This is a genomic window from Kribbella antiqua (genome assembly GCF_004345665.1).
GTDB lineage: Bacteria > Actinomycetota > Actinomycetes > Propionibacteriales > Kribbellaceae > Kribbella > Kribbella antiqua.
This window is the reverse complement of the sequence record NZ_SLWR01000020.1, coordinates 56,635-97,593: the sequence shown is the minus strand read 5'-3', so window position 1 is coordinate 97,593 and position 40,959 is coordinate 56,635. Positions and strand designations below refer to the sequence as shown.

At 68.2% G+C, this 40,959-nt stretch carries 41 protein-coding genes (1 of these 41 only partly in view); 27 read left to right on the top strand and 14 right to left on the bottom strand.

Annotated elements, in window-relative coordinates; genetic code table 11:
* Nucleotides 1-127: 127 nt before the first annotated feature.
* A complete protein-coding gene (locus tag EV646_RS37850; protein ID WP_132157503.1) occupies nucleotides 128-796 on the bottom strand; it encodes a GntR family transcriptional regulator in 669 nt (222 codons plus the stop codon).
* A 183-nt stretch (nucleotides 797-979) separates the two neighbouring features.
* On the opposite strand from EV646_RS37850, the gene EV646_RS37845 reads away from it, so the two are divergent.
* Nucleotides 980-2,581: a phage tail tip lysozyme gene (locus EV646_RS37845; protein ID WP_241996596.1), complete on the top strand. Its 1,602-nt coding sequence runs from the start codon at nucleotides 980-982 to the stop codon at nucleotides 2,579-2,581.
* Nucleotides 2,574-3,176 (top strand): PEGA domain-containing protein, encoded by a 603-nt coding sequence (locus tag EV646_RS37840; RefSeq protein WP_132157501.1) that lies wholly within the window; start codon nucleotides 2,574-2,576, stop codon nucleotides 3,174-3,176. Before EV646_RS37845 ends, EV646_RS37840 begins: the two co-directional genes overlap by 8 nt.
* 6 nt (nucleotides 3,177-3,182) lie before the next feature.
* Here EV646_RS37840 and EV646_RS37835 read toward each other — a convergent pair whose 3' ends face one another.
* Entirely contained in the window at nucleotides 3,183-4,055 is an 873-nt protein-coding gene (locus EV646_RS37835; protein WP_132157499.1) for a dimethylarginine dimethylaminohydrolase family protein, read from the bottom strand.
* Nucleotides 4,056-4,253: 198 nt separating this feature from the next.
* On the opposite strand from EV646_RS37835, the gene hisC reads away from it, so the two are divergent.
* On the top strand, nucleotides 4,254-5,333 hold the full coding sequence (hisC, locus tag EV646_RS37830; RefSeq protein ID WP_132157497.1) for a histidinol-phosphate transaminase: 1,080 nt from the start codon (nucleotides 4,254-4,256) through the stop codon (nucleotides 5,331-5,333).
* The gene (locus tag EV646_RS37825; RefSeq protein ID WP_158291126.1) at nucleotides 5,330-6,040 is read left to right on the top strand and encodes an SDR family NAD(P)-dependent oxidoreductase; all 711 of its coding nucleotides are present in this window, start codon (nucleotides 5,330-5,332) and stop codon (nucleotides 6,038-6,040) included. The genes hisC and EV646_RS37825 overlap by 4 nt, the downstream gene beginning before the upstream one ends.
* A 151-nt stretch (nucleotides 6,041-6,191) precedes the next feature.
* On the opposite strand, the gene EV646_RS37820 is transcribed toward EV646_RS37825, so the two are convergent.
* Both EV646_RS37820 and EV646_RS37815 read right to left on the bottom strand, forming a co-directional pair.
* Nucleotides 6,192-6,791, bottom strand: coding sequence for a hypothetical protein (locus EV646_RS37820; RefSeq protein WP_132157493.1), 600 nt, complete (start codon nucleotides 6,789-6,791; stop codon nucleotides 6,192-6,194).
* A gap of 473 nt (nucleotides 6,792-7,264) precedes the next feature.
* A complete protein-coding gene (locus EV646_RS37815) occupies nucleotides 7,265-8,236 on the bottom strand; it encodes an EamA family transporter (RefSeq protein ID WP_241996595.1) in 972 nt (323 codons plus the stop codon).
* 138 nt (nucleotides 8,237-8,374) lie between these two features.
* Between EV646_RS37815 and EV646_RS41105 the strand changes: the two genes are divergently transcribed.
* The 7 genes from EV646_RS41105 to EV646_RS37790 all read left to right on the top strand — a co-directional run bounded on the left by EV646_RS41105 (nucleotide 8,375) and on the right by EV646_RS37790 (nucleotide 14,249).
* Complete coding sequence (locus tag EV646_RS41105) at nucleotides 8,375-8,560, top strand: phytase (RefSeq protein WP_199237487.1); 186 nt, start codon at nucleotides 8,375-8,377, stop codon at nucleotides 8,558-8,560.
* Nucleotides 8,557-8,847: a hypothetical protein gene (locus tag EV646_RS39675; RefSeq protein WP_199237478.1), complete on the top strand. Its 291-nt coding sequence runs from the start codon at nucleotides 8,557-8,559 to the stop codon at nucleotides 8,845-8,847. The genes EV646_RS41105 and EV646_RS39675 overlap by 4 nt, the downstream gene beginning before the upstream one ends.
* Nucleotides 8,844-9,416 (top strand): phytase, encoded by a 573-nt coding sequence (locus tag EV646_RS39670; protein WP_199237476.1) that lies wholly within the window; start codon nucleotides 8,844-8,846, stop codon nucleotides 9,414-9,416. Before EV646_RS39675 ends, EV646_RS39670 begins: the two co-directional genes overlap by 4 nt.
* A gap of 332 nt (nucleotides 9,417-9,748) precedes the next feature.
* Nucleotides 9,749-10,912: a pyruvate dehydrogenase (acetyl-transferring) E1 component subunit alpha gene (pdhA, locus tag EV646_RS37805; protein WP_241996594.1), complete on the top strand. Its 1,164-nt coding sequence runs from the start codon at nucleotides 9,749-9,751 to the stop codon at nucleotides 10,910-10,912.
* A 3-nt stretch (nucleotides 10,913-10,915) separates the two neighbouring features.
* On the top strand, nucleotides 10,916-11,893 hold the full coding sequence (locus tag EV646_RS37800; RefSeq protein WP_132157491.1) for an alpha-ketoacid dehydrogenase subunit beta: 978 nt from the start codon (nucleotides 10,916-10,918) through the stop codon (nucleotides 11,891-11,893).
* The gene (locus tag EV646_RS37795; protein ID WP_199237475.1) at nucleotides 11,893-13,308 is read left to right on the top strand and encodes a dihydrolipoamide acetyltransferase family protein; all 1,416 of its coding nucleotides are present in this window, start codon (nucleotides 11,893-11,895) and stop codon (nucleotides 13,306-13,308) included. Before EV646_RS37800 ends, EV646_RS37795 begins: the two co-directional genes overlap by 1 nt.
* Nucleotides 13,309-13,397: 89 nt before the next feature.
* Nucleotides 13,398-14,249 carry a DMT family transporter gene (locus EV646_RS37790; protein ID WP_132157489.1) on the top strand — a complete coding sequence of 284 codons (852 nt, stop codon included), beginning with the start codon at nucleotides 13,398-13,400 and terminating at the stop codon, nucleotides 14,247-14,249.
* A 203-nt stretch (nucleotides 14,250-14,452) separates the two neighbouring features.
* On the opposite strand, the gene EV646_RS40490 is transcribed toward EV646_RS37790, so the two are convergent.
* Nucleotides 14,453-15,325, bottom strand: coding sequence for a S8 family peptidase (locus tag EV646_RS40490; protein ID WP_241996593.1), 873 nt, complete (start codon nucleotides 15,323-15,325; stop codon nucleotides 14,453-14,455).
* Between the two features lie 22 nt (nucleotides 15,326-15,347).
* On the opposite strand from EV646_RS40490, the gene EV646_RS40485 reads away from it, so the two are divergent.
* The 5 genes from EV646_RS40485 (at nucleotide 15,348) to EV646_RS37765 (ending at nucleotide 20,069) form a co-directional block, all read left to right on the top strand.
* Nucleotides 15,348-15,800 (top strand): hypothetical protein, encoded by a 453-nt coding sequence (locus EV646_RS40485; RefSeq protein WP_241996592.1) that lies wholly within the window; start codon nucleotides 15,348-15,350, stop codon nucleotides 15,798-15,800.
* 317 nt (nucleotides 15,801-16,117) lie between these two features.
* The gene (locus EV646_RS37780; RefSeq protein WP_241996591.1) at nucleotides 16,118-16,855 is read left to right on the top strand and encodes a GntR family transcriptional regulator; all 738 of its coding nucleotides are present in this window, start codon (nucleotides 16,118-16,120) and stop codon (nucleotides 16,853-16,855) included.
* Complete coding sequence (locus tag EV646_RS37775) at nucleotides 16,852-18,168, top strand: MFS transporter (protein WP_132157488.1); 1,317 nt, start codon at nucleotides 16,852-16,854, stop codon at nucleotides 18,166-18,168. The genes EV646_RS37780 and EV646_RS37775 overlap by 4 nt, the downstream gene beginning before the upstream one ends.
* Nucleotides 18,169-18,267: 99 nt before the next feature.
* The gene (locus EV646_RS37770; RefSeq protein ID WP_132157486.1) at nucleotides 18,268-19,257 is read left to right on the top strand and encodes an ATP-binding cassette domain-containing protein; all 990 of its coding nucleotides are present in this window, start codon (nucleotides 18,268-18,270) and stop codon (nucleotides 19,255-19,257) included.
* Entirely contained in the window at nucleotides 19,254-20,069 is an 816-nt protein-coding gene (locus EV646_RS37765; protein ID WP_132157484.1) for an ABC transporter permease, read from the top strand. The genes EV646_RS37770 and EV646_RS37765 overlap by 4 nt, the downstream gene beginning before the upstream one ends.
* Before the next feature lie 32 nt (nucleotides 20,070-20,101).
* Here EV646_RS37765 and EV646_RS37760 read toward each other — a convergent pair whose 3' ends face one another.
* The gene (locus EV646_RS37760; protein ID WP_132157482.1) at nucleotides 20,102-20,425 is read right to left on the bottom strand and encodes an ArsR/SmtB family transcription factor; all 324 of its coding nucleotides are present in this window, start codon (nucleotides 20,423-20,425) and stop codon (nucleotides 20,102-20,104) included.
* 75 nt (nucleotides 20,426-20,500) lie between these two features.
* Between EV646_RS37760 and EV646_RS37755 the strand changes: the two genes are divergently transcribed.
* Together EV646_RS37755 and EV646_RS37750 are read left to right on the top strand one after the other, a co-directional pair.
* Nucleotides 20,501-21,712, top strand: a complete 1,212-nt coding sequence (locus EV646_RS37755) for an MFS transporter (RefSeq protein WP_132157480.1) — start codon at nucleotides 20,501-20,503, stop codon at nucleotides 21,710-21,712.
* Nucleotides 21,713-21,811: 99 nt separating this feature from the next.
* A complete protein-coding gene (locus EV646_RS37750) occupies nucleotides 21,812-22,441 on the top strand; it encodes an NYN domain-containing protein (RefSeq protein ID WP_132157478.1) in 630 nt (209 codons plus the stop codon).
* 100 nt (nucleotides 22,442-22,541) lie between these two features.
* Here the strand turns inward: EV646_RS37750 and EV646_RS37745 are convergent, their stop codons facing one another.
* Complete coding sequence (locus EV646_RS37745) at nucleotides 22,542-23,891, bottom strand: serine hydrolase domain-containing protein (protein WP_132157476.1); 1,350 nt, start codon at nucleotides 23,889-23,891, stop codon at nucleotides 22,542-22,544.
* Between the two features lie 72 nt (nucleotides 23,892-23,963).
* Between EV646_RS37745 and EV646_RS37740 the strand changes: the two genes are divergently transcribed.
* Nucleotides 23,964-27,206 carry an AfsR/SARP family transcriptional regulator gene (locus EV646_RS37740; RefSeq protein ID WP_158291125.1) on the top strand — a complete coding sequence of 1,081 codons (3,243 nt, stop codon included), beginning with the start codon at nucleotides 23,964-23,966 and terminating at the stop codon, nucleotides 27,204-27,206.
* Here the strand turns inward: EV646_RS37740 and EV646_RS37735 are convergent.
* The 4 genes from EV646_RS37735 to EV646_RS37720 all read right to left on the bottom strand — a co-directional run bounded on the left by EV646_RS37735 (nucleotide 27,193) and on the right by EV646_RS37720 (nucleotide 29,325).
* Entirely contained in the window at nucleotides 27,193-27,819 is a 627-nt protein-coding gene (locus EV646_RS37735; protein ID WP_132157472.1) for a TetR/AcrR family transcriptional regulator, read from the bottom strand. The two genes, EV646_RS37740 and EV646_RS37735, sit on opposite strands and share 14 nt — an antisense overlap.
* Before the next feature lie 71 nt (nucleotides 27,820-27,890).
* Complete coding sequence (locus EV646_RS37730; RefSeq protein WP_132157470.1) at nucleotides 27,891-28,325, bottom strand: MarR family winged helix-turn-helix transcriptional regulator; 435 nt, start codon at nucleotides 28,323-28,325, stop codon at nucleotides 27,891-27,893.
* The gene (locus tag EV646_RS37725) at nucleotides 28,322-28,732 is read right to left on the bottom strand and encodes an SRPBCC family protein (protein WP_132157468.1); all 411 of its coding nucleotides are present in this window, start codon (nucleotides 28,730-28,732) and stop codon (nucleotides 28,322-28,324) included. The genes EV646_RS37730 and EV646_RS37725 overlap by 4 nt, the downstream gene beginning before the upstream one ends.
* Before the next feature lie 74 nt (nucleotides 28,733-28,806).
* Complete coding sequence (locus EV646_RS37720; RefSeq protein ID WP_132157466.1) at nucleotides 28,807-29,325, bottom strand: DinB family protein; 519 nt, start codon at nucleotides 29,323-29,325, stop codon at nucleotides 28,807-28,809.
* 292 nt (nucleotides 29,326-29,617) lie between these two features.
* Here EV646_RS37720 and EV646_RS37715 point away from each other — a divergent pair, with 292 nt between their 5' ends.
* Nucleotides 29,618-30,127, top strand: coding sequence for a hypothetical protein (locus EV646_RS37715; RefSeq protein ID WP_132157464.1), 510 nt, complete (start codon nucleotides 29,618-29,620; stop codon nucleotides 30,125-30,127).
* A 4-nt stretch (nucleotides 30,128-30,131) separates the two neighbouring features.
* Here EV646_RS37715 and paaK read toward each other — a convergent pair whose 3' ends face one another.
* The 3 genes from paaK to paaI are packed head-to-tail and all read right to left on the bottom strand — an operon-like array spanning nucleotide 30,132 to nucleotide 33,075.
* Nucleotides 30,132-31,433 (bottom strand): phenylacetate--CoA ligase PaaK, encoded by a 1,302-nt coding sequence (paaK, locus tag EV646_RS37710; RefSeq protein WP_132157462.1) that lies wholly within the window; start codon nucleotides 31,431-31,433, stop codon nucleotides 30,132-30,134.
* Nucleotides 31,434-31,447: 14 nt separating this feature from the next.
* A complete protein-coding gene (gene pcaF / locus EV646_RS37705; protein ID WP_132157460.1) occupies nucleotides 31,448-32,656 on the bottom strand; it encodes a 3-oxoadipyl-CoA thiolase in 1,209 nt (402 codons plus the stop codon).
* Nucleotides 32,653-33,075, bottom strand: a complete 423-nt coding sequence (paaI, locus tag EV646_RS37700; protein WP_241996590.1) for a hydroxyphenylacetyl-CoA thioesterase PaaI — start codon at nucleotides 33,073-33,075, stop codon at nucleotides 32,653-32,655. Before paaI ends, pcaF begins: the two co-directional genes overlap by 4 nt.
* A 106-nt stretch (nucleotides 33,076-33,181) precedes the next feature.
* On the opposite strand from paaI, the gene paaN reads away from it, so the two are divergent.
* The 7 genes from paaN to EV646_RS37665 form a co-directional block, all read left to right on the top strand.
* Complete coding sequence (paaN, locus tag EV646_RS37695) at nucleotides 33,182-34,849, top strand: phenylacetic acid degradation protein PaaN (protein WP_132157456.1); 1,668 nt, start codon at nucleotides 33,182-33,184, stop codon at nucleotides 34,847-34,849.
* Nucleotides 34,842-36,218, top strand: a complete 1,377-nt coding sequence (locus tag EV646_RS37690; protein ID WP_132157454.1) for a serine hydrolase — start codon at nucleotides 34,842-34,844, stop codon at nucleotides 36,216-36,218. The genes paaN and EV646_RS37690 overlap by 8 nt, the downstream gene beginning before the upstream one ends.
* A 39-nt stretch (nucleotides 36,219-36,257) precedes the next feature.
* Nucleotides 36,258-37,748 (top strand): serine hydrolase, encoded by a 1,491-nt coding sequence (locus tag EV646_RS37685; RefSeq protein ID WP_132157452.1) that lies wholly within the window; start codon nucleotides 36,258-36,260, stop codon nucleotides 37,746-37,748.
* 13 nt (nucleotides 37,749-37,761) lie between these two features.
* On the top strand, nucleotides 37,762-38,280 hold the full coding sequence (locus EV646_RS37680; protein ID WP_132157450.1) for a flavin reductase family protein: 519 nt from the start codon (nucleotides 37,762-37,764) through the stop codon (nucleotides 38,278-38,280).
* A gap of 21 nt (nucleotides 38,281-38,301) precedes the next feature.
* Nucleotides 38,302-39,333, top strand: a complete 1,032-nt coding sequence (locus EV646_RS37675; RefSeq protein WP_132157448.1) for a zinc-dependent alcohol dehydrogenase family protein — start codon at nucleotides 38,302-38,304, stop codon at nucleotides 39,331-39,333.
* Between the two features lie 196 nt (nucleotides 39,334-39,529).
* Nucleotides 39,530-40,810: an ABC transporter substrate-binding protein gene (locus EV646_RS37670; RefSeq protein WP_132157446.1), complete on the top strand. Its 1,281-nt coding sequence runs from the start codon at nucleotides 39,530-39,532 to the stop codon at nucleotides 40,808-40,810.
* A 43-nt stretch (nucleotides 40,811-40,853) separates the two neighbouring features.
* On the top strand, nucleotides 40,854-40,959 hold the 5' portion of the coding sequence (locus EV646_RS37665; RefSeq protein ID WP_132157444.1) for a carbohydrate ABC transporter permease. 794 nt of this gene lie beyond the right edge of the window; 106 of the gene's 900 nt are visible here — the first part of the coding sequence; the start codon lies at nucleotides 40,854-40,856; its stop codon lies beyond the right edge, outside the window.

Below are 40,959 nucleotides of genomic sequence, written 5' to 3'. Positions count from 1 at the left end.
CCAACTCCACCGGCAACCGAGGACGACCACCACGAGCACCCATCACAACACCCCTTCAACCGAAAGGTGTTGCAATCACTCCTTGAGCCCGCCCCCTTATTTGGTGGGTCAACCCACCAAATAAGGATCAGCGGTGGGGCATGGCGATTGCTTCGAGGAGGGACTCCTGGGCGCCGGCCAGGTGGTGGCGGAGTTCTTCGACGCACTCGTCGAGCTCGCCGCGCTCGAGCAGGCGGATCAGCTTGCGGTGCGACGCGACCTGCTGCTTGGCGTCCTGCCGCAGGGCGTCCACCCGGGCCAGCGCCAGCCTGGCCTCGCCAGTGACCGAGTCGGCCATCGCGATGAGGCGTTCGCTACCGGTCAGCGCGACCAGGCTCCGGTGGATGGCCAGGTGCGCCTCCGTCATCGCCTCCGGGTCCGCGCCGTCCTTGGCGATCGCGGCGAACGTGCGCATCGCCTCGCGGACCCGCTCCCGTGCCGCCTCGTCCGCGTCGTACCAGGCCCGGATCCCGGCCGACTCGAGCACGAACCGGGCACGGCAGATGTCCGCCACCGAGTCCGGGTGCAGGATCGCGACGCTGACGCCCTTGTTCGGCTCCCGGACCGCGAGACCCTCGGTGACGAGCATCGTCATTGCCTCGCGAACGGTGCTGCGGGCAACCCCCAGCGCCTCGGCCAGTGGTTGCTCGCGCAACGGCGTACCCGGTTCGAGGTCGCCAGCGAACAGGGCAGCGCGCAGCGCGTCGACCACCCGGTCCACCGTGGTCGATCGATCCACCCGCAGCCGTTCGTACATGGGGCGATTCTCGTCCAGTCAAGCTCCGTTGTCGCGCGCGGCACCCTGACCGGGTAGCTTCCGCTGCCCGTCCTGTGGATAACTCCCGACATCATGACCTGGTTTTCAGGCAACATTTCCCCAGTGGCCGCCACTCTCCCCGGGTCGCCGGGCTGAGCCACCGAGCGAGTGAGGAGCTGACCGTTGGCTGACAGCAACATGCCGAAGTACGCCGGCGGCGCCTTCATCGTCCTTGTCCTGCCGATCTTCATCGTGCTCGCGATGATGATGGGCGCCCTGTCGGGGATGTCCTCGGCCGCGTCCTGTACGCCCGACGACACGTCCACCGCGGCGTTCGGCTGGCCGACCGACCGGCACGAGATCGACCTGGACTTCTACGAGCCCGACACCGAGGGCAACAGCCACTCCGGGGTCGACTTCAAGGTCGACGAGGGCAGCAAGGTCTACGCCGCGGCGGACGGCAAGGTGTCCAAGGCCTCCGGCGACGAGATCCGGATCGAGCACGAGAAGAACCAGGTCGAGACCCGGTACAAGTACCTCAAGGACATCGAGGTCAAGGTCGGCCAGGAGGTCAAGCGCGGCGAGCAGATCGGCACCTCCGGCTCCGGCAGCGAGGCCGGCACGCTCGGCCTCAGCGGTGCGCACCTGCACTTCGAGCTGTGGGTCAACAAGGGCGACGGCCTGGAGAACACCAAGCCCGAGGACAACGCCTTCGGTGACGAGGACACCGGCGGCGACAGCGGCTGCGGCTGCGGCACGGGTGGCGGCGACCTGGTCGGCTCGGACAACCAGCAGAAGGCCTACAACTTCATGGTCTCGGCGGGCTACTCCAAGGAGCAGGCCGCCGGTGTGATCGGCAACATGATCCACGAGTCGAGCGTCGAGCCGGCCCGGCTGAACGGGACCGCTCCGGGGGTGAAGACGCACCCGTCGGCGGCGGTCGGGCTGGACAAGGCGTGGGGGATCGTCCAGTGGTATCCGGCCAAGAAGATCATCCAGAATTCGCGGGACGCCGGCGTCGACGACGCCACCATCGAGTCGCTGGCCTACCAGCTCGACTTCCTCCGCAAGCAGCTCGAAGGCAAGGGTCCGGTGCCGACAAAGGACGCGGGCGACCGGCTCCGCGCCGCGAAGACGGTCGACGACGCCGCCTTCCAGTTCGCCCGGTACTTCGAGATCTTCAGCACCAACCCGAACGATCCGGAATTCGCCGAACGGCAGAAGACCGCGAACGAGGTCTTCAAGCGGTACAGCGGCGAGGCGCCGGCGCCGGGCAGCGGCGGCGCGGGCGGCTGCGTCACCGGTGGGAACGGCGACATCGTCAAGACCGCGCTCGGGCTCGCCTGGGACACCCCCGGTCACGGGTTCACGCCGAAGGACGGGTATGCCGACGCGGTGAAGAAGTACAACGGAGCGACCACGGATGATCCGCTGACCGACTGTGGGGTGTTCGTCGCCACCGTGATGGTGATGAGCGGAGTGGACAAGGACTATGCCCGGCGTAACACGGACGCTCAGATGGACTACCTGCGCAACTCGGGGAAGTACGAGATCTACGACAATCTGACCAACGAGGGTCAGCTCCAAAAGGGCGACATCTTCATCATCGACGGGCACACCTACATCTACACCGGGAACTACAAGGGCGGCGACGGAAAGACCTACAACGCGGCGTCGGCGTCCTTGCACGGGCACACACCGGAGGCCTCGCACGTGTATTTCGACGACTACCGTGGCCACTACACCGTGGCCCGGTTCAAGGGCGGAGCGAGTAAGAATGACTGAGGACCGCCGGCTGTTCGTGCTGAGCGGCACCGTGGTCGTGATCGCGGTGATCCTGCTCGGTGGGTACCTGGTGTTCCGCGGCGGCTCCGAACACACCGTCACTGTGGTCTCGATCCCGAACGATCTGACCCTGACCGTCGACGGCAAGCAGGTCGCGGCCAACGGTGCGCTCAAGCTCAAGGAGGGCGAGCACACCTTCACCGGTGAGCGGCGCGGCTTCGAGACCTACAGCCAGACGGTGAAGATCGAGCAGGACTCCAGCTACAAGATGTACCTGTTCTCGAACAACGCCGAAGGCCGCGAGTGGGAGAAGAACCATCCGGGCGAGACGCTCCAGGCCGAGGCCGAGTCGGGGCGCCGGTTCGACGAGCTCAACCGCCGGCTCGAGGCGAAGTACCCGATCCTGCAGGAACTGCCACATCTCGGCGCCGGCTTCACCATCGACCAGGGCAGCTCGCAGGCGCACAAGGGTGATCCCGAGGTGCTTGCCTTCTACATCAAGGTGTACGGCAGGGACGGTCGCAAGAACGCGCTCGAATGGCTCAAGGGCCACGGGTACGATCCCGCCGCCCTTGAGCTCATCTGGACCAAGTAGTCGCCGTCAGGCGGGCAGCGTGAGCTGGCCGCCGGGGGTCGTGATGGCGGCCATCGGGAAGTCCAGCGGGTTGGTCAGGCAGCGGGCGGAGCCGCCGGCCTTGTGGAACTCGCCCAGGTCGAGGACGACGACGCGGAGGCCGAGGCCGGTGAGAATGTCGTGCAGGCGCGGGGAGCAGGCCGGCATGATGATCGTCTCGTTCACCACGATCGAGTTGCCGCAGAACGCGAACGCCTCCTCGTCGGTGAGCACGATCGGGTCCGGCACGATGCCGGACAGCTCCGCCTGGCTCGCCTCGTCGAAGGCCGGCGGATAGACCATCGCGTGCGTACTGTCGACCGGGCAGAACGGCAGGTCGAGGTGGTACATCCCCTCGTGCGCGATGCGTAGCCCGCGGACCCGGATGTTCCACTCGGTCGCCAGGTGCTTGAGCGCCTCCGCCTCCGTGCGCGGCCCGTACCCGACCACCAGGCTGTCGCCGAACACGAACGCGTCGCCGGACTCGAAGTGCGGTCCGACATCATCAGAACCGGTCCGGCCGAGCGTGAACCCGTGCCCGATGAACCAGTCGGCCGCGGTCAGCGACTCCTTCCGCCGCGGCTCGAACCGCATGTGCGAGAGCATCGCCCGGCCGTCCGCCGTCGCGAGCCCGAGGTTCATCGCGTAGACCATGTCGGGAGAGTCCGGCCGCTGCGCGAGTACGTCGACCTCGCCGCCCGCGTCGACGATCGCCTGACGCAGCGAGTCCCATTGCTTGAGCGCGAGTTCGGGGTCGGGCTGGTCCTGGGTCGACATGTACGGGTTGATCACGTAGTCGATCCGGAAGTGGTCCGGGCGGACCATCAGATAACGGCGACCCCACTCCAGCGACTGACCCATGTGAACCCCTTACCTGACTGTTGAAACCTGATCTCGCCTCCGCCGAGCGCAGCGAGGCGCCCTGTCAGATCTCCTGATTGTCCGACAATCAGTCAGTTTGCAGCCCGCTCTGGCCGGAGTCAAACGGTTCTGGCGAGGGTGGCCCAGGACACTTGGTGGAGGGTGGTTCGGGGGTGCGGTAAGGACTAACCTGCGGGCATGACCCCTGACAACGAGGTTCGGTTTCGCGCCTGCCTGGACGATGTCGCGGCGTACAAGCCCGGTCGTCCGCCCGCGCGTACCGACGGCCGGCCGACGTACAAGTTGTCCAGCAACGAGAACCCGTACCCGCCGCTGCCGGGTGTCCTGGCCGCCGCCACCGAGGCCGCCGCGCAGATGAACCGCTACCCGGACATGGGTGCGGTCGACCTGCTCGAGGCGCTGTCGGCGCGGTTCGGCGTGCCGACCAGCGACCTCGCCGTCGCGACCGGCTCCGTCGCGCTGCTCTACCACCTGCTGCAGGCGACGGTCGCCGAGGGCGACGAGGTGGTCTACGCGTGGCGCTCCTTCGAGGCGTACCCGATCGCCGTCCAGCTGACCGGCGCGACGTCGGTCCGGGTGCCGCTGACCGACGACGCCCGGCACGACTTCAAGGCGATGGAAGCTGCGCTCACCGACCGGACCAAGGTCGTCATCGTCTGTACGCCGAACAACCCGACCGGGCCGGTGGTAAGGCGTGACGAGCTGCTCGCGTTCCTGGACGTCGTACCGCCGAATGTGCTGGTCGTGCTGGACGAGGCGTACCGCGAGTTCGTCCGGGAGCCTGACGTCGTCGACGGTGTGGACGTGTACCGGGACCGGCCGAACGTCGCCGTACTCCGGACCTTCTCCAAGGCGTACGGCCTGGCCGGCTTCCGGGTCGGGTACGCGATCGCGCACCCGACGGTGGTGGCCGCGATTCGCAAGTGTGCGTTGCCGTTCGGGGTCAGCCACATCGCTCAGGCGGCCGCGATCGCGTCGCTGGGCGTCGAGGACGAGCTGCTGAAACGGGTCGACGCGCTGGTCGAGGAGCGCACCCGCGTGGTCGACGAGCTGCGCGCCGCCGGGTGGGAGGTGCCGGAGACGCAGACGAACTTCGTCTGGCTGAGCCTCGGCGACGACACTGTCGCGTTCGCCGAGGCGGTCCAGGCCGAGGGCGTCTCGATCCGCCCGTTCCCCGGTGAGGGCGCGCGGATCACCATCGGCGAACGCGAGGCGAACGACCTCTTCCTGTCCGTCGCCCGCGCCTGGCGCACGTGAGCTCGCTGGTCTGGATCTCCGGGGCATCGGCCGGGATCGGCGCGGCGCTCGCGGCGGCCGTGCCATACCCGGACGCGCGCGTGATCGATCTGTCCCGGCGCGGCGGTACGGCGGAACACTTCCAAGCCGACCTGTCCGAGCCGGCCGACTGGGTGCGGGTCGAGCAGCACTTCGCGCAGGAGCTGAGCGGGTACGACGGTGAGCGGGTCGTCTTCATCCACAACGCCGGCACGATCACGCCGATCGGGCCCGCGCATGATGTCGACGCCGCGGACTACACGCGGGCGGTGCTGCTGAACTCGGCCGCGCCGCAGGTCCTCGGCCGGGCCTTCCTCCGGGCCACGGCTGGGCTCAGCTGCGAGCGGCACCTGGTGATGCTGTCGTCAGGCGCTGCCAAGACGGCGTACGCCGGATGGTCGTCGTACAACGCGGGGAAAGCCGCGGTCGAGCAGTGGGTTCGGACGGTGGGGCAGGAGCAGGACGGATGCCGGGTGATCGCCGTCGCACCGGGAGTGGTCGATACCGCGATGCAGACCGAGGTCCGGGCGACGGCCGAGGAAGCCTTCCCTGCTGTCGGTCGCTTTCATGAACTCAAGCGCACCGGAGCTCTCAGTACGCCGGCTGCTGCGGCTGCCGGCATCTGGTCGCTGCTGGAGCGAGACCTGCCGAACGGTTCGTGCGTGGACCTGCGGGATCTGCGGGCATGAAAACGCCCGGCCCGCAGTGGGACGAGGGCCGGGCGTGAAACGGCGCCGGGAGGAGTGAGGCTTTCTCCCGGCGCCGCTTGTGGTGCTACCGAATCAGTCACCCCACCGAGGTGGCTCTTTCGGGTCCTGCGTCACTGACCAGGGAGGGAGGTCAGTTGTTCTGGCTGGAGCCCTGCTCGCAGGTCTTCAGCGAGTCGACGGAGTTGCCGTCGTTGCCCAGGCCCAGGATGCCGGTCAGGTCGCTGATCGGGACCTGCCCGCCAACGCCGTTCACCGGAACCTCGTTGTGGCAGACCTGGAACGGGCCCACGTTGTTGCGGGAGACGGAGACCAGGCCGTCGTCGCCCATCCGGTACCACTTGCCGTTGTTCTGCTTCGAGTCCTGCTCGCAGGTCTTGACGGCGGTGGCGCTGTTGCCGTCGTTCCACAGGCCGACGACGCCGACGATGTCGGTGACCGGCACCTGGCCGCCCACGCCGTTGACCGGAACGAAGTTGTGGCAGGCCTGGAACGGACCGACGTTGTTCTGGTCAACGGACACGAGCGACCCGTTGCCCTTGACCCAGTACCACTGCTTGCCACCGTGGCCGCCGTAGCCCTTGCTGGCCAGCGACGCCGCGTCGGCCAGGCCGGTGTCCGCAGCCTTCTTCTGGGTGTCGTCGAGAACGTTCGCGCTCACGACGGTGGCCAGGCCCAGCGTGGCGACGGTCGCCACGGCCGCGGCGGCGGCGATCTTGCGAGTTACCTGCATTATGCCAGGTTTCCTTTCGGGTTTGACGGGTTCGTCTTAGTGGTAACGACACCTGATGGGGCCGGTTACTAATTTTTTTGTCAGCAATTGCGCCCAGGCGGAAACCCATAGCCGCCACGTGATGACTTTCCTGACGGCGCAGCAAACCCGCCCTGACCAGGCAACTTGCCGGTAACTCGCCCCGTTGGAACGATCCTCAGCTTTTCGCGGACCGGGCGTAACCGATGCTGTCGTGCGTCGTTGAGTGAGCGCGGGTGACGGATGAACCCGGTGATTCGGAAGATTGTTTTCGGTGGGCTCGGTGGCCGCCGAATTGGCGATACCACGAAGAATCGGAATGTCGTTGGAACCATTGCCGGAGTTTCGCGCCGTGTTTTTTCGGGGCAGGGCGCCGGCCGGCACCATGGCCCGCTGCCGCGCGCATCGGCAGCGGTGGGAGACCCGGGTCCCCTAGGGGCCCGGGTCCTTCCTTGTCACCGCCCGGCAGTCGCCCGTGGTCGCCTCTCGGCCGACACCACGAGCGCGACACCGACGATGATGACGGCGCCGCCGATCAGGATCTTCGCCGTGATGTGCTCGGAGAGGATCAGCCAGCCCAGCAGTACGGCGACCGCCGGGTTCACGTACGCGTAGGTGCTGATCAGCGAGATGGGCGCGTTCGCGAGCAGGTAACTGTAGGCGCTGTACGCGAGCAGCGAGCCGAAGACGATCAGATAGCCGAGCGCGATCCAGCCGGAGCCGTCGATCGCGCCGAGGTCGAGTCGCCCGGGTTCGCCTCGGATCACGCCGAGCAGGATCATCGCCGTACCGCCGAACGCCATCTCGTACAGTGCCGCGACCAGCGGGTCGCGCGGCAGTCCGAGCCTGGGGGAGAAGCGGGAGCCGGTCGCCCAGCTGATCGTGCCGACCACCAGGATCCCCACCGACAGTGGCTTCGCGCTGGTGTCGCCACCGGACACCGCGAGCACTGCCACGCCGGCGAATCCGATCAGGACGCCGAGCCAGGTCAGCCACCGTGGTCGCTCGCCGCCACCGACGCGCAGCAGCATCACCCAGAGCGGGATCGCGGCGACCAGCAGCGCGGCCAGTCCGGAGGGCACCGTCTGCTCCGCGATCGCGACCCCACCGTTGCCAAAGGCAAGTAGCAGTACGCCGACGACGGCCGCTCCGAGCGCCTCGCGGCGGGTGATGCGGAGCCGACGCCAGCCCGACTTCAGGCTCAGGATCGCGGCCAGCACCACGGCCGCCGTCAGGAACCGGGACGCCATCCCGAGCATCGGCGGGATCTGCGCATCGACGACCACCCGGATGCCGAGGTACGTCGAACCCCAGACCACGTACACCACCGCGAGAGCCGACCAGATCATCGCCGCCGACGCCTGACGGGCACCGGTCTCGGGCAGTACGGCGGGCGAAGCGGCGGCCATCAGCGTCCTCACTGTCATGGGTGTAATGCAAGAACAGTAATTACGCTAAGCCCACGGCGGGACCGGCGCAAGGCGGTTTCCGGTCAGCAATCCGCTGTTTCCCGCCACGCCATGCGGACCGGGAAGGGTGCCCGGTACTGAGCCGACGACCCGGCCATCTGGGTCGACCAGCAGCACCCCGAGCGCAGCGTCGTACTCGGAACGCTCAAGAACGGCGGGCTGACCGTCTTCGACCTCACCGGCAAGGAAGTACAGCGGTTCGCCACGCGGCCGGCGCCCGCGCCGGACCAGGAGCCGGGCCGGTTCAACAATGTCGACCTGGTCGGAACCTCGCAGTCGTGACGGACCGCGGCCGTGACCAGCTCCGCACGTACGCCGTCAAGGCGGGCAGGCTGACCGATGTCACCAGTGCCGACGCTCCGCTCGTGTTCAGCAAGGACACCGAGGAGGTCCAGGAGCAGCGGACGGCTTACGGTCTGGCCGCGACCACGGTTCAGGGGCAGCCGATCGTCGCGGTGACCCGGCGCAGCGAGACTCGGGTCGGCTCTTCCGGCTGGTTCCGGACGGCAAGGGCAAGGTCACCTACCGCCGCCTCGGCAGGGTCGACCTCCCGAGCAGCTTCAAGTTGACCGATGGCAGCACCTGGAGCCCGTGCGAGGAGCCCGGCGACCGGCCGCAGCTCGAGGGCATGGTCTTCGACACCACCACCAATGACCTGTACGCCGCTCAGGAGGACGTCGGCATCTGGCGCATCCCTCGGAACGGGAAGCCCGAGCTGGTCGAGAAGGTCCGTGAGTTCGGCCAGCCGGCGACGTACAACGAGGAGACCGAGGAGTGCGAGCCGACCGGTCCGGTCAGCGCTGACGCCGGGAAGCACCTCAGCGCCGCCGCCGAGGGCCTCACGATCGCCTACCGGAATGGTGTACGGACGCTGTACGCGTCGAGCCAGGGCGACTCGACCTTCGCGGTCTACCGGATCGACGGGCGCAAGCTGACCTACCGGGCCGGGTTCCGGGTGGTCGACGGTCCGGCGGCGGACGGCGTACAGCACAGTGATGGCGCGGCGGTAACGACTCAGGCGCTCGGGCCGCTGTTCCCGCACGGCTTGTTCGCGGTGCATGACGGGGAGAACACGCCTGGTGACGGCGACCGCGAAGGCACCAACTTCAAGCTGATCCGGCTCGAGAAACTGCCGTAATCGGTACGCATCTGTGACACATCTCGCACCGGGTGCGCAGCGCCTGTCACAAGCGCGACAATAGGACCAATTGATGGACTGGTGTCTCAGCCCTGGACCCGTTTCGGTACCGCCGTACCCGCAAGCGTCCAGACAGTTAGCGGATCAGCGACCTGACGGTTACGGTGTCCGGCAAGATGGGCAGTGAGACCAGTGAGGAGGTCCACTGCAAGACAGTGCTCAACCCCCTGGATCCACGCGGTCCTGCCTGCGAAGCCTCACCCGGCTGAAGGGGCCGGCCCCGTGCAACGTTGCGGTCGCGGCGATCCCGCGCTCGAACCCGAGGAGTGCTTGTGAGTGAGTCGATGCCGGGGAGTGCCCCGGAAGTGTTCGCGCCCCACGAGGCGCCGGTCAGTCCACCCCAGGCCTCCGAGGAGGTCGAGTTCGTCCAGCTGCTGACGCCCGAAGGCGAGCGCGTCGAGCACCCGGACTACTCGTTCGACCTCGACGACGAGGCGATCAAGGGCTTCTACCGGGACATGACCCTGGTCCGCCGGATCGACACCGAGGCGACCGCGCTGCAGCGGCAGGGTGAGCTCGGGCTGTGGGCGTCGCTGCTCGGCCAGGAGGCCGCCCAGGTCGGCTCCGCCCGGTCCCTCAACAGCAAGGACATGGTCTTCCCGACGTACCGCGAGCATGGCGTCGCCTGGTGCCAGGGCGTCGACCCGCTGCGGCTGCTCGGTCTGTTCCGCGGCGTCGACCAGGGCGGCTGGGACCCGAAGGACAACAACTTCCACCTGTACACGATCGTGATCGGCGCCCAGACGCTGCACGCGACCGGGTACGCGATGGGCCAGCAGCGCGACCACGCCATCGGCGACGCCGAGAACGGCGAGTGCACGATCGCGTACTTCGGTGACGGCGCCAGCAGCCAGGGCGACGTGAACGAGGCGTTCATCTGGGCCTCGGTCTTCAACGCGCCGGTCGTGTTCTTCTGCCAGAACAACCAGTGGGCCATCTCCGAGCCGATCGACCGGCAGACCCGGATCCCGCTGTACCAGCGCGCGGCCGGCTTCGGCTTCCCCGGTATCCGCGTCGACGGCAACGACGTACTCGCGACGTACGCCGTCACCCAGCAGGCGACGAAGCGGGCCCGCGAGGGCAGCGGCCCGACGCTGGTCGAGGCATACACGTACCGGATGGGCGCGCACACCACCTCCGACGACCCGACCAAGTACCGGCTGAGCGAGGACCTCGAGCACTGGAAGCTCAAGGACCCGATCCAGCGCGTCCGGGCGTACCTGACCCGCTCCGCCGGGGTCGACCAGGACTTCTTCGGCGAGGTCGACGCCGAGGCGGACAAGATCGCCGCCGAACTGCGGGCCGGCTGCCTGTCGCTGCCGAACCCGGAGCTGACCGACTTCTTCCAGCACGTGTACGTCGAGGAGACGCCGCAGCTGGCGGAGCAGCGGGAGCAGTTCGCCGCGTACGCCGCTTCGTTCGAAGGCGAGGGCTGAGCGATGACGAAGATCACTCTCGGCAAGGGCATCAACGCCGGCCTGCGGGCCGCGATGGAGGCCGACCCCAAGGTCGTCGTGATGGGCGAGGACATCGGCAAGCTCGGCGGGGTTTTCCGGGTCACCGAAGGTCTGCAGAAGGACTTCGGCGAGGACCGGGTGATCGACACCCCGCTGGCCGAGTCCGGCATCATCGGCACCGCGGTCGGCCTGGCGCTGCGCGGGTACCGGCCAGTCTGCGAGATCCAGTTCGACGGGTTCGTCTTCCCGGCGTACGACCAGATCATCAGCCAGGTCGCGAAGATGCACTACCGGTCGATGGGCCGGATCAAGATGCCGGTCGTCATCCGGATCCCGTACGGCGGCGGCATCGGCGCGGTCGAGCACCACTCGGAGTCGCCGGAGACGCTGTTCGCGCACGTGCCCGGCCTGAAGGTGGTGTCCTGCGGCGACCCGGTGGACGCGTACTGGATGATCCAGCAGGCGATCGCCTCCGACGACCCGGTCATCTTCTTCGAGCCGAAGCGGCGCTACCACGAGAAGGCGGAGCTGGACGAGTCGGTGCCGCCGGCGCTGCCGCTGCACCAGGCGAAGGTGGTCCGTTCAGGCACCGATGCGACGTTGTTCTGCTACGGGCCGATGGTGAAGACGTGCGTACAGGCGGCCGAGGCCGCGGCCGAGGACGGACGGCAGCTCGAGGTCGTCGACCTGCGGACAATTTCGCCGCTGGACCTCGCGACGATCTTCGCGTCGGTTCGTAAGACCCGCCGAGCCGTCGTGGTGCACGAGGCGCCGTACACGCTCGGGCCGGGGTCGGAGATCGCGGCCCGGGTCACCGAGGAGTGCTTCTACCACCTGGAGGCGCCGGTGCTGCGCGTCACCGGGTACGACACCCCGTATCCGCCGTCGCGGATGGAGGAGGAGTACCTGCCCGACCTGGACCGGGTACTCGACGGGGTCGACCGGGTGATGGAGTACTGATGGGCATCCAGCAGTTCCGCCTCCCCGACGTGGGTGAGGGCCTGGTCGAGGCCGAGATCGTCAGCTGGAAGGTCAAGCCGGGCGACACGGTCAAGCTCAACGACACCGTTGTGGAGATCGAGACAGCGAAGTCGCTGGTCGAACTCCCGGTCCCGTTCGCCGGCACGATCACCGAACTCCTCGTCCCCGAGGGCGAAACAGTCCCGGTCGGCACGCCGATCATCGCCGTACAGACCGAGTCGGCCGACGACGACGCACTCACCGAGGACCTTGTTCCGGCCATCCCCGAGCCCGAAGCGGGTAAGAGTGACGCGCCGGGCGGCGGCCGTACGGCGGTCCTCGTCGGCTACGGCCCTCGAACCACAGAAGCCAAACGCCGCCCCCGCAAGGGTGCTGCCCCAGCTGAGCCGGCTCCGGTCGGAGCACAGCCGAGTACGGCGCCGGGTGCGATGGCCACCAGTGGAGTAGGCGCCGCACAGATTCCCGAGCCTGAGCCAGTTGTTGCCAAGAGCAATGAACCGGGTTCCGTGCATGTGCTGGCGAAGCCGCCGGTGCGGAAGCTGGCCAAGGATCTTGGGGTGGATCTGACCGCGGTGACGCCGTCCGGGGCGGGTGGGATCATCACCCGGCAGGACGTCGAGGCGTACGCGGCGGCGCCGGCTGAGGCGCCGGCCGTGGCTCCTGCCGTGGTGGAAGGTCAGCCGGTGGTGAGTGGGCGGGAGGACACTCGGGTGCCGGTGAAGGGGGTGCAGAAGGTGATGGCGCAGGCGATGGTGGCCAGCGCGTTCACCGCACCGCATGTGACCGAGTGGATCACCGTCGATGTCAGCGAGACCATGGAACTGGTCGAGCGGCTGAAGACGGACAAGGCGTTCCGCGACCTCAAGGTCTCGCCGTTGCTGATCGTCGCCAAGGCCGTCACCCTGGCAGCTCGCCGTACGCCGATCGTGAACGCGGCCTGGGACGAGCCGGCCCAGGAGATCGTCTACCGCGGTGCGATGAACCTCGGCATCGCCGCGGCCACCCCGCGCGGCCTGATCGTGCCGAACATCAAGAACGCCGACTCGCTCACCCTGCCCGACCTGTGCCGGGCGCTGAACGACCTGGTCGCCGTCGCCCGCGAGGGCAAGACCCAACCGGCCGACCAGGCCGGCGGCTCGTTCACGATCACCAACGTCGGCGTCTTCGGCGTCGACGCCGGTACGCCGATCATCAACCCCGGCGAGGCCGCAATCCTCGCCTTCGGCGCGGTCCGCAAGCAGCCGTGGGTGGTCGACGACCAGATCGTCCCCCGCTGGATCACCACGCTCGCGCTCTCCTTCGACCACCGCCTGATCGACGGCGAAAAGGGCTCCACCTTCCTCGCCGACGTCGCCGGCATCCTCGAGGACCCAGCTCGTGCGTTGATGTTCTAGTACGACGCACTCCACGAAGGCCCGGGTGGATCCGTCCACCCGGGCCTTCGTCTGCCCTGCGTAAACCTGCCTGCCCCGGATCTTCCGCGATGAGAGGGTGGGGGGGCGTGCTGGTGCTGATGGCGGTGCTTGGGGCGGCGGTGTTGCATGCGACGTGGAATGCGATGGCGCATGGGGTGCCGGATCGGCTGGCCGGCTTTGCGTTGCTTGGGCTGGCGTCGGGGGTCGCCGGGCTGATCGCGATCATCGTGACCGGGCCGCCGCCGTCCGGAACCTGGCCGTACATCATCGCCTCGATCGTGCTGCATCTCGTGTACTACGGCGGTCTGCTCGCGTCGTACCAGCTTGGTCAGTTCAGCCAGATGTACCCGCTGGCCCGCGGTACGTCGCCCTGGGTGGTTGCCGTGGTCTCGATCGTCGTACTGCACCAGAGTCTTGCGCCGGCCGAGCTCGCCGGGGTGCTGCTCATTTCGGCGGGGCTGATCGGGCTGGTGTTCATCGGACGGAGCGCTGGTCGGGCGCAGACCGCGGCGCTGCTTGCCGCCTTCGGGACCGGTCTGTCGATCGCCGCCTACACGGTGGTCGACGGTCTCGCTGTGCACAAGATGCCGGTAGCGACGTACATGGGCTGGGTCTTCATGATCCAGGGGTTCATCGTGCCGATTGTGGCGCTGTGCTGGCGTGGGCCCGCTGTTTTCAAGCAGCCGCAGTCGGCTGTGCTGTCCGGGCTCGGCGGTGGAGTCGTGTCGATGGCGGCGTACGGGCTGGTGTTGTGGGCGCAGACGCGCGGGACGCTGGCGGCGATCGCGGCGCTGCGGGAGACCAGCATCATCTTCGGCGCGATCATCGGCGCCATCTTCTTCGGCGAGCGCTTCGGCCCGCGCCGCGCGATCGCCGCCGCCGTGGTGGTCGGCGGCATCGTTCTGATCAGTGTGAGCTAGTGCCTCGTCGAGAAACGTTCGGCACCTCTATCGGCGCCCCAGACGCCCGCTGGCGGCGTTGTCGTCGTCGCGCAATGCTCCGCATTGCTCTCCTCCTCCGCCTTGCCAGCGAACGCCTGGACCACCGCTAGAGGCACCAACGTTCCTCGACGAGGCACTGAGGAGAGGGGATCCCGGGCGGTGGACCCCCTCTCGGTCTGGGGTTACCAGCCTCGCTGGACGGCGTCCAGGGAGTCGGCGATGCCTTCGCCGAAGAAGGCGTTGTTGGCGGTCGTCCCGGTGCAGCGGGCGTCCGGGGTGGTCGGGCAGGCGGTGTCGTCGGCCTGCCGGCGCAGCGCCGCTTCGAGCTCGCGCGGGCCCCACCACGGGTGGGCCGACTTCATCAGCGCGGCGACACCGGTCACGTGTGGCGACGCCATCGACGTACCGCTCATGGTGCCGTAGCGGCCGCCTGGCAGCGTCGACAGGATCGCGCTGCCCGGCGCCGCGACGTCGATCGTGTTCAGCCCGAAGTTGGAGAACCCGCTCTTCGCCCGCGCCGACGTCGTACTCGCGACGGTGATCACGCCCGGCAGCTCGGTCGGCATGTCGAGGCAGTTGTTGTCGATGGTCCGCGTGACTGCGGTCGAGTCGTTCGGGCTGCTGCTGTCGGTGGTCTTGTTGGACAGGTCGTAGTTCGAGTTGCCGGCCGCCGCGACGGACAGGACGCCGTGGTTGGTCGCGTAGTCGACGGCTCGTCGGACCGCTTCCTGGACCGCACCCTGGTCGCCGTTGTCCTTGCACCAGAACTGGTACGGGTCGATGAAGTAGCTGTGGTTCGTCACGTCCATGTGGTGCTCGGCCGCCCACACGAACCCGCAGATCGAGTACTCCGGGTAGATGTAGCCATCGTCGTTGACGACCTTCACCGACGCGATCCGCACACCGGGCGCGACGCCGACGATGCCGACGCCGTTGCGCGCGGCCGCGACCGTGCCGGCGACGTGCGTGCCGTGCGAGCTGGTGGTCGGCCGCCACGCGCCCTCGGTCGTGTCCGGTACGCCGTTGTCGACGCAGCTCACCGAATCGGCGCGCATCGAAGTTCGGCGCGAGGTCGGGGTGGCTGTCGTCGACACCGCTGTCGTTGATGCCGACCAGGACCCGGCGGGAGCCGTCGGTGATCTGGTGTGCCTGGTCCGCTTTGATCTGGACCATGTCCCACTGCTCACCCTCGCGCGGATCCGCCGCCGGGGTTGCCTCGGTGTCGTCGATCGACGTCGTACCGGCTGGGCCTTCGCTGACGGCAGCGGTGCGGGTGGCGCCGACGGATTCGACCTCGCGGCCGTAGTGGCTGGAGCGGATGTCGGCGCGGAAGTCGGCGTTGGTCGACTGCGCGATCACGACGCCGAGCTGGGCGTACGACTGCACGACCGTGCCACCGGCCGCCTTCACCGCCTGCTCGACCTTGCGCACATGCCCAGGCGACGCCTTCGTGTTCACCACGTAGTTCATCAGCGGCCCAGGCACAGCGTCTTCAGCCGGTACGGCGTGAGCCGTCGCGGAGCCGAGTGACGTCGCGGCGAGCGCGGCGACGGCGAGGCCGGCGGTCAACCGGCGGGAACGGGAGCGGATCACGCGGGTCTCCTCGGGGCGGTACGGGACAGTAACCCGAGACTTTAGAGCGACTTCTGGCGCTGCGGACTTCTTCATCCACAACGCAGGGGAAACCCTGCATCTGTCACTACCGAATGCTCATCAGTTCACGCTCAGTTACCCACACTTGTGGATACGCCTGTGGATAACTCGTGGACAAGGTGGGGACGAGATCGCTCGAGCGGTGGATTGCCTGTGCATTTAGCATAGATACAACAGAGATACGAGATGCATGGGTGAAGGGGTTCGCGGTGAGTGGCGGGGCGGAAGTGTCCGACTTCCAGTTGGGGGACGAGACCGCGGAGATCGCGCGGGTGGTCGCCGAGGCGGGGCCGGGGGTGGAGAAGATCCCCGCGGCCGAGCGGGTTTACGCCTACGTGAAGGCCGCCATCCTGGACCGGGCGTACCCGGGCGGCGAGTTGGTCACCGAGGGCGAGCTGGCCACGGCGGTCGGGGTGTCCCGGACTCCGGTGCGTGAGGCGCTCCTGCGGCTGGAGGAGTCCGGCCTGGTGAAGCTGTACCCGAAGCGCGGCGCCCTCGTCCTCCCGGTGCTGCCGCAGGAGATCGACGACGTCCTCGAAGCCCGGGAGCTGATCGAGACGCACGCGGCCGCCAAGGTCTGGCCGCGCCGCAAGCAGCTGATCGAGACCCTCACTCAGCACGTCGACGAGATGCGCGCGCACCGCAAGGCCGGTGACGCGAAGAGCTTCCTGGAGGCGGACCGCGCCTTCCACGAGGCGATTGTCGGTGCCGCTGGCAACGAAATCCTGGCCAAGCTCTACAACAGCCTGCGCGACCGGCAGGTCCGGATGGGCGTGCCCGGCATCGAGGTGCAGCCGGCCCGGATGGACAAGTCCATCGCCGCGCACCAGGAGATGATCGACGCGCTCGGCGGCAACAGCGTGAAGCGCTTCCGCGAACTGGTCGTCACCCACATCAACGAGGCCGCGACGGACCTGCGGAGCTCGCGTTGACCGAACTCCTCTTCCCCCTGGGCGGACGTCGCGCCTGGGCGGTGTGGGCCGCAGCCGTCTTCACCTACCTCGTGACGGTCCTACACCGCGGCTCTATGAGTGTGGCCGGTCTGCAGGCCGCTGAGCGCTTCCACATCTCCGCCTCCGCGCTGGCCAGCTTCACCGTCGTACAGCTGACTGTGTACGCCGCCATGCAGGTGCCTGTCGGCGTACTGCTGGATCGGTACGGCTCCAAGCGGCTGCTGATCGCTGCGTCCGGCCTGCTGTTCGTAGCGCAATCTGCCTTCAGCCTGGTCGACTCGTACCCGGCTGCGCTTGCTGCACGCGCCGTACTGGGTGTGGGTGACGCACTGGTCTTCATCAGCGTGCTGCGCGTCGTGATGTCGTGGTTCCCCGCGCTGCGGCAGCCGGTGATGTCTCAGGCCACCGGAATGCTCGGTGGTGTCGGTGCGATCGTCTCGACCGTGCCGATGGCTGCCGCCTTCCACTCCTTCGGCTGGACCAGCACGTTCGCCGGTGCCAGTGTGCTCAGTCTGGTGACTGGTATCGCCGTACTGTTCCTGATCAAGGACACGCCGTACGACGAGCCGCTGCACCGGACCAAGCAGTCACTCACCGAGGTGCGGAACAACCTGCGGCGGGCGTGGAAGGAGCCGGGCACTCGGCTCGGGCTGTGGACGCACTTCACCACCAACTTCTCCGGCAGTACGTTCGGCCTGCTGTGGGGTTACCCGTTCCTCGTCCGCGGTGAAGGGCTGGCGCCGACGACCGCTGCCGCGTTGCTGATCCTGCCGGTGCTGGCAGGCCTCTGCTACGGGCCTGTGGTGGGCCGGTACGCCGCACGCTTCCCGTTCTACCGGTCCTGGATCGTGCTGGCCGTGATCGCGGGCTCAGTGGTGATGTGGACCGTCGTACTGCTCTGGCCTGGTCAGGCGCCGATGCCGGTGCTCCTGCTGCTGATCGTCGTACAGGCGGCTGGTGGGCCTGGGTCGATGCTTGGGCTGGACTACGCGCGTACGTTCAACCCGGCGACGCGGTTCGGTGCTGCCAACGGGATGGTCAACACCGGTGGGTTCATCGCCACGCTGATCTGCATCGGCATGGTCGGCGTCCTGCTGGACGCGTCGTCCGGTGGAGCGCCTCAGACCATCACCGACTTCAAGTGGGCGCTGGCGTTCCAGTACGTCCTGTGGGCGATCGGCACCCGGCAGATCCTCAAGTACCGCCGCAAGGCCCGCGGCCACCTGGCCCGCTACAACCCCGAGGCGTACGAAGCCCTCCTGGCCAACCAGATCGTCCCGCTGAAAGGCTGATCTCAGCGGGCTGGCACGGGCTGTCAGCCGAACGCCAGGGCCGTGCCAGGGCGGTCCGCGACGGTAGTCCCAGTGAAGTGAGTCCACTGGGAGGAACCGATGACCACAACGAACCAGGTCGCCATCGAGGCAACCGGCTTGGTCAAGAGATATGGCAACACGACCGCCCTGGCCGGCGTCGACCTGAGCGTGCCGACCGGCACCGTGCTCGGGGTCCTCGGCCCGAACGGCGCCGGCAAGACCACGGCGGTCCGCATCCTCGGCACGCTGCTCCGCCCGGACGCCGGACAGGCGACGGTCGGCGGGTACGACGTCGTCCGCGACGCCGGCAAGGTGCGCGAGATCATCGGCCTGACCGGGCAGTACGCCTCGGTCGACGAGGACATGTCCGGCCGCCGGAACCTGATCATGATCGGCCGGCTGCTCGGGTACTCGCGGGCCCAGGCCCGGGCCAAGGCGGACGACCTGCTGGAGCGATTCGAGCTCACCGACGCCGGTGAGCGGATCGCCAAGACGTACTCCGGCGGTATGCGCCGGCGCCTCGACCTGGCCGCCAGCCTGGTCGGCGACCCAAGCGTCCTCTACCTCGACGAGCCCACCACCGGCCTCGACCCGCACGCCCGCAACGGCGTCTGGGAGACGGTCCGGAACCTGGTGCTCGACGGGACCACGGTGCTGCTCACCACGCAGTACCTGGAGGAGGCCGACGCACTGGCCGACTCGATCATGGTGTTCGACCACGGCAAGGTGGTCGCCTCCGGGCGGCCGGCCGAGCTCAAGGCGCAGGCCGGCAAGCAGTCGCTGGACGTCCGCCCGGCCGAGCCCGCGCATCTCGAACGCGTCGCCGCGATCGTCGCCGAATCGGTCGGCGTACGGCCGCACGTCGACGTGGTGAACACCCTCGTCAGTGCTCCCGTCAGCGACGGTACGCCGATGCCGGTCGTCGTACGGCGCCTCGACGAGGAAGGCATCGCCGTCACCGAACTGGCCCTGCGGCTGCCGAGTCTGGACGAGGTCTTCCTCGCGCTGACCGGGCACACCGCCGAATCGCGTCCGCAAGACGCAGTCCTGGAAGGAGCGGGCCGATGAGCGCGGCCACGATTGAAGCACCGGCCCACGCGGCCCGCCGGAGCCGGCCGTTCGCCTGGGTCGAGCAGAGCCTGACGCTTGCCTGGCGCAACATTGTCCGGATCCGGCAGAACCCGGAAGCGCTGGCGGACGTGACGTTCCAGCCGATCATCTTCCTGGTGCTGTTCCTGTTCGTGTTCGGCGGCGCGATCGCGCAGGGTGGCAGCTGGCACGACTACCTGCCGTTCCTGCTGCCGGGCCTGCTCGTGCAGACCGTGGTCTTCTCCACGATGGGCACCGGCGTCGGGCTGAACGACGACTTCGCCAAAGGCGTCTTCGATCGCTTCCGCAGTCTGCCGATCGCCCGGGTGGCGCCGCTGGTCGGCGCGGTCCTCGGCGACGCGGTCCGCTACACGCTGTCGATCGTGATCCTGATGGGCACCGGGTTCGCGCTCGGGTTCCGATTCCAGAACGGCGTCGGCAACGGCGTACTCGCGCTAGTGATCGTGCTGCTGTTCGCGCTGTCGATGTGCTGGATCTGGGTCTGGCTCGGGCTGAAGCTGCGCACCGCCCAGGGGGTCCAGGGCGTCGCCTTCCTGGTGATGTTTCCGCTCACCTTCGGCAGCAACGTCTTCGTCCAGACCAACACTCTGCCGGGCTTCCTGCGCGCCTTCGTCAACGTTAACCCGGTTAAATATTTGGTCGACACAATGCGCGGCCTGATGCTCGGCGGCGACATCCAGAAGCCGCTACTGATCACCCTCGCCTGGATGGTCGGCCTGATCGCGGTCTTCGCACCTCTCGCGATCCGCGCGTACCGCCGCCGTACCTGAAACCCCCGGCAAACGGCGGTGAGGCTCTGGCCTCACCGCCGTTTGTCCGTGGTGACCAGGTCGAGGAGGCCGGGGAAGCGGGCGTTGAGGTCGTCGGTGCGGACGTGGCTGCGCCGCTCGAGGCCGTACTGGCGCTGACGGGTCACGCCCGCCTCGCGCAGCACCTTGAAGTGATGGGTGAGCGTCGACTTCGGCCGGTCGAACCCGAACCATCCGCACGAGTGGTCGAACGCCTCCGACTCCAGCAACAGCTTTCGCACGATCTCCAGGCGCAGCGGATCGCTCAGGGCGGCGAAGACGTGCTCCAGCCGGATCTCGTCCACGGCCGGCTCGGGCAGCGGTTCAGGTAGGTCCATCGATTCTCCCTATGTACGACTTTTATCGTACTACGTGTTAGGTTCGAAAAAAGTCGTACTACGAGGAGGAGAGTCATGGTTGAGGTCGCGGCGCCTGCCGCCGAGCGAGTCGACGGGACCGGCTGGGTCTGGCTGGCCGCGTGGCCGGTGACGGCCGTCTTCATCCTGTCCAACGCGGCCACTCCGCTGTATGTGCTGTGGCAGCACGAGCTCGGCTTCTCGAAGGGCACGCTGACGGTCATCTTCGCGTTCTACATCGTCGGTCTGCTCGGATCACTGCTCGTCTCCGGCGTCGTCTCCGATCGCGTGGGACGGAAACCCGTTCTGCTGCCGGCACTCGGTCTCGCGCTGGCAGCCTGCGTCATCTTCGCGACCGCCGGCAGTGTCGCCACGCTCATCGTTGCCCGGCTCTTCACCGGGATCGCCGTCGGGGCAGTCGTCTCCGCCGGCATGGCGGCGGTCACCGACGTCGGCGGGCCGGATGGCAAGCGTCTCGCCGCGCTGCTCGCCTCGTGCGCGATGGTGCTCGGTGCGGGCCTCGGCCCTTTGCTGGCGGGCGTTTTGTCCGAGACACTCCCCGGTCCCACTGTGACGGTCTTCGTTGTCGAAGCTGTGCTCCTGCTCACCGCGATGTTCGTCGTACTGCGGATGCCGGTACGACGTCCGCCGTACACGCGCGGGGCGTGGGTCCGGGTGCCCGGTGTGCCACGTGAGCACAGGCTGCAGCTTGTGCTCGGCGTCGTGGTGTTCGCGCCCGGGATCACCGCGACGTCGTTCGTGCTGTCGCTTGGGCCGTCGCTGCTGTCCGGTCTGCTCGGCACCACCAGCCGGATCGTCGCCGGCGGGATGGCGTTCGTCATGTTCTTCGCTGCCACCGGCGTCCAGTTCGCCGTCCAGCGGTTGCCCCGGCACGCGATCCTCACCGCCGGCGCGATCAGCACGATCCTCAGCATGCTCGCGCTGGTCACAGCCGTACGCCTGGCGTCCGTCCCGGCGCTCATCACCTCCGCCGTACTAGCCGGAGCAGGCCAAGGCCTAGGCCAGCTAGGAGGACTCTCCCTCCTCAACTCCTCCGTCCCGCCCAGCCGCCTAGCCGAAGCCAACGCCGCCCTCAACATCGGCGGCTACCTTCCCGCCGCCCTCCTCCCCGTAACCACCGGCTACCTGGCCAACGCCCTGACCCTCCCCACCGCCACCACCCTCTTCGCCACCACCCTCCTAACCACAACCACCGCCGCCGTCCTCACCATCTATTTCACCCGCAGGCGTCTGACCGAACTCACTTGACGACGGCGTGCCCCGGCCATCCCGGGGCAGATCAAAAGCCTTATCCACAAGCCGTTTGTGAGCACCAGAAACCGCGGATCTCGTCGCTAGCCTTGTGCGGTGCGGATCAACGTGTACATCGACGGTTTCAACCTGTACTACGGCTGCCTCAAGGGCCAGCCGCACAAATGGCTGAACCTCGAGACGATGTGTGAGCTCCTGCTGCGCCGGTTCGAGGTCCAGCGCATCCGGTACTTCACAGCACGCGTCAAGGAACGCGCCGGGAATCTGCAGGCGCCCGTTCGGCAACAGGCGTACCTCCGCGCGCTCGGCACACTGCCCAAGGTCGACGTCCACTACGGCAGTTTTCTCACCAAGCCGACTCGAATGCTGCTGGCAAACCCTCCCACCACCGGGCCACGGACCGTGGAGGTCATCAAGACCGAGGAGAAGGGTTCCGATGTCAACCTGGCGACGTACCTGCTGGTGGACGCTTTCCGGGACGATGCCGAGGCGTTCGCCGTCGTGAGCAACGACTCGGACCTGACCGAGCCGATCCGGATCGTCTGCCATGAGCTCGGGAAGGTGGTGGGCCTGCTCAACCCTCAGCCGGTGGCGAGTCAGCGGTTGCTGCGCTGTCGGCCGACGTTTGCGAAGCAGATCCGGCCGGGGGTGCTTGGTGCCAGTCAGTTTCCGCCGCGGGTCGTGGACAGCGCGGGCTCGACCATCCACAAGCCGCCGGGCTGGTGAAAAGCAGAAGCCCCACCGAAGTGGGACCTCGCACCCAGTCACCGAAGCAACTGGGGGGATGCTCAAAGGCTAACCGACGATCCGGTCCTGGGCAAATGACTCATTGGAGGTGTTCGCCGAAGGCCAAGGGGTGGCGGGTGCAGAGGTAGGTTGCCCAGTGCAACTTTTCGGGGGTGCCGTCGGGGGTGCGGGTGATGCGGAGGAGTTCGCCGGCTTCGCGGCCGGAGATGGTGCGGTAGAGGTCGTCGGAGATGCGTTCGAAGACGGCCGGGGCCAAGTGTTCAGCGGCTTGTGGGGATTTGGCCTGGAGGGTGCCTGCCTTGACGGAGAAGACGAACGGGACACCTTCGGAGAACCAGGTGCCGAGGACGCCCGACAGCTCCGGCGGGATCGTCGTACCGGGGACCCAGGGCTGCTCCGGCAGCGGGTCGTCTTCGAGAACCTTGATCAGCAGGTCGGTGGCCAGGAGGCCGGGCGACGGGGCGGAGGTCGAGTTCTGCAGGGCGATGCCGGCCGTGCCCGAAGCGCGGTGCACGAAGGTGGAGGTGATGTGACCCGGCATCCCGCCGTCGTGGCCGACGAAGACGCGGTCACCGCGGCGCAGCAGCATGAAGCCGAGGCCGAACGCGAGCTGCCAGCGGTCCATGTCCGCCATGATCTGCACCTGGCACATCTCGTCCACGGTGTCCTTCGACAGCACCTCGTCGATCGGGTTCGCGACGAACATCGCCCACTTGGCGAGGTCGTCCGCCGTACTCGCCAGACCGCCACACGCGTCCATCGCGCCGATGTCGAGCAGCTGCTCCCGCACCGGTACGTCGGAGAACGGCGGCACGTAGTACCCGGTGGCGGCGGGTCCGCCGTCCATGCCGACCGTCGTACGGCGCATCTCCAGCGGGTCCAGGATCCGCGCCTTGATCGCGTCGTACCAGGGCCGGCCGTCGACCCTGGCGACGATCTCGCCGAGGATCGAGAAAGCCAGGTTCGAGTAGTGGAACCGGTGGTGCGGCTTGCCGATCCGCTCGGCGTCGTTCCAGCCGGAGACCAGCTCGGTCCGGTCCGGGAAGCGCATCACGTCCCAGACGTCGCCGACCGGCTCGCGCTGCATCCCGCTGGCGTGGCTGAGCAGCTGGCGCACGGTGATGCCTTCGTGCTTGCTCTCCGGGATCAGCTGCTCGACCGTGTCGTCGAGCTTGAGCTTGCCCTCGTCGCGCAGCGCCATGACGGCGACCGCGGTGAGCGTCTTGCTCTGCGACGCGATCAGGAACTGCGAGTCGGCCGACGGCGGCACGCCCGGCTGGTCCAGGTCGGCCGAGCCGGCGCCGTGCGACCAGGCCAGCGACCCGGCGCGGGCGACGGCGCCAACCACTCCGGGCACTCGGCCTTTGGCCTGACGTTCGGCGACGATGCGGGTGAGAGCGGTCTGCGTCTGCGCGGCGATATCGGTCACGACTGCCGAGCCTAGACGTACGAGATGACAAAAGGCAGGGGATTTGGTCGGGGTATGTGCGAGGCTGGACCGGTGCGCATAGCGGTGCTTGGGCCTCTCGCGATGTGGGCGGCCGACGGGACTCCGCTGGACGTCCGCGGAGTCCGGCTGCGCGGATTGCTCGCCAGACTGGCCCTGAGCGCGGGTCGCCCAGTCGGTGTCGAGACCCTCGTGGACGGCCTGTGGGGCAGCGAAGCCCCGAGCGCGAACGCACTGCAGTCCCTCGTCTCCCGCCTGCGCGCCAGCCTCCCGGCGACCGAGTCGAGCATCTCGGTCCAGTCCGGCCCGGCCGGCTACACGCTGACCATCGGCCCCGACTGCGTCGATGCCCTCCAGTTCGAGGACCTGGTACGACGAGGTCGCGGGTTGCTCGGCTCCGACCCGGCGAAGGCGCAGACGCTGCTGACTCAAGCGGAGAAGCTTTGGCGCGGTGACGCCCTGACGGACCTCCGCGACCTGCCGTTCGCCGCGGTCGAAGCGGACCGCCTGGCTGAGCTCAGGCTCGCCACCACCGAGGACCTCGCCGAAGCCGCAGTCCGCTGCGGCCACGCCCGTGAGCTCATCTCCGAGCTCGAGCGCCTCACCGCCGCGCACCCACTCCGCGAGCGACTCCACGAGCTCCTGATCAGAGCCCTGTACGCCGACGGCCGCCAAGCCGAGGCACTGGCGGCGTACGAGCGGGTGCGGACCACTCTGGCGGATGAGCTCGGTGTAGACCCCGGAACCCGCCTGCGCGAGCTACACGTCGCCGTACTGCGCGGTGACTCCCTCGATCCGACGGCGACCGCCGTACCGGCGCCAACTGCGCCACAGCGGCGAAGCAACCTCCGGGCACCCCTGAACAGCTTCGTCGGCCGGCGGGAGGACGTGTCCGAGCTGGCGCGCCTACTGAGCGACGGCACGCGCCTGGTAACCATGGTGGGTCCGGGCGGTGCAGGCAAGACCAGACTGGCGACCGAGACCGGGCGGTCGCTGGTAGAGCAGAGTGGCGACGGCATCTGGTTCGTGGAACTCGCACCACTCGGCAACGCGGCTGACGTGGCGCCAGCGGTGCTCTCGGCGCTCGGAGCGAGTGAGTACGTCGACCTGCCGCCGACGACGATCTCCAAGCACTTCCCGACCAGCCGCGCCGCGACCGCGCGATTGGTCGAAGTGATCGCGGACCGCCGGGTCCTCTTGGTCCTCGACAACTGTGAGCATTTGGTGCAGGAGGTGGCCGGTCTGGTCGACTCGTTGCTCGCGGCCTGTCCGCGGCTCCGAGTGCTGACGACCAGCCGCGAGCCGTTGAGCATCTCCGGTGAGCACTTGCATCCGGTCGGCCCGCTCGCCTTGCCGCCGGACGACAGCGTGGACGGCGATTACCCGGCGATGCAGCTCTTCGTCGACCGCGCCCGCGCTGTCCGGCCGGACTTCGCCCTGATCGACGCCAACCGGGCGGCGGTCGCCGAGATCTGCCGGCGCCTGGACGGCATGCCGCTGGCGATCGAGCTGGCCGCGGCCCGCCTGCGCGCACTCACGCCGACGCAGATAGTCGACCGGCTGACCGACAGGTTCCGGCTGCTGACCAGTGGCTCACGGACCGCCCTGCCGCGACACCAGACGCTGCGTGCGGTGGTGGAGTGGAGCTGGGACCTACTCGATCCCGACGAGCAGGCGGTCGCCCGTCGGCTCTCGCTGTTCTCCGGCGGCGCCACGCTGGAGGCCGCCGAGCAGGTGTGCAGCGACGACAACCTTCCGTCCGAGTCCGTGCTCGGCGTACTGGCGTCTCTTGTCGACAAATCGCTGGTCGAAGCCGCCGCGGACGACCGGTCGGTGCGCTACCGGATGCTCGAAACAGTACGCGCGTACGGCGCCGAACAACTCGACGCCCACGGCGAGTACGAGCGCTTCCGGCAGGCGCACACGACGTACTTCAGCAGGCTGCTGCGACAGGCACGGCCGAACCTGCGGTCGCGGGAGCAGATCCAGTGGATCGCCCGGCTGAACGCCGACAACGAGAACCTGCTCGACGCGCTGCGGTTCGCGATCGACACCGGTTCGGCCCACGTCGCGGTCGAGTTCGTCTCGGCGCTCGGTGAGTACTGGAACATGAGCGGCAGGCCGGCCGAGGCGGTCACCTGGATGGAGGCCGCCCTCGCCGTCCGCGGGCCGAGCGACCCGATCGACCGGGCGACGGCCTTGATGCTGCACTCACTCGGGACGTTGTCGAGTGGTGAGGATCCGATCGCCAGCGTCGACCGGGTGCTCCGCGGGCTGGCCCAGGTTCGCTGGCTGAGCCGGCGCCACCCGGACGTCGCCGATTCCGCCACCGGCCGCTTCACCAACACCGTGTGGGCGATGCTCCGCCGCGACAAGGCGGCCGCGTTCCGCGAGCTCGACGAGGCCCGCCAGCACCCCGATCCGTGGACCCGGAACATGGGCGTGATGATGTCCGCGATGTTCAAGGAGAACGAAGGCCGGACCGACGAGATGGCCGCGGATCTGGCGATCGCCCTCGACGGCTTCCGGACGCTCGGCGACCGGTGGGGGACGTCGATGGCCCTGCGCGGGCTGTCCAGCTATCAGGGTGCCCGAGGCGATCACGCCGGCGCACTGGCGTCGCTGGCCGAGGCGCTGGATCTGCTCGCCGAGCTCGGCACCACCGATGGGCTGACGCAGCTGCTCGGCTCGGCGGCGGCGTACAAGATCGAGCTCGGCGATCTCGACGGTGCGCGGGCCGATCTGCAGCGCACGCTCCAGCAGGGCGAGGAGAGTGGTTCGCGCCCCGCTCAGGGGATGGCGTTCATGGGCATGTCGCGGATCGCCCGCCGTACCGGCAAGCTCGACGAGGCGAAGGAGCTGGCCGAGCGGGCGTACTCGATGCTCGACCTGAAGGCCGAGCGGATGGCACCGCACGGTCTGGCCATGATGCTGTCCAACCTCAGCCGGGTTGCCACGGCCCGAGGCGAGCTTGACGAGGCCCGCGACCACGGCCGGCAGTCGGTGGAACTTGCCCTGAGCACCGAAGACATGCCGCTCGCGTCCGTCATCGTCGAGGCCGCGGCGGATGTGGAGCTGCTGGCCGGGGAGTCCGAGCTGGCCGCGCGAACGCTCGGCCTCGCGGCAGCGATGCGCGGAATGCGGACTGTCGCCGACGGGGACGTCCAGGGCAGCTTCGACCGACTCCGCGAGATCCTCGGCGCCGAGGCGTTCGAGACGGTGTACAACGACGGCGCCTCGCTGACCCGGGACGACGCCGTCGCCGAGCTGCGGAAGCGGTACGTCAGCTCGTCATGAGCTGCACGGCCAGCTCGCGCAACGCCTTCTGTACCTTCTGCTCTGGCGGACGCGGGTCGGTCAGCATCCAGTCGTAGACGACCGTGTTCACCGCGCCGAAGAAGGCCAGGCCGAGGAACCGGAAGTCTTTGCGCTTGATCTCGCCGCGCGCGACCGCGGTGTCGCCGAGATCCTTCACGCTGGCGATCAGCAGCTCCCGGAACGCGATCCGCTGCTCCTCGACCGCCGGGCTGGTGCCGACCACTTCGACGAACGAGATCCGGGCCCGGCGCAGGTCCGTCATGATCGTCCGCAGATAGCCGTCGACGGCCGCCACGATCCGCTCCCGCACCGGTTTGTCCGCCGTACGACGTAATGCGTCGCCGGTGGTGCGGACGGTCAGCTCGATCACCTGCGCGTGCACCGCGAGCAGCACGGCTTCCTTGTTCTGGAATTCGTGGTAGAAGTGCCGGGTGGACACTTTCGCCTTGCTGCACAGGCGTTCCACCGAAGTCGCGGGATAGCCCTCGGTCCCGAACAACTCCAGTGCGGCGGCGAGCAATCGCTCCCGGCGCGCGGCCTTCCACTCCTCGACTGATCGCCCGGAGTAACGGCGTACGGAGGGTTCCCTCATCACACCTCTTGTCGCTACCCCGTGCCAGATCCCGGACATCTTATCCACCCCTTGGCAGCGCTGTCTGCGGGTTAGTCGATCAAGCGGGTGAGGGTCCTGGTCAGAGTTGTGCTGTTGACGGGCGTGAAGAACTCCGCGTCGACGGATTCGACCTCGGCGACGGCGCGGCGCGCGAGTGCGCGGCCGGCGTGGGTCGGGTGGACGGTCTTGGCGCGGGTGTCGGTGGTGGACGGGCGACGTTCCAGCAGGCCCTTGTTTTCCAGGGTTTTCAGGACCTGCGACGTCATCTTGATATCGGTACCGGCCTGGCCGGCGAGCTCGACCTGGGTCGGTGTCTTGCCCTCTTCGGCCAGCCACCACGCGCAGGCGAGTAGCACGAACTGGACGTGGGTGAGGTCGAGCGGGGCCAGCGCGGCGGTGACGGCTCGCTGCCAGCGCAGCGTCACATGCCAGAGCAGGAAGCCGGGGCTCTCGGCCGGACCGCCCGCGAAACGGGTGCCGGTCATGCGTTGTCGGCGTACGCGATCAGAGCTTCCATCGCTTCGGGGAAGTCCGCCGTGATCATCGGGCCGAGCTCCGCGCCCGTTTCGTCGTCGCTGATCTCGAGCCGGTGCACGATCCGGGTCAGACCACCAGGCAGCGAGCTGAGGGTGTGGCTGAACCGCAGCACGGTGCCTCCGAACACCGTCTCGTCGGCGTACGTCGTCCCCTCGTCGATCGCCACGATCGTCGACCGGATCGGGTCCTGCCCGATCGGCGTCATCGACACCGTGCTGCCGACCGCGAACGGACCGTCCAGCTTGATCTCGGCCATCGACGTGTCCCACGCCGTCCAGCTGTCGATGTCCGCCAGCGCCGCCCAGATCTTCTGCCGCGGTACGGCGGTCTCCGCGGCGTGCTCGTGAACCCACATGATGTGCCTCCCCGGGATCGGATAGTCTTCGCAGAGATTATCTCCGCGAAGACTATCCGGTCAATGAGGGCGGATCAGTCCAGCTGCTCGTACCCGGTCGCGCCGTCGAGCAGTTCCCGGATGATGTCGAGATGCCCGAGGTGCCGCGCGGTCTCCTCGATCATGTGACAGAGGATGTACCGCAGCGACGCCGAATCTCCGCTGTCGCGGATGCTTTTGGCGCGCTCCACGTCGTCGAGCGCGAACCCGGCGACGATCTCGTTGGAGCGGGCGCACTCGGCGTCGTACTCGTCCAGCAGCTTGGCGAGCGGCACGCCGTCCACGAACATCTCGGCGTCCGGATGGCCGCCCTCGGTCCAGGGCGTCTCGCCGTGATCCGGTGTGCCGAGCAGATTCTGGCTGAACCACGAGTACTCGACCCAGCGCAGATGGGCGACCAGCCCGGCCACCGTCATCAGTGGCGAGGTCGGCAGAACCTTGCGGTGGGCATCGGTCTCGCCGAGCCCGTCGCACTTGATCCGCACCAGCGAACGCAGGTGGTCAAGCCACCCGACCAGCTGGGTGCGCTCGTCTCCGGTGAGCGGCGGTCTCATACGCCACCGCCCAGGTTTCGATGAGTCATTCAAAAGCTCCTTGGTGATGGAGCCACCTCTAGCCGCGAGGGTCGCGGACGGGTGGCACGACAGTCTGACTCGACAACGCGCTCACCTCCTCTCCGCAGCCGGGGTGTCGATCCCTCCAGCAGTCGCACCGTACACCGCGACCTTGCGCACCCACCAATCACTTTTCCCGCTACGAAATGGTCGGTGGGTGCACAAGGTGAGACCCGGGGCATGGCATGCTCGGACGGCACGACAGCGCCCGCACCGCGCGAAGAGGTGAGACGTGGATCCTCGGTTCGACCTGCCGGTGTACACGCGCGCCGAGGTGGCACTCCATCTCGGACTGCCCGCGACCACGCTGGGCGACTGGCTGCGTTCGAGGGCGCTCGAGGCGCGCCAGGGTGGGCGTGGTGAGCCGACGATCACGTTCGCCGGGCTGGTCGACACCCACATGCTCCGGCAACTCCGGCGGACCGGTCTCTCGCTGCAGGCGATCGGCGAGGCGGCGGTCGCGCTGCGATCCCGGGCCGGCCGGCGGTATCCGCTCGCCTGGTCCGGCCTCGCGCACGACGGCCGCGACCTGCTGATCGAGATCGCCGCCGAAGGTCGCGAGCAGGGGTGGGAGCGCATCCGCGACAGCCAAGGCGGCTTCCCCGGCGTCCTCCGCCGCGGCTCACAAGACCCCGGCGGACCAGCAACGAGCACCACCCACCGCGCTCCGAACCACCCAGATGTCCAAGGTCCCGAGAAGGTGTTCGCACCCTCAACCCCGCTGCAGCTACCGATGCCGTAGGCAACTACAGGTTGCGGTTGTCCTTGATGCGTTTGGCTTTGCCTAGGGAGCGTTCTAGGGCGTGGGGGGCTAGTACTTCGACGGTGGCGGTGACGCCGATGCGGTCTTTGATGCGGCGGGTGAGGGCTGCGGCGGCGGTGGGGTGGTCGGTGAGGTCGGGGGTGGCTTCGACCTGGACGGTGAGTTCGTCCAGGCGGCCGGGGCGGGTGAGGACGCAGAGGTAGTGCGGGGTGAGGCCGTCGACCAGGAGGATCTGTTCCTCGATCTGGCTGGGGAAGACGTTGACGCCGCGGACGATCATCATGTCGTCGGTGCGGCCGGTGATCTTCTCCATCCGGCGCATCCCGGGTCGCGCGGTGCCGGGGAGCAGCCGGGTCAGGTCGCGGGTGCGATACCGCAGGACCGGGAACGCCTCTTTGGTCAGAGTGGTGAAGACCAGTTCGCCCACTGAACCGTCCGGCAGCACCTCACCGGTGACCGGGTCGATGATCTCCGGGTAGAAGTGGTCCTCCCAGATGTGCAACCCGTCCTTGGTCTCGACGCACTCCTGCGCGACCCCGGGACCCATCACCTCCGAGAGCCCATAGATGTCGACCGCATGCATCCCCGTCCGGCTCTCCACTTCGGCCCGCATCTGTTCGGTCCACGGCTCCGCGCCGAAGATCCCGATTTGCAACGACGTGTCGCGCGGATCCAGCCCGCGCTCCTCCATCTCGTCCAAAATCGCCAGGAAGTACGACGGCGTGACCATGATGATCCGGGCGCCGAAGTCGCGGATCAGGTCGACCTGCCGCTCCGTCATCCCGCCCGACACCGGTACGACGGTGCACCCCAGCCGCTCGGCGCCGTAATGCGCACCGAGCCCGCCGGTGAACAATCCGTAGCCGTAGGCAACATGACACACATCGCCCGCACGTCCACCAGCCGCACGGATCGATCGAGCCATCAGATCCGCCCAGGTGTCGAGGTCCTGCCGGGTGTACCCCACCACCGTCGGCCGGCCCGTCGTACCCGAGGAGGCATGCACCCGCACGACCTCGGACCGCGGTACGGCGAACATCCCGAACGGATAGTTGTCCCGCAACTCCTTCTTCGAGGTGAACGGCAACCGGCTCAGTTCCTCCAGCGACTTCAGCTCGCCGGGCGCGAAGCCGACCGCCTCCAGCGCGGCCCGATAGTGCGGGACGTTCTCGTACGCCGAATTGATCGTTGACTGCAGCAACGACAACTGCCGGGACCGGAGCTCGTCGACGGACAACCGCTCACCGTCGTCGCGCAGCTCCTCGGGACATGGTTCGCCAAGCATAAAAGCCCTCCCGATCAGGCGCGGGCGAGCAGGGTCGCGATGCCCTGGCCGACGCCGATGCACATCGTCGCCAACGCGAACCCGGCGTCGCGGTGCCGAAGCTCGAGGGCGGCGGTCAGGGCGAGACGGGCGCCGGACATCCCGAGCGGGTGACCGAGGGCGATCGCGCCGCCGTTAGGGTTCACGTGCTCGGCGTCGTCCGGCAGGCCGAGCTCACGCAGTACGGCGAGCGACTGCGACGCGAACGCCTCGTTCAGCTCGATCACGCCGATGTCGGACAACGCGACCCCGGTGCGATCCAGCAACTTGAAGGTCGCCGGCGCCGGGCCGATGCCCATGATCCGCGGCGGCACTCCGGCGGCCGCCGTACCGACGATCCGGGCGAGCGGCTGGACGCCGAGATGCCTGACCGCCTCGCCGCTCATGACCAGCAGGGCCGCCGCGCGGTCGTTGACTCCGGACGCGTTCCCGGCGGTCACGGTGCCAGGAGTCCGGAATGGAGTCTTCAGCCCGGCCAATGCCTCGAGTGAGGTTTCCCGGGGATGCTCATCAACCTCGACCACCGTCACAGCGCCGCGCTTCCCGGGGACCTTCACCGGCACGATCTCCTCCGCGAGCCGGCCGTTCGCCTGAGCCTTGGCCGCGCGCTGCTGACTCCGCAGCGCGAACTGGTCCTGATCCTCGCGGGAGATGCCGTAGTCGGCGGCAACGTTCTCCGCGGTCTCCGGCATCGAGTCGATCCCGTATTGCTGCTGCAGCACCGGGTTCACGAACCGCCACCCGATCGTGGTGTCGAAGATCTCCGCCGATCGCGCGTACGCCGTCGTTGCCTTGGGCATCACAAAGGGTGCCCGTGACATCGACTCCACCCCGCCGGCCACGACGATCTCGTTGTCCCCGGCAATGATCGACCGGGCCGCCGAGGCAACCGCGTCCAGGCCGGACCCACACAACCGGTTGATCGTCGATCCCGGCACAGAGGTGGGCAGGCCGGCCAGCAGAGCCGCCATCCGGGCCAGGTTCCGGTTGTCCTCACCGGCCTGGTTGGCGCAGCCGAGGATCACGTCGTCGACCAGCCGTGGGTCGAGCGACGGGTGCCGGGCGAGCAGCGAGGAGATGACGTGCGCCGCCAGGTCGTCCGGCCGCACCGCGGCGAGCGAACCGCCGTACCGCCCGATCGGCGTACGCACGCCGTCCACCAGGAAGGCCTCACGGGTTGTCATGTCGCGTCCTCCGAAGAAGGGATGATCGTGCCGGACAGTTGGCGGGCGCGGCCGCGGAACTCGGCGATGACGTCCTCGTCGCGGCGTACGGTCACGTCGTAGATCGCGTTCCGCCCGTACGACGTCCGCTCGGTGGCCTCGGCGACGAGCAGGTCGCCGCGCCGGGCCGGGGCAACGAAGACGATGTCGCAGGCCTGCGCGACGGTCACCTGGTTGCGCGAGTTGCACGCGAAGGCGAACGCGGAGTCGGCGAGACAGAACACGAATCCGCCATGCGCGATACCGTGCCCGTTCACCATGTCTTCGCGAACCGGCATCTCGATCCGGGCGGTGCCTTCACCGACGTCGACCAGCCGCATCCCCAGGCCTGCGCTGGCGGTGTCCTCCGCCCACATCGCCGCCGCTACGCGGCCCGCCAAGTCGTTCAAGGATTTGCCCAATCGAGAAGAAGGCTTGTGACACCCTACCCCCGCATCCGCCAACGACTGTAACATCACAGACGCAGACCCCGAGCTTGGAGGACCCATGACCGACTGGCTGGCGACCCACCGCGAGCGCCTCGACGACGCACTCAAGGCGATCCGCGGCCGCGGCTACCACTCGGCTTTCCCGGAGTCGCCGAGCCCGCGGGTGTACGGCGAGACGGCGGCAGCCGACGGCAAGACCGCCTTCGAGGCCCACCTCGGTACTACGTACCCGGTCGAGACGCCGGGGTCACGCGGAACCGTCATCACCGAACATTCGCCGTACGGCATCAAGCTGGACGTCGCCTACGCACGGACCGTCGAGGACGGGCTGGACGAGCTGCTCAGCGCCGCTCAGAGCGGTATCGCCGACTGGCGCAAGGCCGGGATCGACGCCCGGACCGGGGTCACGCTGGAGATCCTCGACCGGCTGCACAAGCGGGTCTTCGAGCTGGCCAACGCGGTCCAGCACACCAGCGGTCAAGCGTTTGTGATGGCCTTCCAGGCCGGTGGCGCGCACGCGCTGGACCGGGCGCTCGAGGCGGTCGCGTACGCCTACGAGGAGATGAATCGCTACCCGGCCGAGGCGACCTGGGAGAAGCCGGCCAAGGGTGAACCGATCCGGATGGAGAAGACCTTCACCGTGTCCGGGCGCGGGGTCGCGCTGGTGATCGGCTGCAACACCTTCCCGACCTGGAACTCCTGGCCCGGCCTGTTCGCCTCGCTCGTCACCGGCAACGCCGTGGTGGTGAAGCCGCACCCGCTCGCCGTACTGCCGCTCGCGATCACGGTCGACGTGTGCCGCGAGGTGCTCACCGAGGCCGGCTTCGACCCGAACCTGGTGACCCTGGCCGTCGAGCGCGCCGGTGATGGCCTGGCGAAGCCGCTGGCGACCCGGCCCGAGGTGAAGCTGATCGACTACACCGGCAGCAGCGAGTTCGGCGAGTGGCTCGAGCAGAACGCGACCCAGGCGACGGTCTTCACCGAGAAGGCTGGCGTCAACGCGGTGATCATCGACTCCACCGACTCCTTCAAGGCATTGACCGGGAACCTGGCCTTCACTCTGTCGCTGTACTCGGGCCAGATGTGCACGACCACCCAGAACATCTTCGTCCCGGCCGGCGGTATCGAGACCGACGAGGGTCACAAGTCCTTCGACGAGGTCGGCGCCGGTATCGCGACCGCGATGAGCAAGCTGCTCGGCGACGACGCCCGCGCGGTCGAGATCCTCGGCGGCATCGTCAACCAGGCGGTGATCAGCCGCCTCGAGCTCGCTCCCGAGTACGGCGACGTGGTCCTGGAATCACGGGCGATCCAGCACCCGGCCTTCCCGGACGCGCTGGTCCGGACGCCGCTGCTGGTCGCGATCGACGCCAAGGACGAGGAGGTGTACGGGCGGGAGTGCTTCGGCCCGGTGTCGTTCCTCGTCCGGACTGCGGACACCGGCGAGTCGATCGACCTGTTCCGCAAGACCGTCGCCGAGGGCGGCGCGATGACGTCCGGCGTCTACTCGACCGACCCGAAGGTGCTCGACCAGGCCCGGGATGCGGCCCTCGATGTCGGCGTCGCACTGTCGGAGAACCTGACCGGCCAGGTGTTCGTGAATCAATCGGCTGCTTTCAGCGATTTCCACGGTACTGGCGCCAATCCGGCCGCCAACGCGACATACACCGACGGCGCTTACGTTGCGAGTCGCTTCCGCGTCATTCAATCTAGGCGTCATGTCTGATCATGAGTCACTGCAAGAAGTACTGACCTACTACGGCAGCTGGCTCGCGTTCAAACAGCGCCATCTGCGGGTCCCGGGCGTCCAGGCGGCGGTGTTCGCCGAGGGGGCGATCGCGTTCTCGGCGGCGTACGGGTCGGCTGACGTCGAGAACGCCGTACCGCTGACCGAGGACCATCTGTTCCGGATCGCGTCGCACTCGAAGACGTTCACCGCGACCGCCGTACTGCAACTGGCCGAGCGCGGCCGGCTGCGGCTGGACGACAAGGCGTCGATGCATGTCACCGAGCTGGCCGGCACGCCGCTGGGCGAGCGCACCCTGCGGGACCTGCTCAGCCACGCCGGCGGCGTCACCCGGGACAGTACGGACGCGGACTTCTGGCAGCTCGCGCAGCCCTTCCCGGATCGCGACCAGTTGCTCGACGTGCTGCGCGCACCGGGGTCCGTCGTACTCGCGGAGAACGAGCGCTTCAAGTACACCAACATCGGCTACGGGCTGCTCGGTCTGGTGATCGAAGCCTCGACCGGTACGTCGTACAACGACCATGTCCGCACCGAGATCGTCGAGAAGCTCGGACTGTCGCATCTCGGGCCTGAGCTGGACCCGTCGCGGAGTGCGGAGTACGCCGCGGGCTACAGCGCGCTCTCGTACGCCGACGAACGGGTGCCGATCGATCACGTCGACACCCGGGCACTGGCGTCGGCGACCGGGTTCTACGGGAACGCGCGGGACCTGGTCACCTACTTCTCCGCGCACCTGCCCGGCGACGAGCGGCTGCTGACCGACGCGTCGAAGCGGCAGATGCAGCATCCGCTCTGGAAGACCGGCAAGGACGACTGGCCGAAGTACGGGCTCGGCCTGCAGATCGCGCAGGTGGGCGACCGGGAGGTGTTTGGGCACGGCGGCGGTTACCCCGGGCACATCACCCGCTCGCTGGTCGACGGCAAGGCCGGGATCGCGGTGTCGGTGCTGACGAACTCGATCGACGGGCCCGCGCAGCAACTGAACGAAGGCGTCTTCAGGCTCCTCGACCTGGCGAACTCGCAGGAGCGCCCGGAGCACACCGCCGACCTGAGCCGCTTCACCGGCCGCTACGCCAACCTCTGGGGTGTCTCCGACATCGTCCAGCTGGCTGGTCGGCTGTACGGCGTCGACCCGACCGGGCCGAACCCCGCGGAGGAACCAACCCAGCTCGAGGTCGACGGTGACACGCTCCGGGTCGTCGAGGGATCCGGGTACGGCGCGTACGGCGAGCGCTACCAGTTCACCTTCGACGCCGACGGCCAGGTCGAGTCCGTCCGCAGTGCCGGCGGCCTCCTCGCCCACCCCATCGACCGCTTCACCCTCCCGGACCGAGTGACCGTCAGCTGACTTTTGCCGGTGGCCTCTGCGTCAGTCAATCTAGGCGGCATGTCCGACGCGGAATCACTGCACGAAGTCCTCGAGTACTACAGCAGCTGGCTGGAGTTCAACCGGGACTTCCTGCGAGTCCCGGGCATCCAGGTCGCCGTGTACGCCGAAGGGGCGATCGCGTTCTCGGCGGCGTATGGGTCGGCCGACGTGGAGAACGACGTACCGCTGACAGAGCAGCACCTGTTCCAGCTCGCGTCGCACTCGAAGACGTTCACCGCGACCGCCGTGATGCAGTTGGTCGAGCAGGGTCGGCTGCGGCTTGACGACGAGGTCGGGCAGCATGTCACGGAGATCGCCGGTACGCCGGTGGGTAAGCGGACCCTGCGGGACGTGCTGGCGCACGCCGGCGGTGTCACGCGGGACGGCCCGGACGGCGATTTCTGGCAACTGACCAGGCCCTTCCCGGATCGCGACAGCCTGCTCGAGGTACTGCGGCAGGACGCGTCGGCGGTGATGCCGGAGAACGAGCAGTTCAAGTACTCCAACATCGCCTACGGAGCAGTCGGTCTGGTCATCGAGAGCGCGACGGGCACGTCGTACCACGACCATGTCCGGACGGCGATCGTCGAGAAGCTCGGTCTCTCGAACCTCGCGCCGGAACTGGACCCAGGCCGGAGAGCGGACTACGTGACCGGCTACACCGGGCTGTGGTACGCGCCCCGGCGGGTGCCGATCGACCTGGCCGATACCGGGGCGCTCGCGTCCGCGGCCGGCTTCTGCGGGAACGCCCGTGACCTCGTCACGTACTTCTCCGCGCATCTGCCGGGGGACGAGCGGCTGCTCACGGACAAGTCGAAACGCGAGATGCGGCATCCGCTCTGGCAGCTCGGTCAGGACGAGTGGCCGAGGTACGGAATCGGCATGCAGGTGGACAAGGTCGGCGAGCGGCAGTTGCTCGGGCACGGCGGCGGCTACCCCGGGCACGTGACCAGCACGTGGGCCGACGCCGATGCCGGGATCGTGGTCGCGGTGCTGACCAACGCGAGCGACGGACCGTCGCACCAACTGGCCGGAGGCTTCTACAAACTCCGCGACCTGGCTCAGTCGAAGGAGCGGCCGGAGCCGACTGCTGAGCTGAGCCGCTTCACTGGGCGGTACGCGAACCTCTGGGGTGTCCGCGACATCGTCCAACTCGGCGGACGGCTGTACGGAATCGTCCCGACGAGCGCCGATCCGTCGGCCGGCATCACCCGGCTCGAGCCCGACGGCGACACGCTGAAGGTCGTCGAAGGACCCGGCCTCGGCGCGTACGGCGAGTATCACCGGTTCACCTTCGACGCCGATGGCAAGGTCGAGAGCTACCGGGACGCGGGCGGACTGCTGACCCTCCCGTTCGACCGATTCACGCTTCCGGAGCGAGTGACGGCGCCCGCGCGGTCGGCGCAGTCCGCGCCCGCCCGATCGGCAACCGCCGGCGCGCGGCCCGACCACCTGCGGCGCTCCACAGGTTCCGGTCGTGGTGGATCCCGGGGCAGGTCGCCGCGGTAGGTACCGTGCAGGTATGACGATCCACGGTGATCATCCGTTCTTGCCGCCTGAGTCGGAGCGGAGTCCCGTGCGGCGGTTGCGGGGACGGTTGCCGTCGCCGGTCGGGTTGTGGACGACGTCGTACGACGGGAAGCGGGCCGGGCTGACGGTGTCGTCGATGCTGGTGGCCGACGGGGAACCCGGCTACGTGATCGGGTTGATCGACCCGGACTCGGACCTCTGGGAAACGTTGCGGCAGGCAAGGACCGCGGTGGTGTCACTCCTCGGCGGTCCGCACCAGCAACTCGCCGACGCCTTCGGCTACGTGGCGCCCGCGCCCGGCGGCCCGTTCAAGATGATCGACTGGACCGACACTGCGTGGGGCCCGGCCCCGGCAACCGTCAGCACCTGGGCCGGCTGCCGGCTCACCGCGGACAACCCACCTGAAGTCGGCTGGGCGCTGCAGGTCCAACTCGAAATCGAACACGTCGAACTCACCGCCGACGAGATTCCGCCGCTGGTCCACCGCCGCGGCCGGTACACGACTCTGTAACGGGTGTTTAAGGTGGGGGGCATGCGAGCCACCACGATTCATGGGCCGTACGACGTTCGGCTGAGCGAGGTTCCGGATCCGAAGATCGACGGGCCGACGGATGCGGTGGTCAGAGTTGTTGCCTCGTGCATCTGTGGTTCCGATCTCTGGCCGTACCGGGGCGAGAACAAGATCACGCCGGGCAGCCGGATCGGGCACGAGTTCGTGGGCATCGTCGAGGCGGTCGGCGCCGACGTTCGTACGGTGAAGCCGGGCGACTTCGTGATCTGCCCGTTCGTGGTGAGCGACGGGACCTGCCCGCACTGCCTGGCCGGCTACCAGTCCGCCTGCCAGAACCTGGTCGGCCTCGGCAGCAGCCGGGCCGACGGCGGCCAAGGTGAGTACGTGAAGCTCCCGTACGCCGATGGCACGCTCGTCGCCACACCGGAGCTGCCGGACGATTCGCTCGTACCGTCGCTGCTGACGCTGTCCGACGTGATGGGCACCGGGTGGCACGCTGCGCGCGCGGCCCGGGTGAAGCAGGGCGACACGGTCGTCGTGGTCGGCGACGGAGCTGTCGGCCTGTGCGGCGTACTCGCGGCCTCGCGGATGGGCGCCGCGCGGGTCGTGGCGATGTCGCGGCATGAGCCCCGGCAAAAGCTTGCGCTGGAATTCGGTGCCACGGACATCATTTCCGAGCGTGGCGATGCCGGGCGGGACGCCGTACTGGAACTGACCGGTGGGGTGGGTGCGGACGCCGTACTGGAGTGTGTGGGGACCGGGCAGGCGATGACGACCGCGTTCGACGTCGCCCGGGCCGGAGCGACGGTCGGCTTCGTCGGGGTGCCGCACGGGGTCGACGTACCGATCCGGACCATGTTCTCGCGCAACGTCGCGCTGGCCGGTGGAATGGCCCCGACCCGGGCGTACATTCCGGAGCTGATGGCCGACGTACTCGCGGGAGAGATCAACCCCGGCCTGGTCTTCGACAGCCAACTGCCGCTGGCGGAAGTGGCCGAAGGCTACAAAGCCATGCACGAGCGCCGCGCCATCAAGGTGCTGCTCAGGCCGTAACGCGCAACCCGGCTGCGCGAGGTGCCCGATCGGGTGCCCGATGTGCGCGCTCTCACACCAGCCGTGAGCCGGTGGTCACGTCTGCGCATCCCTCCTGCGCGGATCGTTGACACTCGCCCGGCGACGTGCCCAGAGTTGGGCCGTCAAGGGGGCATCGTTGTCACAGGCGGCTCCACGATTTGATCGGAGAGTGAACATGCGTGGTGGTCTGAGCAAGACCCTCGCGGTGCTGGGTGCGGCGGGTCTTCTCGCGGTCAGCGCCTGCGGGAACAGTGACGACAATGGCGGCAGTGGGGACTCGGCCGCGAGCAAGGACGTCACCGTCTTCACCTGGTGGGCAGATGGTGGTGAAAAGGCCGGTCTGGACGGTCTGGTGTCGGTGTTCAACACCGAGTGCAAGGACTACAAGTTCGTCAACGCGGCCGTCGCCGGTGGCGCCGGCTCGAACGCGAAGCAGGTGCTGGCGAACGATCTTGCCTCGAAGAACCCCCCGTCGACCTTCCAGGCGCACGCCGGCGCCGAGTTGCGCGACTACATCAACGCCGGCCAGGTCGACGACGTCAGCGGGCTGTACAAGGAGTTCGGCCTGGACAAGGCCTTCCCGCAGAACCTGATCGACAACCTGACCGTCGAGGGCAAGATCTACTCGATCCCGGCCAACGTCCACCGGGCCAACGTGGTCTGGGCCAACCCGACCGTGCTCAAGAAGGCGAACATCGACGCCGCGAAGGCGCCGGCAACCGTGGACGCGTGGATCGCGGACATGGACAAGCTCAAGGCCGCCGGGGTGAAGGCACCGCTGGCGATCTCCAAGGGCTTCGCCCAGGAGATGCTGGTCGAGGCCGTGCTGCTGGCCGAGCTCGGGGCGGACAAGTTCACCGGACTGTGGAACGGCAAGACCGACTGGGCCGGCGCCGACGTCACCGCGGCGTTGGAGAAGTACAAGAAGATGCTGTCGTACACCAACGCCGACCGCGAGGCGATCGACTGGCCGGACGCGCTGGGGTACGTGAACAAGGGCCAGGCCGGTTACACGCTGATGGGTGACTGGGTCGCCGCGCAGCAGTTGGCGGACAAGGTGCCGGAGTCGTCGTACACCTACTGGCCGTCCCCTGGTACGGCGGGCAACTTCCAGTTCCTGGCCGACTCGTTCACGCTGCCGACCGGCGGGAAGGACCCCGAGGGTGCGAAGTGCTGGCTGAAGGTCACCGGCTCGGCCGAGGGCCAGAAGGCGTTCAACACCAAGAAGGGCTCGATCCCGGCCCGCTCGGACGCGAACCCGGCCGACTACCCGAAGTACCAGCAGTCGGCGATGGCGGACTGGAAGAAGGACAAGATCGTGCCGTCCTGCGCGCACGGTGCGGCCTGCTCGGTCGGTCAGAACAACGACATCCTGTCCGCGATCAGCCAGTTCAGCGGTAGCCAGGACGTCGCGAAGCTGCAGTCCGCGCTCGGCACCGCGATGAAGACGAGCTGATGCGCATCGAGTTGAGGGCCGGCCTCGAGTCGGAGGTTTGAGCATGCACGGAAGAATTCGCACCTGGGGCCCGGGCGCACTGGTGTTGCTGCCGACCGTGCTCCTGCTCGGGTACTTCGTCTATGGGCTGATCGCCTGGTCGTTCAACA

Coding starts and splice junctions, on each gene's coding strand:
- EV646_RS37850 (WP_132157503.1), bottom strand. CDS start 796: ATGTACGAACGGCTGCGGGTGGATCGATCGACCACGGTGGACCGGGTG.
- EV646_RS37840 (WP_132157501.1), top strand. CDS start 2,574: ATGACTGAGGACCGCCGGCTGTTCGTGCTGAGCGGCACCGTGGTCGTG.
- EV646_RS37835 (WP_132157499.1), bottom strand. CDS start 4,055: ATGGGTCAGTCGCTGGAGTGGGGTCGCCGTTATCTGATGGTCCGCCCG.
- hisC (WP_132157497.1), top strand. CDS start 4,254: ATGACCCCTGACAACGAGGTTCGGTTTCGCGCCTGCCTGGACGATGTC.
- EV646_RS37820 (WP_132157493.1), bottom strand. CDS start 6,791: ATGCAGGTAACTCGCAAGATCGCCGCCGCCGCGGCCGTGGCGACCGTC.
- EV646_RS37815 (WP_241996595.1), bottom strand. CDS start 8,236: ATGACAGTGAGGACGCTGATGGCCGCCGCTTCGCCCGCCGTACTGCCC.
- EV646_RS37800 (WP_132157491.1), top strand. CDS start 10,916: ATGACGAAGATCACTCTCGGCAAGGGCATCAACGCCGGCCTGCGGGCC.
- EV646_RS37795 (WP_199237475.1), top strand. CDS start 11,893: ATGGGCATCCAGCAGTTCCGCCTCCCCGACGTGGGTGAGGGCCTGGTC.
- EV646_RS37790 (WP_132157489.1), top strand. CDS start 13,398: ATGAGAGGGTGGGGGGGCGTGCTGGTGCTGATGGCGGTGCTTGGGGCG.
- EV646_RS40490 (WP_241996593.1), bottom strand. CDS start 15,325: ATGCGCGCCGATTCGGTGAGCTGCGTCGACAACGGCGTACCGGACACG.
- EV646_RS37770 (WP_132157486.1), top strand. CDS start 18,268: ATGACCACAACGAACCAGGTCGCCATCGAGGCAACCGGCTTGGTCAAG.
- EV646_RS37765 (WP_132157484.1), top strand. CDS start 19,254: ATGAGCGCGGCCACGATTGAAGCACCGGCCCACGCGGCCCGCCGGAGC.
- EV646_RS37760 (WP_132157482.1), bottom strand. CDS start 20,425: ATGGACCTACCTGAACCGCTGCCCGAGCCGGCCGTGGACGAGATCCGG.
- EV646_RS37755 (WP_132157480.1), top strand. CDS start 20,501: ATGGTTGAGGTCGCGGCGCCTGCCGCCGAGCGAGTCGACGGGACCGGC.
- EV646_RS37735 (WP_132157472.1), bottom strand. CDS start 27,819: ATGAGGGAACCCTCCGTACGCCGTTACTCCGGGCGATCAGTCGAGGAG.
- EV646_RS37730 (WP_132157470.1), bottom strand. CDS start 28,325: ATGACCGGCACCCGTTTCGCGGGCGGTCCGGCCGAGAGCCCCGGCTTC.
- EV646_RS37725 (WP_132157468.1), bottom strand. CDS start 28,732: ATGTGGGTTCACGAGCACGCCGCGGAGACCGCCGTACCGCGGCAGAAG.
- EV646_RS37720 (WP_132157466.1), bottom strand. CDS start 29,325: ATGAGACCGCCGCTCACCGGAGACGAGCGCACCCAGCTGGTCGGGTGG.
- paaK (WP_132157462.1), bottom strand. CDS start 31,433: ATGCTTGGCGAACCATGTCCCGAGGAGCTGCGCGACGACGGTGAGCGG.
- pcaF (WP_132157460.1), bottom strand. CDS start 32,656: ATGACAACCCGTGAGGCCTTCCTGGTGGACGGCGTGCGTACGCCGATC.
- paaN (WP_132157456.1), top strand. CDS start 33,182: ATGACCGACTGGCTGGCGACCCACCGCGAGCGCCTCGACGACGCACTC.
- EV646_RS37690 (WP_132157454.1), top strand. CDS start 34,842: ATGTCTGATCATGAGTCACTGCAAGAAGTACTGACCTACTACGGCAGC.
- EV646_RS37685 (WP_132157452.1), top strand. CDS start 36,258: ATGTCCGACGCGGAATCACTGCACGAAGTCCTCGAGTACTACAGCAGC.
- EV646_RS37680 (WP_132157450.1), top strand. CDS start 37,762: ATGACGATCCACGGTGATCATCCGTTCTTGCCGCCTGAGTCGGAGCGG.
- EV646_RS37675 (WP_132157448.1), top strand. CDS start 38,302: ATGCGAGCCACCACGATTCATGGGCCGTACGACGTTCGGCTGAGCGAG.
- EV646_RS37670 (WP_132157446.1), top strand. CDS start 39,530: ATGCGTGGTGGTCTGAGCAAGACCCTCGCGGTGCTGGGTGCGGCGGGT.